The following is a 55457-nucleotide window of genomic DNA, read 5'->3' as shown; positions in this document are numbered from 1 at the left end:
TCAGCGTGCCCTGGATGTGGCGCGCGCCGGCCTCCAGGGCCGCGAGCGAGTTGGCCACCGCGCAGCCGCAATCGTCGTGGGCATGGATGCCGAGATGCGCGCCCGGCACCACCCTCGCGACGGCGGAGACGATCTGCGTCACCTCGTGGGGCAGCGTGCCGCCATTGGTGTCGCAGAGCACCACCCAGCGCGCCTCGGCTTCATAGGCAGCCCTCGCGCAGGCGAGCGCGTAGTCGGGATTGGCCTTGTAGCCGTCGAAGAAATGCTCGCAATCGACGAGCACCTCGCGCCCCTTGGCGCGGGCAGCCTCGACGCTCTCGCGGATGCCGGCGAGGTTTTCCTCGAGGCTGGTCTCGAGCGCCACGCGCACATGGTAGTCCCACGACTTGGCGACGTAGCAGATCGCGTCGGCCTGCGCTTCGAGGAGGGCCGCGACGCCGGGATCGTTGGACACCGAGCGCCCGGCGCGCTTCGTCATGCCGAAGGCCGTGAACTTCGCATTCCTCGTGCGCTTCTCGGCAAAAAAGGCGGTATCCAGCGGGTTCGCCCCCGGATAGCCGCCTTCCACGTAATCGATGCCGAGCCGGTCGAGGAGCACGGCGATCGCCTTCTTGTCCTCGAGCGAAAAATCGACTCCCGTCGTCTGCGCCCCGTCGCGCAGGGTGGTGTCGAAGAGATAGACGCGTTCACGGCTCATGACGACAAGGTCCTGTCTTCGGGCGGCGCCAGGCGCTTTTCCATGGTGGTGGTGCCGAGCCATTCGTCGCCGAGCGGCATGGTGTTGCGGCGCTGCGGCTGGAAGCCGTGCTTCTGGAAGAAGGGCTGCGCGTTGTCGCTCACCTCCGCCACGAGGCGCGTGGCGCCGCGCGCGCCGGCGAGCTTTTCCACCGCATCGTAGAGCATGGTGCCGATCCCCTGCCCGGCCACGGCCGGATGCACATGGAAGAGCGCGATCTGCTCGCCGCCTTTGAGCGCAATGAAGCCGACGGGCGAGCCTTCCAGGGTGGCCACCAGGGTGAGGCCCTTCGCGAGCGTCTCGGCGAAGGAATCGTCCTCGGCAAGAGCCATCCAGGCCTCCTGCTGGCTCTCGCTGTAATCCTCGCCCGTAAGCTCCGCGATGCTCTCCTCGAAGATCTCGACGAGCGTGGGCAGGTCGGAGGGCAGGAAGGGGCGAAGCCCCGGCTTCGGCACGGCCTGTCCCATCAGCGTGTCCCCTCTGATCGACAATGTCTTCCAATCCCCTCATCCTGAGGAGCAGACGCAGTCTGCGTCTCGAAGGATGATCCAGAGGGCACTGGACGATCCTTCGAGACGGCGCTGCGCGCCTCCTCAGGATGAGGACAGAGGGAAGCAGAGGGGTGATTGTGCCCGCGGCCGCACCTCATCGCGCCACCTCCCAGGTGGTGGTGCCGTCCTTGTTGTCCTTCACCACGACGTTCATCGCCGCGAGCTCGTCGCGGATCCGGTCGGACTCAGGCCAGTTCTTCGACGCACGCGCCTCTTTGCGGGCGGCGATCAGCGCCTCCACCTGTGCGGGATCGACGCCGAGCGCCGCCTGCCGGCGTGCCTTCCAGGCTTCGGCTCCTTCGAGCAGGAATCCGAGCGCGCGCAGATTCGCGCCGAGTTCCTCGTGAGCCCCCTGCCCGTCGAGGGCATGGAGCTCCGCCAGCATCTTCGGCGTGTTGAGGTCATCGCTGAGCGCATCGACGATCTGATCCGAGAGGAAAGCCGCCTCGCCCCTGCCCGCCAGCTCATACCAGCGGTCGAGGGTCTTCTCGCTTTCCTCGAGACCTTTCGTCGTCCAGTCGATGGGCTGCCGATAGTGGGTGCGCAGCATGTTGAAGCGCAGCACCTCGCCGGGCCAATCCTGCAGCAGCTCGTTGATGGTGAAGAAGTTGCCGAGCGACTTCGACATCTTCTCGCCCTCGACCTGCAGAAAGCCGTTGTGCATCCACACATTGGCCATGCGCGGCGTGCCGAAGGCGCAGCAAGACTGCGCGATCTCGTTCTCGTGGTGCGGGAAGACGAGATCGATGCCGCCGCCATGGATGTCGAAGATCTCGCGCTCGGTCGGATCGGCGCAGGAGAGCCGCGTCTCGAAGGCCTGGACGAGGTGGCGCCATGCCATCGCCGAGCACTCGATGTGCCAGCCGGGGCGGCCGGGCGTCCGGATGCCGGCGGGCGAGGCCCAGGCGGGATCCTGCGGGCCGGAGGGCTTCCAGAGCACGAAATCCATCGGGTCGCGCTTGTAGGGCGCCACGTCCACCCGGGCGCCGGAGAGGAGCTCGTCGAGGGAGCGCTTCGAGAAGGCGCCGTATTTCGGCACGTTCGTCAGGCTCCCCATGGCCGCGACCGAGAAGAGCACGTGCTCCTCCGCCACGTAGGCTGCCCCGCGCGCGATCAGCCGCTCGATGATCATGCGCATCTCGTCGATATGCTCGGTCGCCCGGGGCTCCACGAAGCGCGCCGGCTTACCCGGCTCGTTCACGTCCTCCGGCATGAGCACGCCCAAAGCCCGGATGTCGGCGTGGAACTGCTCCTCGGTCTTGGCCGTCACGACGCGGATCGCCTCGTTGGTGGCAAGCTCCGGGTAATCCCGGGCCGCGCGGGCGTTAATCTTGTCGTCCACATCCGTGATGTTGCGCACATACGTCACGGCTTCCGTGCCGTAAACATGCCTCAACAGACGGAAGAGAAGGTCGAAGACGATGATCGGGCGGGCGTTGCCGATGTGGGCGTAGTCGTAGACGGTGGGGCCGCAGACGTAGAGGCGCACGTTTTCAGGGTCGATCGGGACGAAAACGTCCTTCGACCGGGTCAGCGTGTTGTAGAGGCGAAGCTTGACCGCCATGAAACCATACCCCTGTCAGGCCGCAGGCCGGAGGGTGGTTTCGATCTTGGAACGAGAACGAGACGGCTCCAGCCAGCGAAGTGCGCTAGCCGCAAATAATCCCGGAAATGAGGATCGTTGCCGTGTTCATGAAGCCATCAATGCCTTTTCAGGCCGGAGACGTCAAGATTACCGATTTGGTAATCATGTTTAATTTGCAGGGCCGCATGAAACGCGTTCCGGCCAAGCGCGTTAGAGCTTTGTTCACGCACACTCGTGACATATTGGCACGAGTTCAACCAATGAGGTCTTCGATGCGCCGCGCATTCGCCATGCTCGGAATGGGTACTGTCGTGTTTTTTGCCGCCGCGTCCCTGACGCTGCTTCCCAACGGCACCAAGGCCTCCTCGACCGAAGCGACCTTCATGGTTCCCGCCGCCGACGGCTATGGCGTTGCGGAATGCCTCATCTCAAACCAGGCTTGTGGCCAAGTTGTGGCAAACGCCTGGTGCGAGGCCCACGGCTACGCCAGGGCCGTCGCCTTCCGGCAGGTCTCGCCCGACGAGGTGACGGGCACCATCCAGAAGGCGTCCCTTGGCCCGAAGCAGCCGCCGGTCTCCGTCACCTGCTCGAACTGAGGCCTCACGACCTCTTGGGCGGCCCCATCGGGGCCAGCAGGGTTCGGGCCGTCCCCAGGACGGCCCGCGTCACATCCGCCAGCAGAGGACCGACGATCCGGCTCTGCTGCCAGAACAGCGGCACCTCCAGGGGCTCCGACGGCTCCAGCGCGACGAGGCGCCCTGCCCGGATATGGTCCCGAACCACCGTTTCCAGGTTCATCCCCCAGCCCAGTCCCGCAAGAGCCGCATCCACGAAGGCCTGGGATGACGGCAGCCAGTGGACGGGCGGCCTGACATCCACGCCCAGCGCCCGCCGCAGCCAGATCGCCTGCAGCTGATCCTTCCGGCTGAAGACGAGGCACGGCGCGCCGGCCGCCGACCGCTCGTTCAGCCCATCCGGCAGCCAACGCCTCACGAAGTCCGGGCTGGCCGTCGCCAGATAGCGCAGGGTGCCCAGGGGGTGGGAATTGCACCCCTGGATGGGCTTGCCGTGCGAGGTCACGGCCGCCACCACCTCGCCGCGCCGCAGCCATTCGGCGCTGTGGTCCTGGTCGTCCACCACGAGGTCGAACAGGAAACCGTCCGTCTGGGCCATGGCCGGGATGAACCAGGTGGCGAGGCTGTCCGCATTGACTGCGATGCGAAGGGTCACCGGGCGGGTTTCGGGCTGGAGCCCGGGCAGGCTCTGGCGCAGGGAGCTTTCCAGGAGAGCCACCTGCTCCACGTGCTGGCACAGGCGCTGCCCGGCCTCGGTCGCCAGGCACGGCTGGCCCCGCACGACGAGAACGGCCCCGATCCGCTCCTCCAGGAGCTTGATCCTCTGGGAGACCGCCGAGGGCGTGACGCTCAGCTGCTCGGCCGCCCGCTCGAAGCTGCCGGTGCGCACCACGGCGGCGAGGGCGGAGAGGAGGGCGTAGTCCAGCATCGGATCAGTTTCTCTAAACCGGCTTGAGAGACTTTAACTGTCCTAATCCTAGAGCCCGCCCTAGGAAGCGTCGACTCCCTCCCGGACCATCGACATGACATCCCCTCTCCTTGCCGGCTTCCTCCTCGGTCTCAGCCTCATCCTTCCCATCGGGGCCCAGAACGCCTTCGTCCTGCGCATAGGCCTGCGCGGCGAGCATGTGCTGGCCGTGTGCCTCACCTGCGCGCTGTCCGATGCGGTGCTCATCCTGGCCGGGGTGTCCGGGTTCGCCCAACTCAGCGCAAGCCTGCCCTGGGCCGAGACGGTTCTGCTGTATGGCGGCGTCGCCTTCCTTCTCGCCTATGGCGCCCGCAGCTTCATGGCGGCGTTCAAGCCCGAATTCCTGAGGCCCTCCGAGGCGGCGCCGGGCGGGCTGCGCCGGGCGGTTCTCACCTGCCTGGCCCTCACCTGGCTCAACCCTCACGTCTATCTCGACACGGTGGTCCTGATCGGCTCGATCTCAACCCAGTTCGACGGGGGCAAGGGCCTGTTCGGCGCGGGGGCCGTGCTGGCCTCCTTCACCTTCTTCTTCTCCCTCGGCTTCGGCGCCCGCCTGCTCAAGCCCCTCTTCGCCCGGCCGGCCACATGGCGGATCCTCGAGGTCGCCATCGGGCTCATCATGTGGGCGACGGCCGCGAGGCTGCTGCTGAACGAAGGTTCTGTCTGAGGGGAGTTGCATACTCACCCGCACGTCATCACCGGCCTTGTGCCGGTGATCCCGATTGCTTGAAGCGCAGCGCTTTTCCGATCGGGATGGCCGGCACGAGGCCGGCCATGACGACCAGAGTAGTTCCTGTCCTCAACCGACCTCCAGGATTCCTGATGAATGTCCGACCGGCCCGTCTTCGCCCATCCTACTTGTTGAGCCACTCACCGCATTTCGGCGGCACTTCGGTGCCCCAGGGCATCAGGGGAACGGTCGAGGTGGAGTTCTTGGGCGAGCCCTCGATGGGCCGGTCCGAATAGACCATGTAGACCAGGGTGTTGCGCTTCACGTCGCAGCCGCGGACGATCTGCATCTTCTTGAAGATCAGGGACCGGCGCTCGCTGAACACCACGTCGCCCTGGCCGAATTTCTGCCTGAACTTCACCGGGCCCACCTGCCGGCAGGCGAGCGAGATGTCGGAGACCTCCTCCGCCACCCCCAGGGTGCCGGAGATGCCGCCGCGCTCCGGGGTCGTGTAGTGGCAGGCCACGCCCTCCACCGCGGGATCGTCGATCCCGTACACGGCGAGCTTGTCGTCGGGGGTGAGGGCCCGCCACACCGTGGACTTCTTGAAGATCAGGTCCGGCTCCTGGGCCGCGGCGCCGGTTGCGGCAGCCAGGGTAAGGGTCAAGCCTAAGGCGATTCGGGCAAGCATCGTCGGTTCGTCTCCCACCGTTACGCTCTCATGTGGGGATGGTTCAGGCCTTTGACGAGAGGCTATTCGGGCTGATGGCAGACGACGCAGATCTTGTTGCCGTCGAGATCGCGAAAGTAAGCGCCGTAGTAGTCTTTATGGTAATGCGGCCGCAGGCCCGGTCTGCCTTCGTCCGTTCCGCCCTGCTCCAGGGCTGCCGCATGGCACGCATCGACGGCGCTTCGCCTGGGCGCGAGCAGCGCGATCATGAACCCGTTGCCTGGGCTGGATCTCTCGCCGTTGAAAGGCTTGCCCACGAAGAACTGTGGTGGCCTGCCAGGCCCTGCCCAGGCTAGGTACGTGTCGTCGGAGTACACCATCTCAAGGCCGAGCGGGGCGAAAACCGCCTCGTAGAAGGCCCGCGCTCGGGCAAGGTCATTTGCTCCAACCGTCGTATGGGAGTACATGCAGGATCTCTTCGAAAGCCGCTGTCGCACGAAAGCTATACAGTTGCGGTCGAAGTGAGCAAGGCGTTATCACAATAGGGTCAAATTCGGGCGTCACATGACATGCCAGCCTGGCATATGGTGCCCTACGGACCGGTTCTGCGATCAGCTTCATGACAAAGACATCTTTTCTCCGCTCCCTCATCGCCCTGACGGCCTTCCTGGCCGCGGGGCAGGCGGCCCTCGCCCAGTCCGCGCAATGCCAACGCTTCCGGGCGGAACTGGCGGCCCTGGAGCGCAGCGGCGGCAACGCACCGACGGGCCAGATGCAGGCCCAGCGGGCGGAGATCAACCGCCTCGTCGCCTATTACCGCAACATCGGCTGCGAGCGCGGCCCCCTCGGCTTCCTGTCGGGCCCGGCCCCGGCCGAATGCGGCTCCATCGCCGGGCAGATCCGCCAGCTCGAGGCCGGCTATGCCCGCCTCGCCGCCCAGGCCGTCGACGCCGGCGAGATCGACGCCCGCCGCCGCCAGCTGCAGGTGGCCGTGCAGCAGACCTGCTCCGCCGATCCCCGCGGCTTCTTCGAGCAGCTGTTCGGCGGCCCGCGCCAGCAGCCCCAGCAGGAGATCATGCCCGAGGGGCAGCCGATCATCGCCGACGAGGGCCAGACCGCCATGGGCGGCGGGCGCCTGATCTGCGTGCGGACCTGCGACGGCTCATTCTTCCCCCTGACCACCCCGCCGGGCGGCGGCCAGAGCGCCAACGAGATGTGCCAGTCCCTCTGCCCCGGCACGGAGACCGTCGCCTATGCCTATCCGGGCGGCGACAACGGCCTCAGCCGGGCGGTCTCGCTCTCCTCGAACCAGCCCTATACGGCGCTGGCCAACGCCTTCAAGTTCCGCAAGACCTTCGACGAGAACTGCGCCTGCAAGAAGCCGAACGAGAGCTGGGCCGTCGTCCTGCGCAAGGCCGAGAGCATGCTCCAGCAGCGCAAGGGCGACCTGATCGTGACCGCCGAGAAGGCGGAGGAGCTGTCGCGCCCCAAGGTGCAGGCCGCGCGCAAGGCCGCCGACAAGAAGGCGGACGACGAGGCCAAGGAAGCCGCCGAGACCGCCGCCGCCGCCCCGACCGCGAGCCGGGAATCGGCGGGCATCGGCCCGCAATCGATCGAGACCGGCACCGTCGTCGCGAAGGGCGAGGGCGCGACCCGCGAGGTCGTGGCCGGCAACGGCCAGAAGCAGACGGTGCGCGTGATCGCCCCCAACGTGATCCCGGTTCCGAACGTCCAGAATTGAAAATTTCCCTAACGTCATGACCGGGCTTGTCCCGGTCATCTCGATACGAAAAGCGTCTTTCGGATTGGGATCACCGGCACAAGGCCGGTGATGAGGACGGAGGGGCGCAAGCGCCTCCATTCCGCACCTCGGCCTGCCATGTTATGACGCCGGCATGAAGCTGCTCGATTCCCCTCACCTGTCCCGGTCCGCCGGCGCGTCGGACCCCATCATCGCCGTGTCCGGCCTCTCCAAGACCTATGCCTCCGGCTTCCAGGCCCTGAAGACGGTCGACCTGGAGATCCGCCGCGGCGAGATCTTCGCCCTGCTCGGGCCGAACGGCGCCGGCAAGACGACGCTCATCAGCATCATCTGCGGCATCGTCAACCCGAGCACCGGCACGGTCACCGCCGACGGCCACGACATCATCCGGGACTTCCGGGCCGCCCGCACGAAGATCGGCCTCGTGCCGCAGGAGCTCACCACGGACGCCTTCGAAAGCGTCTGGGCCACGGTGACGTTCAGCCGGGGCCTCTTCGGCAAGCCGCCGAACCCGGCCTACCTGGAGAAGATCCTGAAGGACCTCTCCCTGTGGGAGAAGCGCGACAGCAAGATCATGACGCTTTCGGGCGGCATGAAGCGCCGGGTGATGATCGCCAAGGCGCTCTCGCACGAGCCCACCATCCTGTTCCTCGACGAGCCCACCGCCGGCGTCGACGTGGAGCTGCGGCGGGATATGTGGGAGATGGTCCGGCGTCTGAGGGACAACGGCGTCACGGTCATCCTGACCACCCACTACATCGAGGAGGCCGAGGAGATGGCCGACCGGATCGGGGTGATCAACAAGGGCGAGATCATACTGGTCGAGGACAAGCATGTGCTGATGCAGAAACTCGGAAAGAAGCAGCTCACCCTGCATCTGCAGAGCCCCTTGCCTTCCATTCCGCCCGAGCTGCAATCGGAGAACCTCAGCCTCTCCGCCGACGGCACCGAGCTCGTCTTCACCTTCGACACGCAGACCCAGGAGACGGGCATCGCCGGATTGCTGCGCCGCCTCAACGAGCACGGCATCGACTTCAAGGACCTGCGGACCTCCGAGTCGTCGCTCGAGGAGATCTTCGTCAGCTTGGTACGGGGGCGCGCATGAACCTCTACGGAATCAAGGCGATCTACCTGTTCGAGATGGCGCGCACCTGGCGCACGATCATGCAGAGCATCGCCTCGCCGGTGCTCTCCACCTCGCTCTATTTCATCGTCTTCGGCTCGGCCATCGGCTCACGCATGGCCAGCATCGAGGGCGTGAGCTACGGCGCCTTCATCGTGCCGGGTCTCATCATGCTCTCGATCCTGACCGAGAGCATCTCCAACGCCTCCTTCGGCATCTACATGCCGAAATTCACCGGCACCATCTACGAGATCCTCTCCGCGCCGATCTCGGCGGTGGAGACCGTGATCGGCTATGTCGGGGCGGCCGCCACCAAGTCGATCATCATCGGCACGATCATTCTCGTCACGGCGCGCCTCTTCGTGGATTTCTCCATCGCGCATCCGCTCTGGATGATCGCCTTCCTGGTGCTGACCTCCGTCACCTTCAGCCTGTTCGGCTTCATCATCGGCATCTGGGCCGACAGCTTCCAGAAGCTGCAGGTGGTGCCGCTGATGATCGTCACGCCGCTCGCCTTCCTCGGCGGCAGCTTCTATTCCATCAACATGCTGCCGCCCTTCTGGCAGACGGTCGCTCTCTTTAACCCTGTCGTGTATTTGGTCAGCGGCTTCCGCTGGAGCTTCTACGGCGTCGCCGACGTGGATGTGGGCATCAGCCTCGGCATGACGCTGGCATTCATGCTGCTCTGCCTCGCCGCCATCGGGTGGATCTTCAGGACGGGGTACCGGATCAAGGCGTAAGCATTGCGCGCTGTGCCCTCCCCCTTGCGGGGAGGGTGGCCGCGCCAGCGGCCGGGTGGGGGTCGGAAAGTCGAAACACTTTCCCCGAAGCCTGAAACGCAAGGCATGTACAGCGGCTGGCAGGGCCACCGCTCACCCGGTCGCGCCACCCCCACCCTTCATCCCTCCCCGCAAGGGGGAGGGAAACGCGCCAGCTTCTACGCCGCCTGCCCCGCCAGCCGCGCCCTCGCCCGCTCGGGTCCGATCAGCGGCAGCAGCGCGCCAAGCTCCGGCCCGTGGTCGAGCCCGGTGAGCGCGAGTCGCAGGGGCATGAACAGCGCCTTGCCCTTCACGCCGGTGGCGGCCTTCACGGCTTCCGTCCAGGCCTTCCAGGTGGAGGCATCCCAGGGCTCGCTCGGCAACACGTCCGCGGCAGCCCCGATGAAGGCGCGATCCTCGATCACCGGCGCCACGGGGCCGCGCACCACCTTCGCCCATTCCGCCGCATCGCGGAGCTTGGTCAGGTTGCCGCGCACGGCGTTCCAGAACGCCTCGCCCTCATCCGCTCCGAGCTGCGCCAGCCGCTCGCGGGCCGCCTCATAGGGCATCTCGTGGATGAGACGGGCGTTGAGGTGCTCCAGCTCGCTCTCGTCGAACTTCGCCGGCGCGCGGGAGATGTGGGAGAAGTCGATAAGCCTGGCGAGCTCGTTGAGATCGGCGATGGGGCGCACGGCCTCGGCCGAGCCGACCAGCACCGCGAGCGAGGCCACAGCCTGCGGCTCGAGACCGGCATTGCGCAGGCCCTTCACCGAGAGGTGGCCGAGGCGCTTCGACAGGCCCTCGCCGCTCGCCGTGATCAGCAGGCTGTGATGGGCGAAGGCGGGGGCGCTCGCGCCGAGCGCCTCGAAGATCTGGATCTGCACCGCCGTATTGGTCACATGGTCCTCGCCCCGGATCACGTGGGTGATCCTGAGGTCGATGTCGTCCACCACGGACGGCAGGGTGTAGAGATAGGTGCCGTCCTCGCGCACCAGCACCGGATCGGAGAGCGAGCCGCAATCCACGTGACAATGGCCGCGCACGAGATCGTCCCAGGTGACGTTGGTGGGATCGAGGCGGAAGCGCCAGTGGGGCTTGCGCCCCTCCCCTTCGAGCCTCGCCCGATCCTCGTCCGTGAGCTTCAGGGCCGCCCGGTCGTAGATCGGCGGCAGGCCGCGGGCGAGCTGGCGCTTGCGGCGGAATTCCAGCTCCTCCTGCGTCTCGTAGCAGGGGTAGAGGCGCCCGGCTGCCTTCAGCCGCTCGGCCGCGGCATCGTAGAGGGCGAACCGCTCCGACTGGCGCACGATCACGTCGGGCGGGATGCCGAGCCAGTGCAGGTCCGCCTCGATGGAATCCGCATATTCCTGCTTCGAGCGCGCCAGGTCCGTATCATCGAAGCGCAGGATGAAGGTGCCCCCCTCCCGCCGCGCATAGAGCGCGTTGAGCAGGGCGACGCGGGTGTTGCCGATATGGATGTGCCCGGTCGGGGACGGGGCGAAGCGGACGATGGGCTTGGACATGGGCCAACCCTATGGCGAAGGGCAGCGCGCCGCGCAAGAGCCGCTAAGCCCTTCACCCCGATGCCTCCTTGCTTTTCGCACGAGCCCTCCCGGGCCCGCCTGCGACCCGACCTGGGCCTTAAGACGCCTCAGATCGCCCGCGCGATCATCTCGACGGGAGCGATCGTGCCGCGTTCGAGAACGGCCATCACGTTGCCGATGCGCTCCGGCATGCCCGCGTCGAGGACATGGAGACCCAGGGCCGGCATGCCTTCCCTCGCGACCTTCTCGCGCATCTCGCGCCCCAACGTGAGGACGAAGTCGCGCCGGTTGCGCTCCTTCTCGATCTCGAAGCCGTTGGCCGCCAGAAGCCGTCGATAGGTCTCCGGCCGTTCGACAAAGCTCGTGGCCTGCGTCGCCGCCCAGGGCATGGGATAGGGAATCTCGCCCTCGCCGATCCGCATGATGTCATAGACGCCGAAGCGCGCGCCGGGCTTCAGGACGCGCCGAATCTCGGAGAAGAGCGTCGCCTTGTCGGCGATGTTCATTCCCACATGCATGAGCACGGCCCCCTGGAACGTGCCATCCTCGAAGGGTAGCGTCAGGGCGCTTCCCTGACGGAAGGAGACCCGATCCGCGAGCCCGCAGCGGCTTGTGAGCGAGGCCGCGACCCGGACGAACTCCTCCGTGAGATCGATCCCCGTCACCCGGCAGCCGAGCGCGACCGCGAGATGCCGCGCCGGCCCGCCGATGCCGGAGCCGACGTCGAGAACATGGGAATCGCGCGAGAAACCGAGTTCTCTCGCGAATTCGTCGGTTTCCGCGTACCAGCCGAGATGGAACTCGTCGATGCCCGAGAGATCCGTATTGGCGAGCTTGTCGGGGTTCTTCCCGCTCTTCGCCAGTGCGTCGAGGATCGCGCCTTCGAGCCCGCCTCGGGTATAGTGGCTTGCCACCTGCCGCTCGATGTCCATGGGATGTTTCCGATCGAGATTGCGCACGAGGCTCCAACCCTTTGCGCCCGTGCATGCTTCGCCCCTGGAATACCCACACGCCGCCGCCGGGAATTCACCCCCGGGAGCATGATCGACACAATGGACCCGCTTTGGCCCCAAAGTGAGGCAGACATGCCTGCCTACATGTCCGCGCCGCTCATCCGCGGCCTGCCCGTGGCGCGATCCAGGGCCTCGTCGGCCCGGTGCGCCTCCAGCCCTTGGTCGCGGTAGCGGTTGACGATGGGGTAGCGGCGGTCGCGGCCGAAGTTGCGGCGCGTGACCTTCACGCCGGGCGCCGCCTGCCGGCGCTTGTATTCGGCGGTGGAGAGCAGGCGCTCGACCTTCTTCACCGTTTCCAGGTCGTAGCCCCTCGCGACGATCTCGGAGACGCGCAGATCCTCCTCCACGAGCCCGCGCAGGATCGCGTCGAGGCTCTCGTAAGGCGGCAGCGAATCCTGATCCGTCTGGTTCTCGCGCAGCTCCGCGGAAGGCGCCTTGGTAAGGATGTTCTCGGGGACCACGATGCCGTCGGGACCCAGCGCCCCCTTCGGCTTCCAGCGGTTGCGCAGGCGCGCCAGGCTGTAGACCTCCGTCTTGTAGAGATCCTTGATCGGATTGAAGCCGCCGTTCATGTCGCCGTAGATCGTGGCGTAGCCCACCGACATCTCGGACTTGTTGCCGGTTGTCACCACCATGGACCCGAGCTTGTTCGAGATCGCCATGAGCATGGTGCCTCGGGCGCGGCTCTGGAGGTTTTCTTCCGTAATGTCCCGCTCCCGCCCTGCAAACAAGGGCTGCAGCGCAGCCTCGAAACCCTCCACGGGTTCGGCAATCGGCAGGATGTCGTAGCGCATGCCTAGCCCCCTGGCGCAGGCCTCCGCATCGCGCAGGGATTCCGGCGAGGTGTAGCGGTAGGGGAGCATCACGCCATGCACCCGCTCCGGCCCGAGGGCATCCACCGCCATGGCGGCGCAGAGCGCGGAATCGATGCCGCCGGAGAGGCCCAGCACCACGCCAGGAAAGCGGTTCTTCTCCACGTAGTCGCGCAGGCCCAGGACGCAGGCGGCGTAGTCGGCCTCCTCGCCCTCCTCCGCGAGGGCCATGGGCGCCTCAAGGCAGGCCCAGCCCTCGTCCCCCTTCTCCCAGGCGGTGAGCGCAATGGCCTCCTCGCAGGCCGGGAGCTGGCCGGCCAGCGAGCAATCCGCATTGAGGACGAAGGAGGCCCCGTCGAAGACGAGCTCGTCCTGGCCGCCCACCTGGTTGAGGTAGACGAGCGGCAGGCCGCTCTCGGTCACCCGGGCGGCGGCGATGTTGAACCGCTCCTCGGTCTTGCCCCGCCAGTAGGGCGAGCCGTTGGGCACCAGCAGCATCTCCGCCCCGGTCTCGGCGAGGCACTCGACCACGTCGCCTGCCCAGATGTCCTCGCAGATCGGGAGCCCCAGGCGGATGCCGCGGAAGTTGACCGGCCCCGGCAGGGGACCGGCCTCGAAATTGCGCTTCTCGTCGAAGACGCCGTAATTGGGCAGATCGACCTTGAAGCGGACGGAAACCGTGCCGCCGTCGAGGAGCGCATAGGCGTTGTAGAGGGCCCCCTCCTCCCGCCAGGGCAGGCCAATGAGGACGCCCGGACCGCCCTCCGCCGTCTCGCGGGCGAGGCGCTCCAGCGCCGCCCGGCAGGCATCCTGGAAGGCGGGCTTCAGCACGAGGTCCTCGGCGGGATAGCCCGCCAGGAACTGCTCGGAGAACATGACGAGATCCGCCCCCATCCGCGACGCCTCCGCGCGGGCCCTGCGAGCCTTCTCCTCGTTTCCGGTCACGTCGCCGACGATGGGGTTGAGCTGCGCGAGCGCGATCTTGAGCTTTTTCTGGGCCATGGCGGACAAGGATTTAGCGCGCTCCCGAAGGGGCAGCAATGGAGCGGGGTATTCCAGCTCGCGCGCCGGCAAATTCATGCCCGGCGATCACATCTGCGGAACTCGCAACAGCCCAGTTCGTTGTCCCCACACGAATTACATGGGAGACTGACATGTTGAAAGGCGGCTTGCTTTGGCTCATCGGCATTCCTCTGCCGATCATCCTGATCCTTTTCTTCATGGGATGGCTGAGCTGAGTTCGATTACTGTAGTGTAGCGTATGCGTAAAAGAAAAAGGGGCGCCGGAAGCGCCCCTTTTTCTTAGTCCGACCAATCCTTTATTCCGCCGCCAGGGCGGTGGGCTGTTCCCTTGACTGGCGCTCGCGCTTGATGAGCTCCGAGGTCAGGAACGCGATTTCCAGCGCCTGCTCCGCGTTGAGGCGCGGGTCGCAATAGGTGTGATAGCGGTCCGAGAGGTCCGCATCGGTGAGCGCGCGGGCGCCGCCGGTGCATTCGGTCACGTTCTTGCCGGTCATCTCCAGGTGGATGCCGCCCGCATGCGTCCCTTCCGCCTGGTGGATGGCGAAGAAGTCCCGCACCTCGCCCATGACGCGCTCGAAGGGCCGGGTCTTGTAGCCGGAGGCCGCCTTGATGGTGTTGCCGTGCATCGGATCGCAGGACCACACCACCGTGCGGCCTTCCTTCTGCACCGCGCGGATCAGGCCCGGCAGGTGATCGGCCACCTTCTCGGCGCCGAAGCGGCAGATCAGGGTCAGGCGGCCGGCCTCGTCGGTGGGGTTCAGGGCGTCGATGAGCCGGAGCAGCCCGTCGGGCGAGAGCGACGGGCCGCATTTGAGGCCGATCGGGTTCCTGATGCCGCGCATGTATTCCACATGGGCATGGTCCACCTGGCGGGTGCGGTCGCCGATCCAGAGCATGTGGCCGGAGGTGGCATACCAGTCGCCGGTCGTGGAATCGACGCGGGTCAGGGCCTCCTCGTAGCCGAGCAGCAGGGCCTCGTGGCTGGTGTAGAAATCCGTCGAGCGCATCTCGGGATGCGTCTCGGGATCGATGCCGATGGCCCGCATGAAGTTCAGGCTCTCGGTGATGCGCTCGGCCAGCTCGCTGTAGCGCGAGGATTGCGGCGAATCCTTCACGAAGCCGAGCATCCAGCGATGGGCGTTCTCGAGATTGGCATAGCCGCCGGTGGCGAAGGCGCGGATCAGGTTGAGCGTCGCGGCCGACTGGCGATAGGCCATGAGCTGGCGGCGCGGATCGGGCGTGCGGGCCTCCGGCGTGAAGGCGATGTCGCTGATGATGTCGCCGCGGTAGCTCGGCAGCTCCACCCCGTCGATGGTCTCGGTCGGGGCCGAGCGCGGCTTGGCGAACTGGCCGGCCACGCGGCCGACCTTCACCACGGGCGAGCCGCCCGCATAGGTGAGCACGACGGCCATCTGCAGGAACAGGCGGAAGAAGTCGCGGATGTTGTCCGCCGAATGCTCGGCGAAGCTCTCGGCGCAGTCGCCGCCCTGGAGCAGGAAGGCCTCGCCCTTGGCGACCTTGGCGAGGTCGCGCTTCAGCTTGCGGGCTTCGCCCGCAAAGACGAGCGGAGGAAAGCCGGCGAGCTGCTGCTCGACGCTCTCAAGCGCCTCAAGGTCCGGATAGGCCGGAACCTGCTGGATCGGCTTGTTTCTCCAGCTGTCGGGCGTCCACCGCTCGGTCATGACACAAACCCCCGTGTCCTTTCTTCGATGCTCATCGTGCGCCGCAACAAGCGGCATGGAACGGCACCTATACACGACATGAACGAAAAGGCGAGTGCGTCGGAGCGACACCATGCCTGGGGAGAACGCATGCCGCGGCAATTCGGCCAAGCCCCCACTTCAGGTCGTGGAAAAGATGATCTCTAGCGTGCGTGGCGCTGACGGCTCTCGCGCCGGGACATCCACAGGGCGCCAAACCCCATCGCAACGGCAATGACCGGGATGCCAAAATAGACATAGGCTTCCAGGAGGGTCATGGCTTCAGGTCTCTCAATATCAACTTCGCTAGGGAATGTAGGATAAAGCCGACGAAAAGCCAAATGATGCTCACGAGGATGGCGATCGCATCCCTTGGCATCGCGTCCGACCCATAGCCCACGGCCACCATCGGCCCCACGAAGCCGGCAATCACGAATGCGACGGCAACGTTGTTGAGCGCCGTGGCCGTCAGCTTGGTCTGTTCATTGTGGATCAAGCTCACGCTATAACCCTCGGCTACCACCCTGTTTCTTTACCCCACCGCCTCGGGCTTCTTGACCACCACCGGCGTGCGCATGGTGACCAATTCCTCCGCTGCCGTTGGGTGAACCGCGACGGTGCGGTCGAAATCGGCCTTGGTGGCGCCCATGGTGACGGCGATGCCGGCAAGCTGGATCATCTCGCCCGCGTCGTGCCCCATGATGTGGACGCCGACCACCTTGTCGGTGGCCTTCTCCACGATGAGCTTCATGAAGACCCGGTCCTTGCCCCCGGAGAGCGTGGCCTTCATGGGCCGGAAGGCGGTCTTGTAGACGTCGATGTCCCCGTAGATCGCCCGGGCCGCCGCCTCGCCGCAGCCGATCACCCCGATTTCCGGGGTCGAGAACACGGCGGTCGGGATGAGGTCGTGGTCCACGATGGTGGGCTTGCCCCCGAACACCGTGTCCGCGAAGGCATGGCCCTCGCGGATGGCGATGGGGGTCAGATTCGCCCGGTTGGTGACGTCGCCCACCGCATAGACCGAGGGGGTGATCGTCTGGGAATAGGCATCGACCGGGATCGCCCCGACCTCGTCGACGGCGATGCCTGCCGTCTCCAAGCCGAGCCCCTTGGTGTTGGGCCGCCGCCCGGTGGCGACGAGCACCTGATCGACCGTGAGGGTCGAGCCGTCGCTCAAGGTGGCGGCGATGCCCTCCCCCGTCCGCTCCAGGCGGGACAGGGTCCTGCCCAGGACAAGATCGATCCCGCGCTGCCGGTAGGCCTCGCCCAGCGCGTCGCGCACATCCTCGTCGAAGCCGCGCAGGAGCTTGTCGCCCCGGTGCAGGAGCGTGACCCGGCTGCCGAGCCCGGCGAAGACCCCCGCGAATTCCACGGCGATATAGCCGCCGCCCACGATCAGGATGCGCCGGGGCTGCGTCGCCAGATGGAAGACCTCGTTGGAGGTGATGCCGAGCTCGCCCCCGGGAATGGGAGGATCCATCGTCGGATGGGCGCCGACCGCCACGAGGATGTAGCGGGCGCGGATGCGGGCGCCGGTCTTGAGCACGTGGACCGTATGGGCGTCCTCGATCACCGCCCGGCTGTCCACGATCTCGACGCCCGCCTTTTCCAGGTTCGCCCGGTAGATGCCCTCCAGCCGGTCGATCTCCCTGTCCTTGTTGCGGATCAGGGTCGCCCAGTCGAAGCGGGTCTCCCCGACGCTCCAGCCGAACCCCTCCGCCTCGTGGAACTCGTCGGCGAAGCGGCTGGCATAGACCATCAGCTTCTTCGGCACGCAGCCCCGGATCACGCAGGTCCCGCCGACCCGGTACTCCTCCGCGAGCATGACCTTGGCGCCGTAGCCCGCCGCGATGCGGGCAGCACGGACCCCGCCGGACCCGCCTCCGATGACGAAGAGATCAACATCGAATGGGGTCATAATCTGCTCTCCGAACGAAGCCTGGCGATGACGAGGAGCCATATGATGGCAGCCCCGAGGGATGCCGCCCACCAGCCCTGCCAAGCGCCGTGCCCGACTAGGGCCACCGGCGCGGCGCCGGCGATCAGGGCCAGGGACACGCTGCCGATGGCGCGGGGCTGCCTCGCCACATGGTAGAGGATCAGGAAGATGATTCCCAAGGCCAGAACGGCGCCGACCGCCCCGAGTTCGCTCCAGATCTGCAGGGCGGCGTTGTGCGGATGGCCGATGGCCAGCATGCGCCTCTGATCGACCGGCACCTTCTGGGCCACCGCCGTCTCCGCCATGCGGGGGCTCACGCCGAAGCCGCCGCCCAGAAAGGGCTGCTTGCGCACAGCGGCGCCGAAGCTCGTCCAGAGCGCGACCCGCTCGCGGGAATGGCCGCTGGCGAGCATTGTGTGCACCGAGGCGGGAATGAGGTGGTTCGTGATCGGCCCGACGATGGGCGAGATGCCCATGGCGATGAGGAAGGCCAGGGCCGCAAGCGCGCAGGTCGCCCGCGGCGCATACCAGGCGAACGGCACGCTGAGCCCGACGATGAGAAGGCCCAGGACCGCCGCATCGCTCTCGGACCGGAGGGTCGTGGCGGAAAACACCAGCAGGAGCCCCAGACCGTAGAACCAGCCGCGCCGTCCCCGGCTCAGGAACCAGGCGATCAGCGGGGGGACGAGCATCAGGAGCGTGAGCACGGGACGGTTGAAGATGAAGGAATCCGCCCGCAGGCCGATCGCCCTGCGGAGGGCCAGACCTGTTGCCAGTTCCAGGAGGATCATGATGCTGGCGATCAGGAAGGCCCAGGTCAGGAGCCGGAACATCCGCCGCGGCATCCGCCGGGCGAGTGTCAGCGAAAGGACGAAGGCTGCTGCGATGGGAAGCCAGAACTCCCCGAAGGCGTTGAGCGACACCGCCTTGAACTCGCTCCAGCCGATGGAGATGAGGCACCAGCCGAAGAAGGCGAGCACGGCGATCGCCAGCGGCGACGCCAGCATGGACGCGGCCTCGCGCATGAGCGGGCGCAGCCGGCCCTCCGCCGCCACCGCCGCGAGGGCCAGCGCGGCGCTCAGAACGATGAAGGCCGGGCTGGAGCGGTGGGCGATCACCATTCCCACGGGCATGGCGACGAAGACCAGCGCCGAGGCCTTCCATAACCCGTGAGCCAGGCGCGCATGGTTCGCGGGCCCGAGGCTGCCGGGAATGGTCGCGTGAGGGGTGCTCATGAGTTACGCTCTTACGCGAAGCCTCGCCTGTAATAAAGGACCGAGCGCATCATATGTCTGCCGCGCAGCCGCACCTCCGACGAATACCGCATCCGGGCCCCTGCTCCGGCGCTTGCCCCCCTCGGAAAGCAGCCTTAGGCTCTGCCGCAGGACGGCCGGACCGATCCGGCGTCGAAGGAGGAAACAGTATGAGCCAGTTTCGTAGAGGTCTTTGGCGCAGCGCGCTCGCTGCGGCGGCCGTAGCGGGATTCGTGACATCGGCGGCAGCTCAGATGGAGCTCAAGATCATGGCTCCGGCAGCGCCGGGCGGCGGCTGGGACCAGACGGCTCGCTCCATGCAGCAGGCCCTGACCCAGGCGGGCATCGCCAAGAGCGCGCAGGTCACCAACGTTCCTGGCGCCGGCGGCTCCATCGGCATCGCCCAGCTCGTCAACAACTCCAAGGGCGACGGCAACCAGCTCATGGTCATGGGCTACGTCATGGTGGGCGCGCTGCTCACCAACAAGTCGCCCGTCACCCTCGACCAGACCACGCCCATCGCCCGCCTGACGACGGAATACGAGGCGATCGTGGTGCCGGCCGATTCGCCGATCAAGAACGCGAAGGACCTCGCCGCCGCCATCAAGGCCGATCCGGCCAAGGTGACCTGGGCCGGCGGTTCGGCCGGCGGCGTCGACCACATCGCTGCGGCCCTCTTCGCCAAGGCTGCGGGTGCCGACCCGACCAAGATCAACTACATCCCCTTCTCCGGCGGCGGCGAGGCCCTGGCGGCCATCCTCGGCGGCAAGGTGACGGCCGGTATCTCCGGCTACGGCGAGTTCGAGAGCCAGGTGAAGGCCGGCAAGCTGCGCCTCATCGGCCTCACCTCGGCCAAGAAGACGGCCAATGTGGACGTGCCCTCCATCAAGGAGCAGGGCATCGACCTCGAGATCGCCAACTGGCGCGCCGTCGTGGCGCCTCCCGGCATCTCCGCCGACCAGAAGAAGGCCCTGACCGAGGCCATGGACAAGATGGCGAAGTCGAAGGAGTGGCAGGAGATCCTGAAGGCCAAGGGCTGGGAGGACGCCTATGTCTCCGGCGATGCCTTCGCCAAGATTCTTGCCGAAGAGCAGACCCGCACGAAGGAAGTGCTCACCGCCGTGGGGCTGGTGAAGTCCTAAGCTCAAGCCTAGAATGACGCCTGAGGCGCCGCGTTCCGAAAGCGCGGCGCTTCTTCTTTAGGAATTGCCATGGCCTTCTCCTCCCAGCGGCGCATCGACGTGGCGGGCCTCGTCATCGCCCTCGTCCTCCTCCTTCTCGCCGGCCTCGTCTGGTGGGACATGAGCTCCCTTCAGATCCTCTCCCCCTACGACCTTGGCCCGAAGGTCATGCCCATCATCGTCTCGGCCGGACTGACCCTGCTTGCCGTCGGCAACGCCGTCTCCGCCTTCCGCGGCGATCTTCCCGCCCGCGACAGCCTCGACTGGAAGCCGATCGTCCTCGTTCTCGGGGCCCTGGCCTGCCTGATCGCCCTGATCGCCTTCGGCGGCGGCTTCATGATCGGCACGGCCCTGCTCTTTGCCGCGACCTCCACGGCCTTCGGACGCCGGGCCTTCGTCACCGATCTCGGCATCGGCGCCGCCATCGCCGCCGTCATCTACCTGCTCTTCGTCAAGCTCCTGACCCTGTCCCTGCCGGCCGGGCCGCTCGAGCGCCTGTTCTGAGGCCTGCCATGGAAGAAGCCTTCACCTCCCTTGCCGGCGGCCTCGCCGTCGCCATCCAGCCGATGAACCTCCTGTTCGCGCTCATCGGCGTCCTTCTCGGCACCGCCGTCGGCGTCCTTCCCGGCATCGGGCCGGCGCTCACCGTGGCGCTCCTCCTGCCGATCACCTTCAAGCTCGATCCCGCCGGCTCCATCATCATGTTCGCGGGCATCTACTACGGCGGCATGTACGGCGGCTCGACCACGGCCATCCTCATCAACGCCCCGGGTGAAAGCGCCTCCATGGCCACGGCCCTCGAAGGCAACCTGATGGCCAAGGCGGGACGCGGCGGCCCCGCGCTCGCCACCGCCGCCATCGGCTCCTTCGTGGCCGGCACCATCGCGACGCTCGGCCTGACGCTTCTGGCGCCCTACCTGGTCGACATCGCCGTCAGCTTCGGGCCCGAGGATTACTTCGCGCTCATGTGCGTGGCCTTCGTGACGGTCTCCGCCACCTTCGGCGATTCTCCCATCCGCGGCCTGACGAGCCTCTTCATCGGCCTGATGCTCGGCCTCGTGGGCATCGACCTCCTGTCCGGCCAGACGCGCCTGAGCTTCGGCGTCCAGGCGCTGTACGACGGCGTCGAGGTCACGACCCTGGCGGTGGGCCTCTTCGCCGTGGGAGAGGCGCTCTACGTCGCCTCCCGCCGCCACATCCAGGAGGAGAGGCTCGAGGCGATCCGCGGCTCCCTCTGGATGACCAGGGAGGACTGGAAGCGCTCCTGGAAGCCGTGGCTGCGCGGCACGGCCTACGGCTTTCCCATCGGCGCCCTGCCCGCGGGCGGCGCCGAGATCCCGACCTTCCTCTCCTATGCCACCGAGAGGCGCCTGACGAAGCACCCGGAGGATTTCGGCAAGGGCGCCATCGAAGGCGTGGCCGGCCCGGAGGCCGCCAACAACGCGGCCGCCGCGGGCACCCTCGTCCCGCTTCTGACCCTGGGACTGCCGACCTCAGCCACCGCCGCCATGCTGCTGGCCGGCTTCCAGCAATACAACCTGAACCCGGGCCCCCTGCTCTTCGCGGAGAGGCCCGAGGTGGTCTGGGGCCTGATCGCGAGCCTGTTCATCGCCAACGGCATGCTGCTCGTGCTGAACCTGCCGCTCGTGGGCCTGTGGGTCCGGCTTCTCGCCATTCCCCAGCCCTGGCTCTATGCCGGCATCCTGGTCTTCGCCACCATGGGAACGATCGCGGCCAATCCCTCCCCGGTGGAGCTCATGATGCTGACCGTGTTCGGCGCGCTCGGCTTCCTGATGCGGCGCTTCGACTATCCCATCGCCCCCGTGATCGTCGGCCTGATCCTGGGGCCCATTGCCGAGAGCCAGCTGCGCCGGGCGCTGTCGATCAGCCTGGGCGATCCGATGACCCTGCTCCAGAGCCCGATCTCGGCGACGCTTCTCGCCATCGCCCTGCTCGCCCTCGTCGCCCCCTTCTTCCTCAAGGGGCTGGGGCGGTTCAGGGCCGTCGAAGATTGATCCTCCAACAGGAAAGGCCCGGGAATTGCCCGGGCCTTTCGCATTGTCAGCGGTTTCAGGCGCCGCTTACTGCAGCTGGTGGCCGCGCTTGCCCATTTCCTCCCGGGCGCGGGTCATGACGAACTGCGCGGTCTGCTGCGTCCAGGTGGCGAGGTCCCGCACGATGTCGTCGAGGACGCCCGGCTGGACCTGAACGTATTTCATGCCCGCGGGCGACTTGTAGAAATTGGAGATGTCCCGCAGCTCCGCCTCGGACAGGCGGCTCGCGAAGGCCTTGGCCGCGTTGTCGACCATCTTCTGCTTGTGCTGCTCGAGCTCGGGGCGCAGCTGGGCCACGACCTGGGTGAGGTCGTTCTTGATCTCCGGGCGGGTCACGTTCATCTGCTGCAGCTGCTCGAGGAACGGCTCGACCATGGCGTCGAACGAGCGCGTCATGCCGGAGCTGATGGCGACTTCGCGCGCGAGGGCGAGATGGCTGGCGCTCGGCTGCGCCTGGGCGAAGACCGGGCTGGCGAGCATGAACAGCGCGACCGAGGTCGCGGCCAGGCGTGAGGCGTTGCGGATCATTGTTAAGGCTCCAATCGTCATGGCTTCAGGGTCAGAGCTGACCGAGTTCGACGAGCCCGTCAGCGGTGGCGAGAATCGCGCCGGTGGCAAGGCCCAGGAAAAGACCGTGCTCGACGACGCCGGGGATGTTGTTCAGCGTCGAGGCAAGCACGTTCGGCTTGTCGATGCGCCCGAGATGCGCATCGAGAATGAAATGGCCGCCATCCGTGACGTAGGGCGCGCCGTCGGCGGCGCGCCGCAGGCGCAGCTCGCCGGTCATGGAGAGGGAGTCGAGCAGCCGGGCGATGGCGCGCTCGGTGGCCGTGAGGCCGAAGGGCACCACCTCGATGGGCAGCGGGAAGCGCCCGAGCTTGGGCACCCGCTTCGATCCGTCCGCGATCACGATCATCCGCTGGCTCGAGGAGGCGACGATCTTCTCCCGCAGGAGCGCGCCGCCGCCGCCCTTGATGAGGCGCAGGTCGTCGTCGAGCTCGTCGGCTCCGTCGACCGTCAGGTCGAGGTCGGGCGTCTCGTCCAGGGTGCTTAAGGAAATGCCCTCGCGCAGGGCCTGCTCGCGGGTGGCCTCCGAGGTGGGGACGCCCACGACCTTCAGCCCGCCCCGGACCCGGGCGCCGATGGCCGCGACGAAATGCGCCGCCGTCGAGCCGGTGCCGAGACCGAGCCTCATGCCGTCTGTGACGAGCTGGGCAGCCCGTTCGGCTGCGGCGCGCTTGAGAGTGTCGCTCACGGATATCCTCTGGAACTGGGTTCGCTCCGGCCTGCGGGGCCTCTTGGCCCGCCTCTAGCACGCCGGAGCGCCTGGAAGAAAGAACGTTTCACGGATGAAGGATCGCCGAACGCCCGCATGGAGCAATCAGGGACGCTGCGGCGAGGCTCCGGTTCCCGGGCTCACGCTCGGCGTCGACACCGGCGGCGCCGCGCTCGAGGTGGTCGGCGAGGGATTGGTCTGGGGCGTGCAGACCACCCGCTCGTCGAAGACGTAGCAGATGCTCATCTGGCCGGTGCGGTAATTGACCCGGAACACGCCCCCTTCCCGCTCGTGGCGGGAGGCGACCAGCCCGTACTCGCCGGGCGCCTGGGGGCCCGCGCCCTCGCCGGCGCTGAAGCACAGGGTCACCCCGATCGTGCCCTCCTGAAGGCCGTACTGGCAGGAGCTGACCTCGCCGGTGATCCGATCGATCCTATAAATACGGTTCAGGTCGGTCTGGGGAGCGGGAACGAAATCATAGGATGCAGCCAGGGCGGAGGCGGAAAAGCCCCCGAACGCCAGGGCTGCGGAAATGAACGCCGCGGAACCAAAAGGCCGCATTCAACACTCCATCCGGTAAGAACGAATCAACCATGAGACCTTATCATTCCCGTGCTTGATTCCCTTGCCCCCAGCAGGTAGCCGACCTTCATGGCCATTGATACCCCGCACAACGTCTCGCCCATCGCGGTCTTCGACCTCGATGGAACCCTGGCAGACACGGCCGGCGACCTCGTCGGAACCCTGAACGTGATCCTGGAGCAGGAGGGGCTGGCACCCCTGCCCTTGAGGAAGGCGCGCGACATGATCGGCGCCGGCGCCCGGGCCCTGATCCAGCGCGGCTTCGAGGCCGCCGGCAAGGAGCTGACCCCGGACCATCTCGAAGCCCTGTTCCGGCAGTTCATGGTTCATTACGGGGAGAACATCTGCGTGCGGACCCGGCTCTATCCCGGCGTCATCGAGGCCCTCGACCGGCTGGAGGAGGCCGGCTTCCTCCTCGCGGTCTGCACCAACAAGGTGGAGGAGCACTCGGTCAAGCTGCTGCACGAGCTCGGCATCGGCCATCGCTTCGCGGCCAATTGCGGCCGCGACACCTTCCGCTACTTCAAGCCGGACCCGCGGCACCTGACGCTGACCATCGAGCGGGCGGGCGGCTCGCCCAAGCGGGCCGTGATGATCGGGGATTCGCGCACGGATATCGTCACGGCGCAGAACGCCGGCGTCCCGGTCGTCGCCGTGCCCTTCGGCTACACCGACGTGCCGGTGCAGCGGCTGGGGCCGGACCTCGTGATCAAGCATTTCGACGAGCTGTTTCCCGCCGTCCAGCGCCTGATGCGGCCCCTGGCCGCCTGACGCGCATGAAAGCGTGCCGGCGCGCTGCGTGCACACGAACTTGTGAAGCTTGTCCGTCAGGAAGGAATGGTGGGCGCGACAGGGATTGAACCTGTGACCCTTCGCGTGTGAAGCGAATGCTCTCCCGCTGAGCTACGCGCCCTGACAAGGGCCTTCTAAAGGCGCCGAGCCCCCGGCGTCAAGCCAAAGAAGCAGCGCGGGCCCGAAGTATTTTGTTACGCGGAATGTGGCGCCTCGGCTTTAACGGCTTGCTTACGACGTGGCGGAATTGAGGCAATTTCGCACTAGGATTTTGTAGCCGGTCGGGGCTATTCATGGGATCCGAAGCGGGGCTGTTGCGTTCTAGCAGACACATACCCGTCGAAACCATGTTTTATCCGAGGCAATAATGGGACGCACCCGCGCTGCCCTCTCCGGGCTTGTCTGCGCCTTCGTCGCGACGGCGACGCCGGCTGCGGCATTCACCGCCATCGATCCGCTCACCCGCCAGCCGCTCTCAACCGTGGAGGAGAGCTTCAGGGCTCAGGCCTCCCCCGTTCCGCGGCAGGTTGTCTCCTTTAGCGGACGCTATGCTCCGGGCACCATCGTCGTGTCGACCAGCGAGCGCCGCCTCTGGTACGTGCTCGGCAACGGACAGGCCGTCCAGTACGGCGTCGGCGTGGGCCGGCCCGGCTTCACCTGGGCGGGGACCCATTCCATCACCATGAAGCGAGAATGGCCCGACTGGCGCCCGCCGGCGGCCATGCTCAGGCGCCGCCCCGACCTGCCGCGCTACATGAAGGGCGGTCCCGACAACCCGCTCGGCGCCCGCGCCCTCTACATCGGCAGCACCATCTATCGCATCCACGGCTCCAACGAGCCGGAGACCATCGGCGAGGCGGTCTCCTCCGGCTGCATCCGCATGACCAACGAGGATGTGGTCGACCTCTACAACCGCGCCAAGGTCGGCGCGCGCGTGGTGGTGCTGCGGTAAGTTCCCCCGATCAGAAACGACGCACGTCATGGCCGGCCTCGTGCCGGCCATCCCCATGATGTGAGGCGCCAAGCTTTTCCGATCGGGATCACCGGCACAAGGCCGGTGATGACGGGCAAGCGGGGAGAGAATGACCTCCCTGTCACCGCCCCCGATCCCGCGACAGCCCCTTGGCCGCCAGATCGTCGAGATAGGCCCGCCACTTCTCCTCCCGCTCCGCCCCGAGCCGGTAGAGATAGTCCCAGCCGTAAATGCCGGTGTCGTGCAGGTCGTCGAAGACGAGCTTCACGGCGTAGTTGCCCACCGGCTCCACGCCGATGATCTCCACATCCCTCTTGCCCGGCACGGTCCTGCGTTCGGCCGGGCTGTGCCCCTGGACCTCCGCCGAGGGGCTCGTCACCCGCAGATACTCGGCCGGAAGCTCGAAGGCGGCGCCGTCGTCGAAGGCGATGCTCAAGGTGCGCCTGTCCCTGGAAAGGCGCAGTTCCGTCGGCCAGCGCTCCGATGTCATAGGCTCAGCCCCTTCCCTGGTTTGCGATTTCACGCTAACTGCTTGAAGAGCAAGTTGAACGCAAGCGTGCGCGAACAAGGATCTCTCCGCCATGGGAGCCCTCCCGGCCCAGCCTGAGAATTCCGCCCCCGGCCGGTCCCTGCTCGACCCCTTCGGCCGGGCGATCACCTATCTGCGGGTCTCGGTGACGGACCGCTGCGACTTCCGCTGCGTCTATTGCATGTCCGAGGACATGGCCTTCCTGCCCAAGCGCGACCTGCTCACCCTGGAGGAGCTGGACCGCATCTGCTCCGTCTTCGTCGGCCGCGGCGTGCGCAAGCTGCGCATCACCGGCGGCGAGCCCCTGGTGCGGCGGGACATCATGACCCTGTTCCGCTCCCTCTCCCGGCACCTGGATTCCGGCGCCCTGGACGAGCTCACCGTCACCACCAACGGCTCGCAGCTGGCCCGCTACGCGAAGGATCTTGCCGCCTGCGGGGTGAGGCGCATCAACGTCTCCCTCGACACCCTCGACGAGGACAAGTTCCGCAGCATCACCCGCTGGGGCGAGCTGCCGAAGGTGCTGCAGGGGATCGACGCCGCGCAGGCGGCGGGCCTGAGCATCAAGATCAACGCGGTGGCGCTGAAGGACGTCAACGAGGACGAGCTGGAGCGCCTCCTGGAATGGTCCCACGGCCGGGGCATGGACCTCACCCTCATCGAGGTGATGCCGCTCGGCGAGATCGACGGGCAGCGCATCGACCAGTTCCTGCCCCTCTCGGCGGTCCGCGCCCGCCTTGCCGCCCGCTACACCCTGGAGGACCTCGACTACCGCACCGGCGGCCCGGCCCGCTACGTGCGGGTGAAGGAGACCGGCGGGCGGCTCGGCTTCATCACGCCGATGACGCACAATTTCTGCGAAAGCTGCAACCGGGTGCGGCTGACCTGCACGGGCCAGCTCTTCATGTGCCTGGGCCAGGAGGACGCCGCCGACCTGCGCACGCCCGTGCGCAATGCCGAGAGCAACGACCAGCTCGAACGCGCCATCGTGGACGCCATCGCCCGCAAGCCGAAGGGCCACGACTTCGTCATCGACCGGCGCCACGCCCGCCCGGCGGTCGGCCGGCACATGAGCGTCACGGGTGGCTAGGCGCGGGATGGCGAGCATGGCCCGCAAGCTGGCGGCTGCCGCGGGCCTGGTCCTCGGGCTCGGCCTGTTCGCCGCCGCCGCCCAGGAAGCCGCGCCGCAGCCGAGGACCGTCATCCGCGTCGCGGTCGAGGGGGCCTACCCGCCCTTCAACTTCATCGATGGCAACGGCGAGCTCCAGGGCTTCGAGGTCGACCTGCTCAAGAGCCTCTGCGAGGCGATGAAGGCGGAATGCGAACTCGTGCAGCACGAGTGGGACGGCATCATCCGAGGCCTGCTGAAGCGGGAATACGATGCGATCATGTCGTCGCTGGAGATCACGGAGCGGCGCCAGAAGCGCGTCGCCTTCTCCGATCCCTATTACCGCATCCCCGCCGTGTTCATCGGATCGAAGGAGACGGCGGCAGGCGAGGTGACGCCTGCCGCGATGGCCGGCAAGAAGATCGGCACCATCGAGCGCACCGATCACGAGGCCTATCTCAAGACCTTCTACAAGGATTCCGAGATCGTCCTCTACGCCAAGGCCGACGAGGCCAATCTCGACCTCCTCGTCGGGCGCATCGATGCGGTCTTCGCCGACGAGCTTCTCCTGTCGAAGTTCCTCGAAAGCCGGGAGGGCGGCTGCTGCCACATCCTCGGCGACGCGCCGGCGGAGCCCGCCTACAGGCGCGAGGCCTACGGCATCGCCCTGCGCAAGGAGGACGAGGCCCTGCGCGAGCGGTTCAACCGCGCCATCGCCCAGGTGAAGGCCGACGGAACCTACGACCGGATCCGCGCCAAATATTTTTCCTTCGATATCAAGTAGAGCCGTTTGACCGGCGCACGCTCACTTTTTAGAACTGAAGAATATTCCAGGGAGCGGACGATGGCGAAGGTTGCATTCCTCGGGCTCGGCGTGATGGGCTATCCCATGGCGCGCCACCTCAAGGCGAAGGGACACGACGTGACGGTCTACAACCGCACGGGGGCCAAGGCCGAGAAATGGGTGTCGGAGAATGGCGGCCGCGCCGCCGCGACCCCGCGCGAGGCCGCCGAGGGCCAGGAGATCGTGTTCGCCTGCGTGGGCAACGACGAGGACCTGCGCCAGGTGACGCTCGGCCCCGACGGCGCCTTCCAGGGCATGGGAGCGGGCACGATCTTCGTCGACCACAGCACCGCCTCGGCGGAAGTCGCGCGCGAGCTCGATGCGGCCGCCAAGGAGAAGGGCTTTGGCTTCATCGACGCTCCGGTCTCCGGCGGCCAGGCGGGCGCGGAGAACGGCGTGCTCACGGTGATGTGCGGCGGCGATGCGCAGACCTACGCCAGGGCCGAGCCCGTCATCATGAGCTTTGCCCGCGCCTGCCGCCTCCTGGGGCCGGCGGGCTCCGGCCAGCTCACGAAGATGATCAACCAGATCTGCATCGCAGGCGTGGTGCAGGGGCTCGCGGAAGGCATCCATTTCGGCAAGAAGGCCGGCCTCGACATCGAGGCGGTGCTGGACGTGATCTCCAAGGGCGCCGCCGGCTCCTGGCAGATGGAGAACCGCGGCAAGACCATGAACCAGGGCAAGTTCGATTTCGGCTTCGCCGTGGACTGGATGCGCAAGGACCTGTCCATCGTGCTCGGCGAGGCGCGCAAGAACGGCGCCAGCCTGCCGGTCACGGCCCTGGTCGATCAGTTCTATGCGGAGGTCCAGAAGATGGGCGGCAACCGCTGGGACACGTCGAGCCTCATCGCCCGGCTCGAAAAGTAAGCAACCGGCTCATCTGCCCGCATCGAAAAACGCCGGAGCCCGGGGCTCCGGCGTTTTTGCATCATCGGACCTCGGGACAGGGCCGTCCGGGACGGCAGCGCGGGCCATCGTCGCCCCTGTTGGGCCGCCCGCCGCCGGAGGGCTCGGGACGGAACTGAGGCCGGTCCATGCGTTCGGGGCGCGGCTGGGCCATCGGCCGCGGCGCTTCGGGGAAGGCGCGCTGCACGTCGAGACGCGGCGGCCGGGGGCGCTCCACGGGCGCCTCGAACCGCGGCATGGGACGCGGCTGGAAGGCGGGAGCCTCGGGTCGTTCCGCCCGGGGCACGGGACGCGACATGAAGCGTTCCTCCTGGAGCTGGCGCAGCCGGCGCTCCGCCCGTTCGTCGCGCCTCGCATCGTCGTTGCCGCGCGGCTCGATCCGCACCGGGCGGTCGGGGCGAGGCTCGTCGAAGGAGGGCCGCATGGCGCGGACGGGATTGTCCCTGCCCGGGCGCTCCGCCGCGTCGGGGCGCTCCAGGCGCGGGCGCGGCACATCGGCCTCGCGCCGGGGACGGCGCTCCTCCGGCACAGGCTGCATGAAGCCCGGCCGGTCGAGGCCGGGCCGCAGGGGCCGCGCGGCATCGCGGCGTTCGAGATCGCGCTCGATCCTCTCCCGGTCCGGGCGCTCCACGCCGAGGCGCGGACGGTCGGGGCGAGGCTCGCGCGGGAGGATCTCGCCCGCATCGAGCCGGGGATCCCTGGGGCGCACGGCATCGCGGACGGGAGCCTCGGGGCGGGGGGCTCGCTGCTCGAGGTCGCGCAGGACCGGCCGCCGGTCCCGGCGCTCGGCCTGCCCGTCATCCACGGGCGGGCGCGGCATCCTGGGGTCGAGCAGGGGAATCGGGCGCGCGGGAAGGCTGGCGGGCCGGGTCACGGGCGTGCCCGGCCGAACTCCCCTCTCCTCGCGCGGCCCGCGCGGATCGACCGCAACCGGGAGCGGACGCACCGGGGCGGCGAGCCCCGGCTGGCGCGGAACCTGGGGCTGCTCCGGACGGGGCGCACGGCGCGGGCGGGGTCCGCCGCCGCCCATGAGAGCGTCGAAGACCGGCGGCGCGGCGACGGGGATGGCCATGGGCCCGCGCGGGGTGACCGGGGCGATGGGCTGGTAGAACCAGCGCGGCGGCCGCGCCCTGTAGGGAACGGGAATCGCGACCGGGATCGGCAGCACGCCGGCCATCACCGGCGGCGGGGGCGGCTCCCGGATGATGGTGATGAAGTCCTCGTCCTCGTCGCGGGGCGGCAGGAGATAGACCGGCGGCCGCGGCGCGGGCACGTCGCGGATGATGGTCACCACCTCCACGACCTCGATCCGCTCCACCTCCGGCAGGGGCGGCAGATCCTCGTAGACCACCTCCTCGAAAACCTGGGGAGGCGCAAAGGGAGCCGAGAGGCGGGCCAGCCGCCGGCGGGCATCGGCGGCGTGGGGGCCGTTCGGGTAGTGGCGCAGATAGGTCCAATAGGCCTCGCGGGTGTTGCGGACGAGCGTGCGGCGCCAGATCACGGCCTCCCGGCGCGCCGCCAGCAGCGCCGTCACGCGGCGGGCGAGGCGATGGTCGGGATAGCGGCGCAGGAAGTCCTGGTAGGCGGGGATCGTGTCCCGCTCCACGGCGATGGCATAGGCCTCCTCGGGCGGCACGTCCTCGATCCGGCGCACCTCGCGCACGAGGGGCCGGGCCGAGGCCTCCGCCGGCTCGAAGAACACGAAGGAGGCGCCGCCGAGATTGGTCGCATGCCAGGGAATCTGCAGGCCGTTGGTGGCCTCGTGGGTGCGCAGGCGGGTGCGGGCGAAGACCTCGTCGAGGGGGAGGCCCGGCTGGCGGATCATCTCGGCGAGCGCGGTGGCATAGGCGCCGTAAGGCCCAGGGCCGTCCGCGGCGACGATGTTGGGCGCGGAGGAGAAGGCCATCAGGAAGCCCGCCGGCGGCTCCATCAGCGCGAGCCCCTTGGCGACCGGCTCGCCCGTGGCGGCAAGCGGATAGTCCCGCGCCATGTCGGCCACGACGATGCGCAGCTGCGCCGGGCTGCGCTCGAGCGAGCGGACGAGGTCGGAGAGGCGGAAACCCTCGATGGGCACGTCCACGTCGCGCTCGATGCGGGCGTCGACCGGAAGCAGGTAGTTCTCGCCCTCGAGCTGCACCCCGTGGCCCGCCAGGTAGACCGCGATGGCGGAGCCGGGCTCAAGGCCCTGCGCCTTGTCGAGGAAGCTGCGGACGAGGGCGCGCAGGTCGTTGGCATTGAGATCGCGGCCCTGGATCACCTCGAAACCGGCGCTAGTCAGCGTCTGGGCGATCAGGCCCGCATCGTTGACCGTGGTGGGGAGCCCGCGTCCCCCATAGGCGCCCTGCCCGACCACGAGGGCGAGCCGATCCTGGGCCAAGGCGGCCGAGGCCTGACCGAAGGCGGCCATCAAGGCAAACGCAGCAAAAACGACAGCACGTTTCAGGGAAGACACGGTTCAAGCCCCTCTTCGACCCGCTGTGACGGGATCATGCCTTGAGAATAAGGCCAAGGCAGTTGAATGCACCGTGAACAAAACGGGACGGCTTATGCAGGTGAGGCGCTTCCTCACCCCTCCCTGAGGGAGAGGTATGGCTGCGGCAGCCTTTGTGCTCTCTCATACAATCGGCTGGTGTCGGCCCTCACTTCCAACTCCTCTCCACAGGGAGAGGAGGGCATTGCGAGCCAGCAGAAACAACGAAAGCGAATTCACCGCCGCGTCATGGTAAGATAGACCACGAAGGCGCCGATCGCGACGGCAAGACCCATGATGGCCATCTGCCGGGCCTCGCCGGTCAGGGCCGCGTCCCGGTACATCTGCGACAGGCGTTCGGCGCGCTCGGGGTCGCGGGACATGAATATCCCGATCACGATGCTCAAGGTGGCGAGGCCGAGGATCCAGTAGGTCGGACGCATGGGCCTGTCTCCTCAGCGTCCCTGGAACCGGGGCGGACGCTTCTCGCGGAAGGCGGCGACGCCCTCCATGAAGTCGTCGCTGGAGCCTGCCTCGCTCTGCAGCTTCGCCTCGAGCTTGAGCTGCGCTTCGAGATCGTTCGTCAGGCTCTGCGCCACCGCCTGCTTGGTGAGGCGATAGGCGAGCCCCGGTCCGGCGGCGAGCTTCGCGGCGAAGGCGGCCACATCGACCGCGAAGGAGGCGTCGTCGAACACCTTGTAGACGAGCCCCATGCGCTGCGCCTCCTCGGCCGGAACGGATTCGGCGCTGAGCATGAGGGCAAGTGCCATTTTCGGGCCGATCAGGCGCGGCAGGATCCAGGTGCCGCCGGCATCGGGGATCAGGCCGATCTTCGCGAAGGCCTCCTGCAGATAGGCGGAGCGGGCCGCCACGACGATGTCGCAGGCGAGCGCGATGTTCATGGAGGCGCCGACGGCCGGGCCGTTGAGCGCCGCGATGGTGGGCTTCGGATAGCCGGAGAGCCGGAGGATCAGCGGGTTGTAGTCCCGCTCCAGGGCAGGCCCGAGGTCGAGGCGGCCCTGCTCGTCGCGCCTCAGGTCCACCGTGAGGTCCTGGCCGGAGGAGAAGGCGCGCCCCTCCCCGGTCAGCACGACCACGCGCACCGCCTCGTCCCGCTCGCACTGGTCGAGGGCCTCGCGCAGCTCGGCATGCATGGTGGCGTTGAACGCGTTCATCTTGTCGGGCCGCGCGAGGGTGATCGTCGCGACCGGTCCGTCGACGGTGCAGCGCAGGGTCGTCGGGCTCATGCTGTCAAAGCTCCTTATCGTCGAGCTCGAACATAGTACGGATTCGCGATGGGAGAACCGGCAAAATGCAGTCCGCACAGCCGGGGCCGACGGTCCAACGGCCGATGATCAACGGCCTTCGCCGCGGGCCGGTTCGGACCCTCCGCGCCTCAGAGGTCGGTGGCCTGTGAGACGTCGAACCGAGCCGTCAGGTCGCTCTCCCGCGCTGCGCGGCTGTAGGTATCCCCTGTGCTCTTGATCTCGTAGCGGGGTTCTTCGCCGCCCGAGGGCAGCAGCTTGGTGATGACGAAGGCTCCGGTCCACGCGGGACCGATGAAACGCTTGGCCGTGAATGTTACGAGTTGGCCGCAGGCATAGAGATAATCGGACATGAGGAACTCCTTCAGAGAGCAAGATCGGGCGGGATGCCGCGGCGGGCGGAAGGACCCTTATTGCCTGAACAGGCGAACCTGCTCGTTCCTGTGCCGGGCTCTGCGCGGCAGGTGCATCCAGGGAACGAGATTGAGGTTCGCAGGATCATCCATGGTGGGGAAATCCAGAAGACCGGATATTTCCGCTGCCCGATAGACGCCGACAGGCGACGCAACCTGGCTGAGCTCGTCTTCGCCCGCCACGCAGTCGAAGGGGCGAGAGCTCGAGCGGATCCGGTATTGCGGCTCGGGCCGCCTTGAATCCAGGCACCCGACGATGGTGTAGGGCTGCCTGCAGACCAGATGGGGGAACCGCTGCTCCGTATAGAGAACGCGATCTCCGACGGCGTAGTGATGGGTTTTCATAGGATGTTCCCTTCGAGCATGACGTCCGTGCAGGCCGCCATACACGAACGGACGTTCGCATCCTTGCGGTCGATGAAGCCGGTGGCCCCGATCAGGAACGGCGATCCAGGCGCCAGATTTCCACGTCCCGCGCCGCAATCCCCGTCGGCAACGGATAGAGTTCCTCCACCCTGGCGATCAGCTGGTCCTTCGTCTTGATCTGCGCGAGATCCAACATGGACAGACGACTCCATCGTGCCCGTACCGTGCGCATGGAGCGTCCTTCGAAGAAGCCACCGTCTTGATGGGAATGAACATATGTCATGAAATCACCTGATATATGCTAGATAAACGCTATTGAAGACATATCGTTCCAAATATTTATCGCAATATCGCTATTATTTCATATTAACGTTTAAATATATTTCTGCAGATTTATTATTTTTTATTATCGGCGGCTTGGAGAAGTTCACAAACCTCCGTCTGCAGCCTCGGCAGCAGGTCGGCCTCGAACCAGGGATTTTTCTTGAGCCAGCCGTTGTTGCGCCAGGAGGGATGCGGCAGCGGCAGGATCCTGGGTTTTCGCGGGTCGGCGAGGATCTCGCGCCAGGCCCTCACCGTCTCGGTGAGCCCGTCCTTGAAGCCGCTCCCCAGGTGCCACGCCTGCGCGTACTGGCCGATCAGCAGGACGAGACCGAGATTGGGCAGCGCCTCGAAGAGGGGCCGGCGCCAGGCCTCGGCGCATTCCCGGCGCGGGCCGAGATCGCCGCCCTTCGCATCCTGCCCCGGAAAGCAGGAGCCCATCGGCACGATGGCGACCTTGGAGGCGTCGTAGAAGGCGGCCTCGTCGAGCCCGAGCCAGTGGCGGAGCCGCGTGCCCGAACGGTCCGCGAAGGGGATGCCGCTGGCATGGGCCCGGGTGCCGGGCGCCTGGCTCGCGATGCACAGGCGCGCGGCGGCGCTGCCCTGGATGATCGGGCGCGGCTCGTGCGGCAGGGCCGTGCCGTAGCGCGGCGCGTCGCGGCAGATGCGGCAGGCCCTGAGCTGGGCGGCCAGATGGTCGAAATTCGGCAGGGAATCCATGCCGGACAGATGGGGATTCCGGGCGCCACCGTCGAAGCGACCTTTTGAGGCGGATCAAGGCGCCCGCCGAAGGCGATGCGTAGAAGCGATCCGATGATCGACCTTCTCGCCTTCGTCCCGGCCGTCGCCGCGATCCTCGCGACGCCGGGCCCGACCAACACCCTGCTGGCAAGCTCGGGCGCCCAGGCGGGCTTTCGCCGCTCGCTGCCGCTGGTGCCTGCGGAGCTGTGCGGATATGCGCTCGCCATTGCCGGATGGGGCCTGTTCCTCGAACCGGTCTCGGCCGGGCTGCCCTGGCTCAAGCCCGCCCTGCGGCTTGCCTGCGCGGCCTATCTGGTGGCGGTGGCCTGGGGATTGTGGTCGAGGGCGGGAGAGGCGCTGGGCGCCTCCGGCTTCGGCACGCGCCGCGTCTTCACGGCGACGCTGCTCAACCCGAAAGCCCTGCTTTTCGCCGCCGTGATCTTTCCCGAAGCGGCCTTCCGGAGCCCGGACGTCTTCCTGCAGGCGATGACGACCTTCGCGGCGGTGATCGTTCCGATCGCGCTCGCCTGGATCGGCTTCGGCTCCGCCCTCGCGAAGCCGGGCTTCGTCGTGAGGCCGAGAACCGTCCAGCGCGGCGCGGCGCTGGTGCTGCTCACCTTCTCGGCATCCCTCGGAGCGGCGGCCCTCGGCTGAGGTCAGCCGCCCGAAGCGTTCTCCCTGCGCCAGTCCTGCGGCCGCTCGAATTCGCCCTCCCACAGCCCTACCGCCCGTTCCTGGGCTCGCGCCTCCTCGGCGTCGTAGTCGCGCCCGTAGGAAACCGCCCAGCCGCTCTCCACCATCCGGGTGCCGATGTCGTTCCCATCGACGGTGCAGCGGGCGAGGATGCGCTGGTAGCGGTCGCGGCCGGCGGCGCGGCAGCGCACCGTCTCACCAGCGACGAGATCGATCAGCACCCTCCGGGCCATCTCGCCGCAGGCATAGGAGCGCCCGGCGCGGGAGCAGCGTTGCTCCAGCTCTGGCGCATCGATCCCCTTGATGCGGATGCGCGTCTCGCCGATGCGGATCGTGTCGCCGTCGGTGACCTGGGCCCGGCCTTCGAGCGTGCGCCCGCTGGGCTTCAGCACGAGCGCGGCTCCGCCGGCGAGCGCCAGCGCGACCATCAGGGAGGTGGCTCCGCTCCGCCGGGAGCCGGGGCGTCGAAACCTCACGACAGACGCTCGGACACTCCCGCCTGCCCGAAGGTGGCCATGTCGCGATGGATCGCCGCCGCCGCCTTCACGAGGCCGGCGGCCAGCGCCGCGCCCGAGCCTTCGCCGAGGCGCATGCCGAGCGCGAGCAGCGGGATCTTGCCGAGGCGGGCGAGCACGTCCTGGTGCGCGCCTTCGGCGCTCAGGTGCCCTGCGATGCAGTGGTCGATGGTCGAGGGATGGATGGCATGGAGAACCGCTGCGGCGGAGGTCGCCACGTAGCCGTCGAGCACCACGGGAATGCGCTGCAGGCGCGCGGCCAGGATCGCGCCCGCCATGGCGGCGATCTCGCGCCCGCCGACGCGGCGCAGCACCTCGAGCGGGTCCTTCAGATGGTCGCCGTGACGGGCGATGGCCGCCTCGACCGCCGCGACCTTGCGGCGGAGCCCCTCGTCGTCGACCCCCGTGCCGCGCCCGACCCAGTGCTCGGCAGGCCCGCCATAGAGCGCCGTGTAGATCGCCGCCGCGATGGTGGTGTTGCCGATGCCCATCTCGCCGATGGCGAGGAGATCGGTGCCGCCGGCGATCGCCTCCATGCCGAAGGCCATGGTGGCGACGCAGGCCTTCTCGTCCATGGCCTCGGCCTCGGTGATGTCGCCGGTGGGCATGTCGATGGCCAGATCGAACACCTTGAAGCCGAGCCCATAGGCCGCGCAGATCTGGTTGATGGCCGCCCCGCCCGCCGCGAAGTTCTCCAGCATCTGCCGGTTCACCTCGGAGGGAAAGGCCGACACGCCCTTGGCGGTCACGCCGTGGCTTGCCGCGAACACGCAGACGAGCGGACGGTCGACGCTGGGCGTGGGCTTGGCCTGCCAGGCGGCGAGCCACTCGGCGATCCATTCGAGGCGACCGAGACTTCCGGCGGGCTTGGTGAGCTGCCGGTCGCGCATCCGCACGGCCTCGACGGCGGCCTCGTCCGGACCGGGCATGGTCGTGATCAGGCGGCGGATATCGTCGAAAGGTGAGGACACGGCATCGGACATGGAGGGCTCCGGCTCAGGGGGCATTGCAGAACGCGAGGAGGCGTGACCTATAACGGCCGATCCACGCGGGGTGAAGCATGTCGGAGCAAATTGAACGGGGCGAGGCGGCGACCATGAGCGGCTGGCGGGCGGCGGCCATCGACCTAGCCCATTGCGTCCGCTTCTATTCCCGGCTTCCGGTGCCGGCCCTGCCCTGGGAGCAGGACGCCCATGCGCTGCCGAGCTTCCCGCGGCTGGCGCGCCTGATTCCCCTCGCCGGCCTCCTCATCGGCCTCCTGCCGGCGGCCGTGCTGGGATTCGCCCTCCTCCTCGATCTCGGCCCCTGGATCGCCGCGGCCCTGTCCGTGGCTGCCATGGTGCTGGCGACCGGGGCGCTGCACGAGGACGGCCTGGCCGATACCGCCGACAGCGTCGGCGGCGCCACCCGCGAGAGGCGCCTGGAGATCATGCGCGACAGCCGCATCGGCGCCTTCGGCGCCTCGGCCCTGGTCCTCTCCCTCTTCCTGCGCATCGCTGCCCTGGCGATGATCGTCGCCCGGTCCGATGGGGCGGCGGCCGTTGCGGCGGTGCTGATCGCTGCCTCCCTCTCGCGCACCGCGGGCCTGATGCCCCTCGCCTTCCTCGCCCCGGCCCGGGCCGACGGGATGTCCCGCGCGGTGGGGCAGCCGCCGCGGGATTCGTTCTGGCTCGCCACGGGCATCGCTGGCACGATCGCGGTCGTGCTGGGCCTGCCCGGCGGCCTTCCGCCGTCCGGGATCGCCCTGATGCTGGTGCTGTCGGCCCTCTCGGGCCTCGCCCTCACCGCCTTCGCGAGGCGCCACCTCGGCGGGCAGACCGGCGACATCGCGGGCGCCGCGCAGCAGGTGGCGGAGATCGCTGCGCTGATCGGCCTCTTGACCGTGCTTCCGGCGTGACGACATGAACGAGAGCTGCTTCCACTGACGTGGAAGCAGCTTTAGTCTTTGCCCAGCCGCGCTTTTTGGCGGCGAACCGGAACCCACTTCGCTAAAAAAGCGCTCCAGGATGACCCGCGTTTCCAGCCCCTGCATCCGCGTCTGCACCCTCGATTCCGAGACGGGCCTCTGCGAAGGCTGCGGCCGCACGCGCGAGGAGATCACCCGCTGGTACCGGATCACGGAGGAGGAGCGCCAGAAGATCATGGCCGAGCTGCCGGAGCGCATGCGCCTGGCCTTCTCCCTCGAATCCCCCTTCGCCCCAGAGCCCGACAAGGCGCGATGATGCCGGGGATTCGCGGCGCAGGCCTGCTTCTCCTGATCGGCGCCCTCCTGGCGGGACTCTTCGCCGAGGACCCGGTCGGACCGCTCCCGGCCCTGGAGGCCGCAGGCCTCCTCGGGTTCGGCGGGGTCTGCCTCATCATGGCGGCTGGCATCGTCGAGGGCTTCGTGCGGCACTGGACCTACGGCATCCAGGCCGTCGCGGCGAGCGGCGGCATCCTCATCGCCCTCCTCGTCACCTATGCCTCCCGCGACGAGTTGCAGGCGGTGCTCGACCGCGCCATCGGCGACATCGCGGTGGGTCGCACCGTCGTCGCGCCGGGGGGCGAGGTGGTGGCGGCGCGCCGGATGGACGGCAGCTTCCTGGTGCAGGCTAAGGTGAACGGACGGGAGACCCGCTTCATCTTCGACACCGGCGCCAGCACCGTGGTCCTGCGGGCGGAGAACGCCGCGGCCCTCGGCTTCAATCCGGAGACGCTGACCTATTCCGTTCCCGTCTCCACCGCCAACGGCGCCGCGCTCGCCGCTCCGGTGGTGATCGAGAGCCTGACCGTCGGCTCGATCACCGCGCGCAACGTCCGCGCGCTGATCGCCCGCGCGGACGTGCTCCACGCCAATCTCCTCGGCATGAGTTTTTTGGAGCGGCTGGAATCCTACGAGGTGCGGGGCAACCGGTTGATCCTGCGGGGGAAGGATAGCGCCGGTTGATGCGCTGTCATCCCGGACGGCGGACCCGATCCGGGATCGGGCGCAGGATATAGCTCTAAACTCCCTCTCCCTGAGGGAGAGGGTTGGGGTGAGGGGTTACAGGTCTTTCCGGAGAGGGCGCAACCCCTCACTCGCGCCTGAAGGCGCGACCTCTCCCTCAGGGAGAGGTCAAGGAGCCACACTCGTCATGCGATCTCTGGTTCTGCTCCGCAGCCCCGGGATGACGACCGAACGTTACTCCGCCGCAGCCAGTCTCGCCTCGAGTGCCGCCGTCTCCCGCTGCACATGCGCCACCGCATCCCTCAAGGTCTGCAGGTTCGCGCCGGGCTTCACGGCCTCGGTGGCGAGATGGCGGCGATAGGCGCGCGCGCCTGGGCGGCCGGTGAAGAGGCCGAGCATGTGGCGGGTGATGTTGTGCAGGCGCTCGCCCTTTTCGAGCTGCTCCGCGATGTAGGGCTCGTAGGCCGCGATGGCCTCGAAACCATCGGCCACGGGCGCGGATTCGCCGTAGAGCCCGGGATCGACCCCGAGCAGGATTTCCGGCTCCTGATAGGCCGCGCGGCCGAGCATCACGCCGTCCACGTGCCTCAGGTGCTCGTGGATCTCGGGCCAGGTCTTGATGCCGCCGTTGATCGCGATGGGCAGATCCGGGCGGGCCTGCTTCAGGCGATAGACCCTGGGATAGTCGAGGGGCGGAATGTCCCGGTTCTCCTTGGGCGACAGGCCTTTCAGCCAGGCCTTGCGGGCATGGACCGTCAGCTCGTCGCAGCCGGCCGCCACCACGCAATCGGTGAGGCGGTTCAGGGCCTCCTCCGGGTCCTGATCGTCCACCCCGATCCGGCACTTCACCGTCACCGGCAGGGAGACGGCCGCCTTCATGGCCGCCACGCACTCGCCCACCAGTACCGGCTCCTGCATCAGGCAGGCGCCGAAGCGGCCGTTCTGCACCCGGTCGGAGGGGCAGCCCACATTGAGATTGATCTCGTCGTAGCCGAAATCAGCGCAGATCTTCGCTGCCTCCACCAGCTCCTTCGGATCGGACCCGCCGAGCTGCACCGCCACCGGATGCTCGGCCGCGCTGAACCCGAGCAGGCGCTCCCGCGGCCCGTGAATGACCGCCCCCGTGGTGACCATCTCCGTATAGAGCCGCGCCCGGCGCGACAGGACGCGATGGAACGCCCGGCAATGCCGGTCGGTCCAGTCCATCATGGGGGCCACGGTGAAGAACTTTTGGGTCATCTTCGGCAGAGCGGTTGGTCGGGTGTAAGGAAACAGGCCTTTTCATATGGGTACGATGGCCTCAAGGCAAATAGGCAGGCTTCTCGCTGTCATTCCGGGGCGACCCTAGGTCGAGCCCGGAATGACAGTAAGGCAGGTGAAAAACCTGGACGGCCGGACAAGCCCGGCCACGACGGGCTGGGGAGATTTCAAACCACCCCAGCCACCTTCGCGCCCAGCACCTCAGCCGCCGCGCGCGGATCGAGCTTCACCTGCAGCCCCCGCTGGCCGCCGTTGATGAACACCTCGGCGTGCTCGAAGGCCGATTGCTCCAGCACGGTCGGCACGCGCTTCTTCTGGCCGAAGGGGCTGATGCCGCCCACATGGTAGCCGGTGATGCGCTCCGCATCGGCCGGCTTCATCATCTGGGCCGCCTTGCCGCCCAAGGCCGCGGCGAGCTTCTTCAGGTTGACCTCGCGGTCGGAGGGCAGGATCACGCAGGCGGGCTTGTTGTCCACCAGCACCATCAGGGTTTTCAGCACGCTCGACGGGTCGGCGCCCATGGCTTCCGCCGCCTGCAGGCCGATGCGCTCCGCGTTCGGATCGTACGCGTAGGAATGCACCGTGAAGGGCACGCCCGCCTGCTGCAGGGCCAAGGTCGCGCGGGTGGTCTTGGACATAGTCGAGAGCGTCAGGACCGATCAGTGGTCGTGCTTGTGTCCATGATGGTGGCCGCATCCGCAGCCGGGGCCGTGATCGTGGTGATGATGGTCGTGACCGTGCTTGTGATCGTGCGCATGATCGTGGCCGTGAGCATGCCCGTGGTCATGGCCATGGGAATGCCCGTGATGATGGTGGTGATGCCCGTGGTCATGGTCGCAGACATGGGTGCTGCGCTCCGGCCGGAAGGGCCGCTCCACGGGGGTCACGGTGCAGCCCTGCCCGCGGGCGAGTTCCGCCAGCGCCGGGTTGTTCTCGATGTAGAGGGCATCGGCCGCGATCTCGGCGAGGCCGTGATTGCTGCCGAGATGCCAGGCGAGGCGCATGAGGCGCAAGGGGTTCTCGGCCCTCACCTCGAGCAGGGACTCAGGCTTAGCCTTCACCTGGACGAGCCGCCCGTCCTCGAGCCGCAGGGCGTCGCCGTCATTGATGGTGGTCTCCATATCGAGGTCGAGATGGATCTCGGTTCCGCCCTCGCCCCTCAGCGTGCCGTGGCGGCGGTTGCGGGCCGCGTGGTCGAGGGTGATGGTGTCGACGACGCGGTCGGCCTTCACGGCGGGCTTGCGGACGATGGTGGTGACGCGGGGCATGGGCTGGTCTCGGTCTGTGATCGGGTGAGGCTCAGATAAGCGGCTTGGCCGGAAATTAATAGGCGATCTTGTCGTCCTTGTCCGCCCAGGCGTCGAACACGGCCTTGGCCTCCAGGCTCGGCAGGTGGTCCATGGGGATCAGCCGTTCGGAGATGGGTTTGGAGATCTCGTCGTAGATCAGGCTGTCGTCGAAGCCGATCTCGGCCGCATCCTGGCGGGTATTGGCATAGACGATGCGGCTCACCCGGGCCCAATAAGCGGAGGCCAGGCACATGGGGCACGGCTCGCAGCTCGTGTAGAGGGTGGCGCCTTCGAGCGAGAAGTCGCCCACCGCCTGGCAGGCGCGGCGGATCGCCGTGACCTCCGCGTGTGCCGTGGGGTCCTTGGCGGAGGTGACCTGGTTCCAGCCCTCGGCCAGAATCGTGCCGTCGCGCACGATCACGGCACCGAACGGGCCTCCCTCGCCCCCCTCCATATGCTCGCGGGACAGGGCGACGGCGCGCGCCAGATAGCGTTGATCTTCGGGTTTGCTGGTGCTCATGGACGCTTATCTATCGTTGGAGGCGGCGGGAGGCGAGAGGTTTCCGGCAAGACGCCCCTGCTCCCGCACCTGCAGCAGCTGCGCGGTCACGGAGGCTGCAATCACCGCCGGGTCCTTGCCGGCGATGCCGGGAAGCCCGACGGGGCAGACGAGGGAGCGGATCTTCGCCTCGGGCAGCCCCAGCTCCCGAAACCTTTTCTCGAACCTCGCCCGCTTCGTGGCGCTGCCGATGAGGCCCACATAGGGAAAGTCCCGCCTCAGGGCCGCCACGGTGATGGCCATGTCGAGGGGGTGATCGTGGGTCATGACCAGGATGAAGGAATCCGGCCTCGCCCCGTCTATCTCCGCCGCGGGATCGCGCATCCGAACCGCCCTCACGTTCGGCGGCACATGGGACGGGAAGGCACCCTCCCGGTCATCGAGCCAACGGACCGCGAACGGCAGGGGCGCGAGGGTGAGCACGAGCGCGCGCCCCACATGGCCCGCGCCGAACAGGAGAACGGGCGTGCGCGCCTCGCCGTGGGTCTCGCGCCAGCCGGTCCAGCGGTCGTCGCCGACGGCGGAGGCGAAGTCGCGCTTCACGCGGCCGTCCTCCAGGCGGCATTCGAGCTCGAACAGCCCGCCCTCCGCCTCGGCCTCCGTGAGGCCTGAGAGGTCCTCCATGTCGCGGCCGTCGAAGGTCTCGATCAGGATCTTCACCCGCCCGCCGCAGCACTGGCCAAGGTCGGGCCCGAGGGCCTGATCGACGATGCGCGCGGGGCCGCGTCCCGCCATCAGCATCTCGCGGGCGATGTCGAGCATGCGGAATTCGAGCTGTCCGCCGCCGATGGTGCCGTGGAAGGCGCCGTCGGGCCGCACCACCATGCGCGCGCCGACCTCGCGGGGAGCGGAGCCTTTCACGTCATGCACGGTGATGAGGGCGGCGGCTCCGTGCCGCTGCACGAAATCGGTGAGCTGGTGCCAGACCCTCACCCCATCGGCCTCCCCCGCAGCGCCTCGCAGGCGCGCAGGATCGCCTCGGGCGTCGCGGGCGCATTGAGCGGAACGGGCTTCGAGGGATCGAGCGAATGAATCGCATCCGCCAGCGCGCAGAACACGCTGTTGGCCAGCATGATCGGCGGCTCGCCCACCGCCTTCGAGCGGTAGATCGTCTCCTCCCGGTTGGTGTTGGGATAGAGCGCCACGTTGAAGGCGGCGGGCACGTCGGAAGCGACCGGGATCTTGTAGGTGGAGGGCGCGTGCGTGAGCAGGCGGCCGTCCTTGGCGAAGACCAGCTCCTCCGTGGTGAGCCAGCCCATGCCCTGCACGAAGCCGCCCTCGATCTGCCCGATGTCGATGGCCGGGTTCAGGGAGCGTCCGACATCGTGGAGGATGTCCGTGCGCAGCAGGCGGTTCTCGCCGGTGAGCGTGTCGACGATGACCTCGGAGCACGCCGCGCCGTAGGCGAAGTAGAAGAAGGGCCGGCCGGTTCCCTTTTCCCGGTTCCAGGTGATCTTCGGCGTCTTGTAATGCCCGGCCTCCGAGAGCGGCACGCGGGCGGCGATGCATTTCTTCGCGAGCTCGTCGAAGGACAAGCTCTGGTTGCCGATGAACACCCGGTCGTCACGGAACGCGATCTGATCCTCCGGCACGCCGTAGGCTTCGGAGGCAAAAGCCGTCATGCGCCTCTTGATCGCGCCCGCCGCAACCTTCGCCGCCATGCCGTTGAGATCCGATCCCGAGGAGGCCGCCGTCGGCGAGGTGTTGGGCACCTTCGCTGTCGTGGTCGCCGTGATGCGCACGCGCTCCATGGCGATGCCGAACTCCTCGGCCACCACCTGCGCTACCTTGATGTAGAGCCCCTGCCCCATCTCGGTGCCGCCGTGATTGAGATGCACGGATCCGTCCTGGTACACATGCACCAGGGCGCCGGCCTGGTTCATGTGCGTGAGCGTGAAGCTGATGCCGAACTTCACGGGGGTCAGCGCGATGCCCCGCTTCATGATCGGCGAAGAGGCGTTGAAGGCCGCGATCTCCTCCCGGCGTGCGCGGTAGTTCGACGTCTCCTCCAGCGAGCGCACGAGATTGACGAGCGTGTCGGTCTCCTCCACCTCCATGCCGTAGGGCGTGACGTTCTCGCCCGGACGGTAGAAATTGGCGTAGCGCACGTCGAGCGGATCGCGGCCCGTCGCCCAGGCGATCCGGTCCATCACATGCTCGATGGCGAGCATCCCCTGCGGACCGCCGAAGCCGCGAAACGCCGTGTTGGAGACCGTGTTGGTTTTCAGCCTCTTCGAGGCGATGCGCACAGCGGGCATCCAATAGGCATTGTCCGCATGGAACATCGCCCGGTCCACCACGCCGCCGGAAAGATCCGCCGAATAGCCGCAGCGGGCGAGCAGATCCACCGCATAGCCCTGGATGCGCCCCTCCCCGTCGAAGCCCACCGCCCAGTCGCAGCGGAAGTCGTGGCGCTTGCCGGTGAGGATGAAGTCGTCGTCGCGGTCGAGGCGGATCTTGCACGGGCGCCCCGTCACGCGCGCGGCGAGCGCTGCGGTCACGGCCCATTGCGTCGCCTGGCTCTCCTTGCCGCCGAAGCCGCCGCCCATGCGGCGGGTCTCGCAGGTGACATAGGCATCGGGAATGTCGAGCACGCGGGCGACCACATGCTGCACTTCCGTGGGATGCTGGGTCGAGGAATAGACATGGATGTCGCCGTCCTCGCCCGGGATCGCCATGGCGACCTGGCCCTCGAGGTAGAAGTGCTCCTGCCCGCCGATGCGGAACTGACCCTCGAGCTTCTTCGGCGCCTGCGCGATGACCGCGTTGGGATCGCCGCGGCCGTAAGCATAATCCGGCAGCACGGTCTCGCCGCGCTCCAGCGCATCCTCCACGGTGACGCTCGGCGTCTCGAATTCGATCTCCATCACCGCCTTCTTGACGGCGCGGCGCGCGATGTCGCGGCTCGTGGCGACGACGGCGAAGAGGGCCTGGCCCAGAAAGCCGATCTCCGTGTCGACGAAGAGCGGATCGTCGCCGAAGGCGGGCGACACGTCGTTCTTGCCGGGGATGTCCGCCGCGGTCAGCACCGCCACGACGCCGGGCACCGCGCGCACGGCCGAGACGTCGAGGGAGATCAGGCGTCCCCGCGCCTTCGGCGACTGGCCGATGGCGATATGCAGCGTGCCCTCGGGCTCGCGGATGTCGTCGATGTACTGCGCCGCGCCCTGGACGTGCTTCACGCCGGAATCGTGCGGCAGGGGCTGGCGAACGTGGCGGAGAACCTCAACACCCTCCCCTTGAGGGGGAGGGTCGGAGCGCGTGAGCGGTCCGGGGCGGGGTGGCAGCGCGACGTCTTGAGAGGTCGCGTTTCCCACCCCCTCCCGCGCCTGCGGCGCGGCCTCCCCCCTCAAGGGGGAGGTGGAACCGGCGAGCTTCGGCTGTTCGTTCATGGCCCTACTCCGCCGCCTCAAGCGACTCGCGCCGGCCGATGATGCGCGTGGCCCGGGTCTCGCCCGACGCGCTCTCGCTCAGGGCCTTGAACACGAGGTTGCGCGCCACCGTCGCGCGATACGCGGCCGAGGATCGGTGATCGTCGAGGGGCTGGTAGTCGCGCGCGATGGCGGCCATGGCGTCGCCCCAGGTCGAGGGCTCGTCGAGGGAGAGGCCGGCGAGGGCCCGCTCCGTCTCGGGAGCCCGCTTCGGCGTCGCCGCCATGCCGCCGAACGCAACCCGCGCCTGCGCAATGCGCCGCCCATCGAGGGTGAACTTGAATGCGCCCATCGCCGCCGAGATGTCCTCGTCGAAGCGCTTGGAGATCTTGTAGGCGCGAAAGACCTCGTTGCCTTTCAGCTTCGGCACGCTCACGCGGCGCACGAACTCGCCCGGCATGCGATCCTGCTTGCGGTAGGCGATGAAGAAGCTTTCGAGCGGCAGGCTGCGCGTGGCCTCGCCCCGCCGCAGCTCCAGCGTCGCGCCCAACGCGATCAGCGCCGGCGCGAGATCGCCGATGGGCGAGCCGTTGGCGATGTTGCCGCCGACCGTTCCCGAGGCGCGCACCTGCAGCGAGCCGAAGCGGCGCATGAGCTCGTCGAGGTCTGGGTCAATGCGTGCGAGGGAAGGCCGCGCCTCGGCATGGGTGGCGGTGGCACCGATTCCGAGCGCCTCGGCCGTCTCCTCGATCCGGTCGAGCTCCGCTACGCGGCCGAGCCAGATGATCTTCTCGATCTCGGCCATGCCCTTGGTGATCCACAGGCCCACATCCGTGCAGCCGGCGACGAGCGTGGCGTCGGGGTGCCGGGCATAGAGCGTGGCAAGCGAATCCTCGCTGGCCGGCGCGGCGAAGAACCTTTCCTCGCTGCCGATGAACACGTCCCGCCCATCGGCGAGGGACGTGAGGCCCTGCGCCGTCCGATCGCCTGCGGCGGAGAAGCCGTCCTCGGGCGCCGCGCTGCAGGCCCGGAGCGCCGCATCCACGATGGGCCTGTAGCCGGTGCAGCGGCAAAGATTGCCTGCGAGCGCATCGTTCACGGCCTCGCGGCTGAGCGGGCGTGCGCCCTCGTGGTAGAGGGTGAAGAGGCTCATCACGATGCCGGGAGTGCAGAAGCCGCATTGCGAGCCGTGGGCTTCCACCATCGCGGCCTGTACCGGGTGCAGGGTGCCGCCCGCCGCGAGATCCTCCACCGTGACAAGCTCCGCCCCGTCGATCTGGCCGAGCAGCAGGATGCAGGCATTGACCGGCTCGTAGTGGACGCGTCCGCCCCGCATCCGGCCCAGGGCCACGGTGCAGGCGCCGCAATCGCCTTCCGCGCAGCCCTCCTTGGTGCCCACGCGCCGCTCCTGGAGTCTCAGGTAGTCCAGGAGCGTGGTGCGCGGGTGAAAGCCTGCGACCTCGACGGCTCGTCCCTGCCGCCAGAAGCGGATCGTCTCTCGTAGCACTGTGTTCCTCCGCCGGTTCGACCCGGCTTTCTTATGGTGGGCCGGGTAGAATGGCGGAGCAAGACTTTTTCGCCAAGGGGCTCGCCGCCGCGGGGGCGGAGCCTACCAGGTGCCCGTGTTGGGCATGGAGGCCCAGGGCTCCTGCACCGGCTTGGGCTCGCCGCGCTGGAGCAGCTCGATGGAGATGTTGTCCGGGGTCTTCACGAAGGCCATGTAGCCGTCCCGGGGCGGCCGGTTGATGGTGACGCCCGCATCCATCAGCCGCTGGCAGGTCTCGTAGATGTCGTCGACCCGGTAGGCGAGATGGCCGAAATTGCGGCCGCCCGTGTATTCGTGCTCGTCCCAGTTGTAGGTGAGCTCCAGGAGCGGCGCCTTGGTGTCCTTGGCCTTCTCCACGTCGCCGGGAGCCGCCAGGAAGACCAGGGTGAAGCGCCCCTTCTCGTTCTCTATCCGGCGGACTTCCACCAGTCCGAACTTGTTGCAGAAGAAGTCGAGGGATTGTTCGAGGTTCGAGACGCGAACCATCGTGTGCAGGTATTCCATGATCGTCTCCGGTGGGTTCGGCTACGTGATGGCGTATTTCCCCGGGAGATCAAGGGGTACCATTTTGTTGTGCGGAAAAAGCCTTGGATTTGCTCAAGATCAGGTGACTTTTAACAGGTGCTGCCTCAAGCAGACTGGCGGTCTCTCCCCGGGGCCCTAGCTTGAACGTAATTCAGTTTCAGACGAGTACCGGATGCGCACCGAGACAACGCCCATCGTCCGCCTTGAGGATTACCGGCCCAGCGACTTCCTGATCGACCGCGTCGAGCTCGACGTCAGGCTCCATCCCACCCAGACCCGGATCGTCGCGACCCTCGCCATCCGGCCAAACCCGGAAGGACGCCCCGATGCGCCCCTGGTGCTCGACGGCGATGAGCTGAACCTGAACTCCGTGGCCCTCGACGGGCGCGTCCTGACGGGCGAGGAGTTCGAGGCCAGCCCGCACGCGCTCACCATCGCCCAGCCGCCCCGCCAGCCCTTCACGCTGACCGTCGAGACCGAGGTCAACCCGACGGCGAACACCAAGCTCATGGGGCTCTACCGGTCGAGCGGCAATTACTGCACCCAATGCGAGGCGGAAGGGTTCCGGCGCATCACCTATTTCCTCGACCGCCCTGACGTGCTGTCCGTCTACACCACCCGCATCGAGGCCGAGCGCGACGAGGTGCCGGTGCTCCTCGGCAACGGCAACCTCGTCGAGAGCGGAGCGGCCGACGACCCGAACCGGCACTATGCCGTCTGGCGCGATCCGTACCCGAAGCCTTCCTATCTCTTCGCTCTCGTGGGCGGGCGCCTCGGCCGCGTCGCCAAGGCTTTCAAGACCATGAGCGGGCGCGAGGTGGAGCTTGCGATCTATGTGGAGCCCGGCAAGGAGGACCGCGCGGGCTACGCCCTCGATGCGCTCGAGCGCTCCATGCGCTGGGACGAGCGCGTGTTCGGCCGCGAATACGATCTCGACGTGTTCAACATCGTGGCCGTGTCCGACTTCAACATGGGCGCGATGGAGAACAAGGGTCTCAACATCTTCAACGACAAATACGTGCTCGCCTCGCCCGAAACGGCCACCGACATGGATTACGCCCATATCGAGGCGATCATCGCGCACGAGTATTTCCACAACTGGACCGGCAACCGCGTCACCTGCCGCGACTGGTTCCAGCTCTGCCTCAAGGAAGGTCTGACGGTCTTCCGCGACCAGGAATTCTCCTCCGACGAACGCTCCCGCCCGGTGCACCGCATCGCGGAGGTCAAGACCCTGCGCGCGCGGCAGTTCCTGGAGGATTCGAGCCCCCTCGCCCATCCGGTGCGCCCGACGCAGTACCGCGAGATCAACAACTTCTACACCGCCACCGTCTACGAGAAGGGCGCGGAGATCGTCCGCATGCTCAAGACCATCATCGGCGCCGACGCCTTCCGGCGCGGGATGGATCTCTACTTCGAGCGCTGCGACGGCACGGCCGCCACGGTGGAGGACTTCCTGAACGCCTTTGCCGATGTCACGGGCCGGGACCTCAGCCATTTCGCGCGCTGGTACGAGCAGGCCGGCACGCCGCGCGTGAGCGTGAAGGGGCATTACGACGAGGCGGCGCGGACCTACCGCCTCGACTTCGCGCAGAGCACACCTCCGACGCCGGGCCAGTCGACCAAGCAGCCCATGGCCATTCCCGTCGCGCTCGGGCTGGTGTCGCATGACGGCTCGCCGCTGAGTGCCGCCTGCGACCGGGTGGACGAACGCGGCGTGTTCCTGTTCGACAAGGCCTCCGACACCATCACCTTCGCGGAGGTGTCGCCCAAGCCCGTTCCGTCCTTGTTCAGGGGTTTCTCGGCTCCGGTGAAGGTCTCCCTCGACCTGCCGAACGAGGAACTGCTCGTCCTGCTGCGGCACGACACGGATGCCTTCAACCGCTGGCAGGCTGCCCAGACCGTGGCCATGCGGCTGCTGGTGGCCCTGTCGACGGGAGGATCGGTGGCGGACGCGGAGGCGGACGCCTTCTCGGCGGCTCTTTGCTCCTTCATGGGGAGCGACGCCTTCACGGACCCCGCCTTTGCAGCCCTCGTCATCACCCTGCCGAGCGAGGCGGATATCGCGCAGGAAATCGGCAAGGATGTGGACCCGGATGCCATTCACCGGGCTCGCAGCGCCATGCGCCGACGGATCGGCGCCGGGTGTTCGCAGCATCTGCGGCGCTTCTACGAGTCGCTCGCCGATTCAGGCCCCTACAGCCCGGACGCCGCGAGTGCGGGCCGCCGCGCCCTGCGCAACGCCTCCCTCGACCTCCTCGCCGCGGCCGATCCTGCCGAGGGCGAAGCGCTTGCGACGGCGCAGTTCGACTCCGCCAGCAACATGACGGACCGCCTCGCCTCGCTCGGCGTCCTCACCACTCTGCCCGGCCAGGCGCGCGAGGATGCCCTCGCCCGCTTCGGCGAGCGCTATCGCAACGAACCCTTGGTGCTCGACAAGTGGTTCACCCTGCAGGCGGCGATCCCGGAGGACGAGACCCTGGAGCGGGTGAAGACCCTCATGCAGCATCCGGCCTTCTCCATGGCCAACCCGAACCGCGTGCGCTCGCTCATCGGCAGCTTCGCCATGCTGAACCAGGTTCAGTTCAACCGGGCCGACGGCGCAGGCTACCGGTTCCTCGCCTCCATCGTGCTGCGCGCGGACGAGTTGAACCCCCAGTTGGCGGCAAGGCTGCTGACCGCTTTCAGCACCTGGCGGATGATGGAAAACACCCGTCGCGGACAGGCCGAGGAGGCCCTGCGGTCGATCGCGCAAAAGCCCAATCTTTCCCGCGACGTAGGCGACATCGTGAGCCGGTCGCTCGACGCGGGGCAATCGGAATAACCTATGCGTTTGAAGAGGTTGCGAGGTTTTCCGCGATTTCCCCAGGGTAATCCCGGATAGGAAATTTTTTATTAACCTTCGGCTTCTACTAACTAGACAAATCACCCGCTCAAGATTCTATTGTTAGTGATTCGGAGAGATGCGGCACGTCCTCCGAAACAGGACGACAATGGTTCCGGAGGTAGCATCGCATGGCGGGGGCGGCGACCGCATGCGTACCCGCACGCGCGGGTACGATTCTCGGGGTGACGCGATCGGACGCGAACCCGGCTTATCGGCGACTTGAGCGATATGAGCCCCTGCTGCGGCTGGCAGTTCCGGCCGTCCTGATCCTGTTTCTCGTGACTCTCGCCGGCAGCGCCTGGGTGCAGATCCGCGACGGTCGCAAGGACACGCTCTTCGACGCCATCAACGACATCGACATCATCGCCTCCCTGTCCGCTGCGAAGCTCGGCGCGATCCGCCCTCCGGCGGACCGCGCGCAGGCCGCGGCGCAACTTGAGCATCTCGCCAAGGACATGCCGCCGAGCGCCCTCACGCAGAGCCGCATGCTCATGCTGGTCGATCAGGCGGGCACCATCCTCGCAGTCCATCCGCCCCTGGAATCGCCGCCGGCCAAACTCGCCGATATTCTCGGCGACGCGCAGCCCCTGATGCTTTTCGCCGACCGGGCCGGCGTCATGACGATCCGCTTTCCCGATGGCACGGAAGGGCTCGGGACCGTGCGCGCCCTGCCCGCCTCCTCCGGCCAGATCGCCCTTGTGCAGCCCATGCCGCACATTCTCTCGGGCTGGTGGACGCGCACCATCGGCCATGTGTCGCTTCTCGGCGCGACGATCATGGTTCTGCTCGGGATCGGCGTGGCTTATGTGATGCAGGCGAACCGCGCGCGGGCCGCCGACGAGGTGTGCGAGAAGGTGCGCGACCGGATCGATTCCGCGCTCAACCGCGGCCGCTGCGGCCTGTGGGACTGGGACATCGGCCGCGGCCGAATCTACTGGTCCGATTCCATGTACGAGCTTCTCGGCTACGAGCGGCAGGACGAGTTCCTCTCCTTCGGCGAAGTGAACGCCATGATCCACCCGGAGGATCAGGATCTCTTCACTCTCGCGGAGCAGCTCGCCTCGGCCAGCACGTCGCTCGTCGATTACGAGTTCCGCATCCGCAGCATCACCGGCGACTGGGTGTGGCTGCGCGCCCGCGCCGAGCTGATGAACGATCCCGACGATGCGGCGAGCCATCTCGTGGGCATCGCGGTGGACGTGACCGAGCAGCGCGGCCTGGAGGAGAAGACCGCCAAGGCCGACGCGCGCCTGCACGACGCCATCGAGGCGATCTCCGAGGCCTTCGTGCTGTGGGATGCCAACAACAACCTCGTGCTCTGCAATTCCAAGTTCCAGAAGCTGCATGAGCTGCCTCCGGACGCGCAGCTGCAGGGCAAGTCCTATGCCGAGGTGATGGCCATGGGACGTCCGCCGGAGGTGCAGCACCAGTTCCTGCGCCGCGAGCAGCAGGATGTGGGCGCGCGCACCTTCGAGGCGCGCCTGCAGGACGGCCGCTGGCTGCAGATCAACGAGCGCCGCACCAAGGACGGCGGCTACGTCTCCGTCGGCACGGACATCACGGCGCTCAAGCGCCACGAGCACCGCCTCGTGGAATCCGAGAAGGAGCTCATCGCCACCGTTCTCGATCTCAAGCAGTCGCGCCAGAAGCTCGAGGCGCAGACGCACCAGCTCGCCGATCTCGCCGAGCGCTATCTCGACCAGAAGGCGCAGGCCGAGAGCGCCAACCGCGCCAAGTCCGAGTTCCTCGCCAACATGAGCCATGAGCTGCGCACGCCGCTCAACGCCATCATCGGCTTTGCGGAGGTGATGCAGAGCGGCATCTTCGGCTCGCTCGGCTCCGAGAAGTACGAGGAATACTGCGCCGACATCCGCTCCAGCGGCGAGTACCTCCTGTCGGTGATCAACGACATCCTCGACATGTCGCGCATCGAGGCGGGCCGCACGTCGCTCACCAAGCAGCCGATGGAGGTCCATGCCTCGATCCAGCGCGCCCTGAAGCTTGTGGGCGAGCAGACGAAGGCCAAGAACCTTTCCGTCACCGTCGACGTCAGCCCGGAGGACATCGTGGTGCCCGCCGACGAGCGCGCCCTGCACCAGATCCTCGTCAACCTGCTCCAGAACGCCACCAAGTTCACGAGCGAAGGCGGCTGCATCACGGTGCGCACGCGCCAGGCCGGCAATGCCGTCAACATCTACGTGGAGGACAACGGCATCGGCATCCCCGCGCATGCCCTGCACAAACTCGGCCAGCCCTTCGAGCAGGTGGAGACCGAGTTCTCGAAGAGCTACAAGGGCTCGGGCCTCGGCCTCGCCATCGCGCGCTCGCTCACCGAGCTCCACGGCGGCTCTCTCCGCATCAAGAGCCAGGAGGGCGTCGGCACCATCGTGCTGGTCCACCTGCCGCTGACGGAGAACACCAGCGCCGAGATCGCGCTGGCGGACAAGGCGGCTTGATAGTCCACCTCAAGAAATGCCGGCGCCGGCGCAAATGGAGCGCCGGCTTTTCCTTTTTCCCGAGCGGAGTCTTCCCTGGTCGTCCCGGCTCCGAGCGACCGAGCCTGACTTGATACACAACGAGCCGGCCTGTGTGGGCCGGCTCGTCCTTTGCGCGGAAGTCTGATTTGTTGAGATCAGACGAGGAGGAACTGGGCTGCGGTGAGGGCCGTACCGGCCGCCACCTTGGCGAACTGCACCTGGGCGATGCCGCCCACCCCGTCCACGTCGAAGTAGACCGCCCCTGTCGCCTGATCGTACACGATCCGGTGCTCCCAGGCCGTAGCGGCAGTTCCCACGGTGAAGGCGCTGCTCTTGAGCATCGTACGCCCCACGGGCAGGCCGCCCACCATGTCGATCACCGTGGTCGACGGCAGGGAGCCGAACACGCTCGCCGAGAGCCCGATCCGGTCGCCCTGCGCCACGCTGAAATCCGCCAGGGTGTCCACGTTGCCGGCACTCAGGCGCGTGTCGAACCGGAACAGGTCCGCCCCTGCGTTACCCAGCAGCCAGTCCAGCCCCTCGCCGCCCGAGACCGTGTCGGCCCCGTCGCCGCCCTCCATGTAATCATTGCCGCCCTCGCCCTGCAGCAGGTCGGCGCCGCCATAGCCGTAGAGGGTGTTGGCCAGGACGTCGCCCTGCAACGTGTCGCCGAAGCCTGAGCCCTCCAGCCCCTCGATCGAGACATAGGTGTCCCCAAAGGCATCGCCTGCGCTGCCGGAGCCGGCGAGCAGGCTCGCCGTCACTCCGCTCGCAGCGCTCCAGTATACGGCAAAGTCGAAGCCCTGCCCGCCGTGGAGCCAGTCGCCTCCGGCCCGGCCCTCGAGCCGGTCCGAGCCGTCCTGCCCCTCGAGCGCGTTGCCGGAGGCATCGCCATGGAGCAGGTCGTCGAAGCGCGAGCCTTTCAGGCCCTCGATCGACACGTACACGTCGCCCTGGGCCTCGAAACCCTGATTGGCCGCCGCGTTGGCCAGGTCCGCCACCACCCGCTCCACGGCATCGGTGTAGACGGCGAAGTCGTAGCCCACGCCCCCGTCGAGAATGTCGCCCCGCGTGCCGCCGGCGAGCTGGTCGTCGCCATTCCCGCCCTTGAGGGTGTCCACCCCGCCATACCCCTTGAGCAGGTCGTGCCCCTCGCCGCCGTCGAACTCGTCGGAGCTGGTGTCGGTGGCCGCAGAGCTGCCCTCGATCACATCGCTGTAGGCCGAGCCGATGACCTTCTCGATGGAGACGAACACGTCGCCATAAGCCTCGCCCAAGTTGCGGGCGGCGTTGCCCAGATCCACCCGCACGCCTGCCTTAGCGTCGGCGTAAGAAGCGGTGTCGATGCCCGAGCCGCCGTTGAGGGTATCCGCACCGACACCGCCCTCGAGCAGGTCGTCATCAGCGCCGCCCAAGAGTTCGTCATTGCCCTCGAAGCCCTTGAGGCGATCATGGCCGTTGTCACCCCAGAAGACGTTGTTCGCATCGTCTCCCTCAATCACGTCATCGAACCGCGTTCCGTCAATCACCTCGACGTCTACATACATATCACCGGCTGCTGCGCCTTGGTTGCGCGACACATCCCAAAGATAGATTTTTACAGATCTATTGGTGTTATTATAGTAGCTGACCGTGTCACAGCCCTCACCGCCAACAAGCTTGTCTGCGCTGATTCCGCTGAACAGACGATCATTGCCCTCTCCACCGTCGAGGACATTGTCGCCGCTCGCGGCGTCCAGCACATCGTCCCCAACTCCACCAAAGAGGGAATCGCCCCTGTTCCCTCCGATCAGAGTATCCGCTCCGCCGAACCCTGCCAGCAAGCCGCTCGAGGTCAGCTGATCAGCCTGTTCGGTGCCTCTCAGGGCGGTCAGAAGATAGGTTGAGTCGCCAATCGAGAACTGGACGACTGCATCCTTGGGAACGTCGCTTTCGGGTTCGGGATTTTCCTCACGGGAGGGGCGTTCCCACATATTGACCGTCTCATTCACGATCCAGTCGACAATCCCTCGCGCAGCACCACTGGCTTGGTCCCACAGCGATTTATCCCGATTTTCGACCGTACCGGACAGAATTTCGTCACGTGTCTCGCCATGCTCGGTCTCATACTCGCGTACACGAAAGGTGATGTTCAAACCATTGGATTGAGCGCGAAAGACCTCGCCATAGCCGTTCGCATCGATAGCGCGCCGGCCGAGGAGCGTTCCGTTCTCGGCGCGGGTTTCAGACGTATACGAACCATCTGCGTTGTACGTTTGCGACACATGCGTACCATCGGTGCGATGCAGCTCAAGGGTTCCTGACCCATCGGCACTGCGCGTCCGGACCCAGCTTCCATCTGCGCTCCGCGCCTCATAGTTGCCTGCGGCATCCAGCCTCCCCGTCGCCCGTAATGAGCCGTCGGGATTGTAGGACCTAAAGTCATAAGACCCATCCTGGCGCTCCGTATACACCGACATTCTGTCGCTACTCGCCCATTGGATTGTCTCGACCACCATACCGTTGGGGTACTCAACGGTTACCCTGCTTGAGCCGTCGGCAAGCCTATCAATCGTCGTGATGATACCATCTGCTGTCGCCGTGATGACCGTATCCGCATCATCATCGCCCTGAGACGGTGAACCTGAGCCTCCTCCACTGCCTCCAGTGGATCCGCCTGATGTGGACGATGAGCCTCCGGCGATCGGGGCTACCACTGTTTGTGTGCCGCCATATTGCCCAGGCGGCAGGGCGCCGCCCATTAGTCTTTGTAGCTCCGCCAAGAGTATTGCGGTTGCCGTCATGGTGCCGTCTGGGATGTGGTGGACTTTTGAGAGGGTGGCGTAGTCTCCGGGTGTTGAAGCCCACAAAACGGGATTCGGGCGTTGGAGCGCCAGGGTCCCATTGGAGACCACGCCATGACGGACCCTA

Annotated in this window: 54 protein-coding genes, 1 tRNA gene and 1 pseudogene (1 of these 56 running past the window's edge); 19 read left to right on the top strand and 37 right to left on the bottom strand. The window is 67.3% G+C overall.

Translation table 11 applies throughout. The features are described from left to right. The 3 genes from cimA to cysS all read right to left on the bottom strand — a co-directional run. Nucleotides 1-697, bottom strand: partial view of a citramalate synthase gene (gene cimA / locus GR303_RS00270; RefSeq protein ID WP_161723241.1) — the 5' portion only. It extends 899 nt beyond the left edge of the window; only the first 697 of its 1596 coding nucleotides appear in the window; it begins with the start codon at nt 695-697; its stop codon lies off the left edge, out of view. Further along, the gene (locus GR303_RS00265) at nt 694-1203 is read right to left on the bottom strand and encodes a GNAT family N-acetyltransferase (protein WP_161723240.1); all 510 of its coding nucleotides are present in this window, start codon (nt 1201-1203) and stop codon (nt 694-696) included. Before GR303_RS00265 ends, cimA begins: the two co-directional genes overlap by 4 nt. Before the next feature lie 178 nt (nt 1204-1381). Next, complete coding sequence (gene cysS / locus GR303_RS00260; protein ID WP_161723239.1) at nt 1382-2851, bottom strand: cysteine--tRNA ligase; 1470 nt, start codon at nt 2849-2851, stop codon at nt 1382-1384. 293 nt (nt 2852-3144) lie between these two features. On the opposite strand from cysS, the gene GR303_RS00255 reads away from it, so the two are divergent. After that, on the top strand, nt 3145-3468 hold the full coding sequence (locus tag GR303_RS00255; RefSeq protein WP_161723238.1) for a hypothetical protein: 324 nt from the start codon (nt 3145-3147) through the stop codon (nt 3466-3468). Between the two features lie 4 nt (nt 3469-3472). On the opposite strand, the gene GR303_RS00250 is transcribed toward GR303_RS00255, so the two are convergent. Further along, nucleotides 3473-4375 carry a LysR family transcriptional regulator ArgP gene (locus GR303_RS00250; protein WP_161723237.1) on the bottom strand — a complete coding sequence of 301 codons (903 nt, stop codon included), beginning with the start codon at nt 4373-4375 and terminating at the stop codon, nt 3473-3475. Between the two features lie 94 nt (nt 4376-4469). On the opposite strand from GR303_RS00250, the gene GR303_RS00245 reads away from it, so the two are divergent. Next, nucleotides 4470-5081 (top strand): LysE/ArgO family amino acid transporter, encoded by a 612-nt coding sequence (locus GR303_RS00245; RefSeq protein WP_161723236.1) that lies wholly within the window; start codon nt 4470-4472, stop codon nt 5079-5081. A 187-nt stretch (nt 5082-5268) separates the two neighbouring features. On the opposite strand, the gene GR303_RS00240 is transcribed toward GR303_RS00245, so the two are convergent. Further along, nucleotides 5269-5775: a CreA family protein gene (locus GR303_RS00240; protein WP_161723235.1), complete on the bottom strand. Its 507-nt coding sequence runs from the start codon at nt 5773-5775 to the stop codon at nt 5269-5271. 62 nt (nt 5776-5837) lie between these two features. After that, nucleotides 5838-6221 carry a VOC family protein gene (locus GR303_RS00235; RefSeq protein ID WP_161723234.1) on the bottom strand — a complete coding sequence of 128 codons (384 nt, stop codon included), beginning with the start codon at nt 6219-6221 and terminating at the stop codon, nt 5838-5840. A 152-nt stretch (nt 6222-6373) separates the two neighbouring features. On the opposite strand from GR303_RS00235, the gene GR303_RS00230 reads away from it, so the two are divergent. The 3 genes from GR303_RS00230 to GR303_RS00220 all read left to right on the top strand — a co-directional run bounded on the left by GR303_RS00230 (nt 6374) and on the right by GR303_RS00220 (nt 9379). Next, nucleotides 6374-7495, top strand: a complete 1122-nt coding sequence (locus GR303_RS00230) for a DUF2865 domain-containing protein (protein ID WP_161723233.1) — start codon at nt 6374-6376, stop codon at nt 7493-7495. A 154-nt stretch (nt 7496-7649) separates the two neighbouring features. Further along, the gene (locus GR303_RS00225; protein ID WP_161723232.1) at nt 7650-8621 is read left to right on the top strand and encodes an ABC transporter ATP-binding protein; all 972 of its coding nucleotides are present in this window, start codon (nt 7650-7652) and stop codon (nt 8619-8621) included. Then, nucleotides 8618-9379 carry an ABC transporter permease gene (locus GR303_RS00220; protein WP_161723231.1) on the top strand — a complete coding sequence of 254 codons (762 nt, stop codon included), beginning with the start codon at nt 8618-8620 and terminating at the stop codon, nt 9377-9379. Before GR303_RS00225 ends, GR303_RS00220 begins: the two co-directional genes overlap by 4 nt. A gap of 197 nt (nt 9380-9576) precedes the next feature. Here GR303_RS00220 and gltX read toward each other — a convergent pair whose 3' ends face one another. From gltX to GR303_RS00185, 7 genes are all read right to left on the bottom strand, one after another. Further along, nucleotides 9577-10917, bottom strand: a complete 1341-nt coding sequence (gene gltX, locus GR303_RS00215; protein ID WP_161723230.1) for a glutamate--tRNA ligase — start codon at nt 10915-10917, stop codon at nt 9577-9579. 128 nt (nt 10918-11045) lie between these two features. Further along, nucleotides 11046-11897, bottom strand: a complete 852-nt coding sequence (locus GR303_RS00210; protein ID WP_343038448.1) for a class I SAM-dependent methyltransferase — start codon at nt 11895-11897, stop codon at nt 11046-11048. Nucleotides 11898-12031: 134 nt separating this feature from the next. Next, nucleotides 12032-13765 (bottom strand): NAD+ synthase, encoded by a 1734-nt coding sequence (locus tag GR303_RS00205; RefSeq protein WP_161723229.1) that lies wholly within the window; start codon nt 13763-13765, stop codon nt 12032-12034. A 317-nt stretch (nt 13766-14082) separates the two neighbouring features. Next, complete coding sequence (locus GR303_RS00200) at nt 14083-15468, bottom strand: class II 3-deoxy-7-phosphoheptulonate synthase (protein WP_161723228.1); 1386 nt, start codon at nt 15466-15468, stop codon at nt 14083-14085. A 292-nt stretch (nt 15469-15760) separates the two neighbouring features. After that, a complete protein-coding gene (locus GR303_RS00195) occupies nt 15761-15988 on the bottom strand; it encodes a hypothetical protein (protein ID WP_161723227.1) in 228 nt (75 codons plus the stop codon). Between the two features lie 30 nt (nt 15989-16018). Next, nucleotides 16019-17404, bottom strand: coding sequence for a glutathione-disulfide reductase (gene gor / locus GR303_RS00190; RefSeq protein ID WP_161723226.1), 1386 nt, complete (start codon nt 17402-17404; stop codon nt 16019-16021). Beyond that, nucleotides 17401-18660 carry an O-antigen ligase family protein gene (locus GR303_RS00185; RefSeq protein WP_161723225.1) on the bottom strand — a complete coding sequence of 420 codons (1260 nt, stop codon included), beginning with the start codon at nt 18658-18660 and terminating at the stop codon, nt 17401-17403. Before GR303_RS00185 ends, gor begins: the two co-directional genes overlap by 4 nt. 188 nt (nt 18661-18848) lie before the next feature. Here GR303_RS00185 and GR303_RS00180 point away from each other — a divergent pair, with 188 nt between their 5' ends. The 3 genes from GR303_RS00180 to GR303_RS00170 all read left to right on the top strand — a co-directional run bounded on the left by GR303_RS00180 (nt 18849) and on the right by GR303_RS00170 (nt 21874). Next, nucleotides 18849-19820: a Bug family tripartite tricarboxylate transporter substrate binding protein gene (locus GR303_RS00180; protein ID WP_161723224.1), complete on the top strand. Its 972-nt coding sequence runs from the start codon at nt 18849-18851 to the stop codon at nt 19818-19820. A 69-nt stretch (nt 19821-19889) separates the two neighbouring features. Then, on the top strand, nt 19890-20363 hold the full coding sequence (locus tag GR303_RS00175) for a tripartite tricarboxylate transporter TctB family protein (RefSeq protein WP_161723223.1): 474 nt from the start codon (nt 19890-19892) through the stop codon (nt 20361-20363). An 8-nt stretch (nt 20364-20371) separates the two neighbouring features. Then, on the top strand, nt 20372-21874 hold the full coding sequence (locus GR303_RS00170) for a tripartite tricarboxylate transporter permease (protein WP_161723222.1): 1503 nt from the start codon (nt 20372-20374) through the stop codon (nt 21872-21874). Between the two features lie 66 nt (nt 21875-21940). Here the strand turns inward: GR303_RS00170 and GR303_RS00165 are convergent, their stop codons facing one another. The 3 genes from GR303_RS00165 to GR303_RS00155 all read right to left on the bottom strand — a co-directional run bounded on the left by GR303_RS00165 (nt 21941) and on the right by GR303_RS00155 (nt 23750). Further along, entirely contained in the window at nt 21941-22441 is a 501-nt protein-coding gene (locus GR303_RS00165) for a DUF2059 domain-containing protein (protein WP_161723221.1), read from the bottom strand. Nucleotides 22442-22472: 31 nt separating this feature from the next. Continuing rightward, entirely contained in the window at nt 22473-23168 is a 696-nt protein-coding gene (rpiA, locus tag GR303_RS00160; protein WP_161723220.1) for a ribose-5-phosphate isomerase RpiA, read from the bottom strand. A gap of 126 nt (nt 23169-23294) precedes the next feature. After that, nucleotides 23295-23750, bottom strand: coding sequence for a hypothetical protein (locus GR303_RS00155; RefSeq protein ID WP_161723219.1), 456 nt, complete (start codon nt 23748-23750; stop codon nt 23295-23297). Between the two features lie 90 nt (nt 23751-23840). Here GR303_RS00155 and GR303_RS00150 point away from each other — a divergent pair, with 90 nt between their 5' ends. Further along, nucleotides 23841-24542: an HAD family hydrolase gene (locus tag GR303_RS00150; protein ID WP_201751838.1), complete on the top strand. Its 702-nt coding sequence runs from the start codon at nt 23841-23843 to the stop codon at nt 24540-24542. 67 nt (nt 24543-24609) lie between these two features. Here GR303_RS00150 and GR303_RS00145 read toward each other — a convergent pair. Then, a tRNA-Val gene (locus GR303_RS00145) sits at nt 24610-24684 on the bottom strand. A 246-nt stretch (nt 24685-24930) separates the two neighbouring features. Between GR303_RS00145 and GR303_RS00140 the strand changes: the two genes are divergently transcribed. Then, nucleotides 24931-25515 carry a L,D-transpeptidase gene (locus GR303_RS00140; protein WP_161723218.1) on the top strand — a complete coding sequence of 195 codons (585 nt, stop codon included), beginning with the start codon at nt 24931-24933 and terminating at the stop codon, nt 25513-25515. A 142-nt stretch (nt 25516-25657) separates the two neighbouring features. Here the strand turns inward: GR303_RS00140 and GR303_RS00135 are convergent, their stop codons facing one another. Then, on the bottom strand, nt 25658-26026 hold the full coding sequence (locus GR303_RS00135) for a gamma-butyrobetaine hydroxylase family protein (RefSeq protein ID WP_161723217.1): 369 nt from the start codon (nt 26024-26026) through the stop codon (nt 25658-25660). 91 nt (nt 26027-26117) lie between these two features. Between GR303_RS00135 and moaA the strand changes: the two genes are divergently transcribed. From moaA to GR303_RS00120, 3 genes are read left to right on the top strand one after another with little or no spacing between them, the layout of a single operon-like run. After that, nucleotides 26118-27155: a GTP 3',8-cyclase MoaA gene (gene moaA, locus GR303_RS00130; RefSeq protein WP_161723216.1), complete on the top strand. Its 1038-nt coding sequence runs from the start codon at nt 26118-26120 to the stop codon at nt 27153-27155. A gap of 16 nt (nt 27156-27171) precedes the next feature. Further along, nucleotides 27172-27957: a transporter substrate-binding domain-containing protein gene (locus GR303_RS00125; RefSeq protein WP_161723215.1), complete on the top strand. Its 786-nt coding sequence runs from the start codon at nt 27172-27174 to the stop codon at nt 27955-27957. Between the two features lie 60 nt (nt 27958-28017). After that, entirely contained in the window at nt 28018-28884 is an 867-nt protein-coding gene (locus GR303_RS00120; RefSeq protein WP_161723214.1) for an NAD(P)-dependent oxidoreductase, read from the top strand. A 61-nt stretch (nt 28885-28945) separates the two neighbouring features. Here the strand turns inward: GR303_RS00120 and GR303_RS00115 are convergent, their stop codons facing one another. The 7 genes from GR303_RS00115 to GR303_RS00090 form a co-directional block, all read right to left on the bottom strand. Beyond that, nucleotides 28946-31375 (bottom strand): caspase family protein, encoded by a 2430-nt coding sequence (locus GR303_RS00115; RefSeq protein ID WP_161723213.1) that lies wholly within the window; start codon nt 31373-31375, stop codon nt 28946-28948. A 254-nt stretch (nt 31376-31629) separates the two neighbouring features. Then, entirely contained in the window at nt 31630-31836 is a 207-nt protein-coding gene (locus GR303_RS00110) for a hypothetical protein (RefSeq protein ID WP_161723212.1), read from the bottom strand. Nucleotides 31837-31848: 12 nt separating this feature from the next. Then, nucleotides 31849-32640, bottom strand: coding sequence for an enoyl-CoA hydratase-related protein (locus GR303_RS00105; protein WP_161723211.1), 792 nt, complete (start codon nt 32638-32640; stop codon nt 31849-31851). A gap of 149 nt (nt 32641-32789) precedes the next feature. After that, nucleotides 32790-33011: a hypothetical protein gene (locus GR303_RS00100; protein WP_161723210.1), complete on the bottom strand. Its 222-nt coding sequence runs from the start codon at nt 33009-33011 to the stop codon at nt 32790-32792. A gap of 57 nt (nt 33012-33068) precedes the next feature. Next, nucleotides 33069-33416, bottom strand: coding sequence for a hypothetical protein (locus tag GR303_RS00095; protein WP_161723209.1), 348 nt, complete (start codon nt 33414-33416; stop codon nt 33069-33071). Nucleotides 33417-33507: 91 nt separating this feature from the next. Next, nucleotides 33508-33633, bottom strand: coding sequence for a hypothetical protein (locus GR303_RS25085; RefSeq protein WP_281351478.1), 126 nt, complete (start codon nt 33631-33633; stop codon nt 33508-33510). 200 nt (nt 33634-33833) lie between these two features. Continuing rightward, entirely contained in the window at nt 33834-34478 is a 645-nt protein-coding gene (locus GR303_RS00090) for a uracil-DNA glycosylase family protein (protein WP_201751837.1), read from the bottom strand. 93 nt (nt 34479-34571) lie between these two features. Between GR303_RS00090 and GR303_RS00085 the strand changes: the two genes are divergently transcribed. Further along, on the top strand, nt 34572-35153 hold the full coding sequence (locus GR303_RS00085) for a LysE family translocator (protein WP_161723208.1): 582 nt from the start codon (nt 34572-34574) through the stop codon (nt 35151-35153). Nucleotides 35154-35155: 2 nt separating this feature from the next. Here the strand turns inward: GR303_RS00085 and GR303_RS00080 are convergent, their stop codons facing one another. After that, nucleotides 35156-35668 (bottom strand): thermonuclease family protein, encoded by a 513-nt coding sequence (locus GR303_RS00080; RefSeq protein WP_161723207.1) that lies wholly within the window; start codon nt 35666-35668, stop codon nt 35156-35158. After that, complete coding sequence (gene cobT, locus GR303_RS00075) at nt 35665-36690, bottom strand: nicotinate-nucleotide--dimethylbenzimidazole phosphoribosyltransferase (protein WP_161723206.1); 1026 nt, start codon at nt 36688-36690, stop codon at nt 35665-35667. Before cobT ends, GR303_RS00080 begins: the two co-directional genes overlap by 4 nt. A 77-nt stretch (nt 36691-36767) precedes the next feature. On the opposite strand from cobT, the gene cobS reads away from it, so the two are divergent. The 3 genes from cobS to GR303_RS00060 all read left to right on the top strand — a co-directional run bounded on the left by cobS (nt 36768) and on the right by GR303_RS00060 (nt 38633). Then, nucleotides 36768-37604: an adenosylcobinamide-GDP ribazoletransferase gene (gene cobS / locus GR303_RS00070; protein WP_425487106.1), complete on the top strand. Its 837-nt coding sequence runs from the start codon at nt 36768-36770 to the stop codon at nt 37602-37604. Between the two features lie 109 nt (nt 37605-37713). Further along, nucleotides 37714-37929, top strand: a complete 216-nt coding sequence (locus GR303_RS00065) for a DUF1289 domain-containing protein (RefSeq protein WP_161723205.1) — start codon at nt 37714-37716, stop codon at nt 37927-37929. Further along, nucleotides 37929-38633 (top strand): retropepsin-like aspartic protease family protein, encoded by a 705-nt coding sequence (locus tag GR303_RS00060; RefSeq protein ID WP_161723204.1) that lies wholly within the window; start codon nt 37929-37931, stop codon nt 38631-38633. Before GR303_RS00065 ends, GR303_RS00060 begins: the two co-directional genes overlap by 1 nt. Before the next feature lie 234 nt (nt 38634-38867). On the opposite strand, the gene dusA is transcribed toward GR303_RS00060, so the two are convergent. The 8 genes from dusA to GR303_RS00020 form a co-directional block, all read right to left on the bottom strand. Beyond that, on the bottom strand, nt 38868-39872 hold the full coding sequence (gene dusA, locus GR303_RS00055; protein ID WP_161723203.1) for a tRNA dihydrouridine(20/20a) synthase DusA: 1005 nt from the start codon (nt 39870-39872) through the stop codon (nt 38868-38870). A 188-nt stretch (nt 39873-40060) separates the two neighbouring features. Next, nucleotides 40061-40531 (bottom strand): Cys-tRNA(Pro) deacylase, encoded by a 471-nt coding sequence (gene ybaK / locus GR303_RS00050; protein ID WP_161723202.1) that lies wholly within the window; start codon nt 40529-40531, stop codon nt 40061-40063. 21 nt (nt 40532-40552) lie between these two features. After that, nucleotides 40553-41161: an urease accessory protein UreE gene (locus tag GR303_RS00045; protein WP_161723201.1), complete on the bottom strand. Its 609-nt coding sequence runs from the start codon at nt 41159-41161 to the stop codon at nt 40553-40555. Nucleotides 41162-41216: 55 nt separating this feature from the next. Then, nucleotides 41217-41702, bottom strand: coding sequence for a nucleoside deaminase (locus GR303_RS00040; protein WP_161723200.1), 486 nt, complete (start codon nt 41700-41702; stop codon nt 41217-41219). 6 nt (nt 41703-41708) lie between these two features. Beyond that, nucleotides 41709-42674 carry a xanthine dehydrogenase accessory protein XdhC gene (gene xdhC, locus GR303_RS00035; RefSeq protein ID WP_161723199.1) on the bottom strand — a complete coding sequence of 322 codons (966 nt, stop codon included), beginning with the start codon at nt 42672-42674 and terminating at the stop codon, nt 41709-41711. Further along, nucleotides 42671-45133, bottom strand: a complete 2463-nt coding sequence (xdhB, locus tag GR303_RS00030; protein WP_246205595.1) for a xanthine dehydrogenase molybdopterin binding subunit — start codon at nt 45131-45133, stop codon at nt 42671-42673. Before xdhB ends, xdhC begins: the two co-directional genes overlap by 4 nt. Nucleotides 45134-45137: 4 nt before the next feature. Beyond that, a complete protein-coding gene (xdhA, locus tag GR303_RS00025; protein WP_161723198.1) occupies nt 45138-46619 on the bottom strand; it encodes a xanthine dehydrogenase small subunit in 1482 nt (493 codons plus the stop codon). A gap of 102 nt (nt 46620-46721) precedes the next feature. Continuing rightward, complete coding sequence (locus GR303_RS00020) at nt 46722-47162, bottom strand: VOC family protein (RefSeq protein WP_161723197.1); 441 nt, start codon at nt 47160-47162, stop codon at nt 46722-46724. Between the two features lie 193 nt (nt 47163-47355). On the opposite strand from GR303_RS00020, the gene pepN reads away from it, so the two are divergent. Continuing rightward, entirely contained in the window at nt 47356-50007 is a 2652-nt protein-coding gene (gene pepN, locus GR303_RS00015) for an aminopeptidase N (RefSeq protein ID WP_161723196.1), read from the top strand. Nucleotides 50008-50252: 245 nt separating this feature from the next. Further along, the gene (locus tag GR303_RS00010) at nt 50253-52526 is read left to right on the top strand and encodes an ATP-binding protein (RefSeq protein WP_343038447.1); all 2274 of its coding nucleotides are present in this window, start codon (nt 50253-50255) and stop codon (nt 52524-52526) included. A 176-nt stretch (nt 52527-52702) separates the two neighbouring features. Here the strand turns inward: GR303_RS00010 and GR303_RS00005 are convergent, their stop codons facing one another. Together GR303_RS00005 and GR303_RS25375 are read right to left on the bottom strand one after the other, a co-directional pair. Beyond that, entirely contained in the window at nt 52703-54049 is a 1347-nt protein-coding gene (locus GR303_RS00005) for a calcium-binding protein (protein ID WP_343038446.1), read from the bottom strand. 174 nt (nt 54050-54223) lie between these two features. Then, nucleotides 54224-54520 (bottom strand): annotated as a pseudogene (locus GR303_RS25375) (hypothetical protein); the annotation flags it as partial. Nucleotides 54521-55457: the final 937 nt, after the last annotated feature.

It is taken from the genome of Microvirga arsenatis, assembly GCF_009910705.1.
Lineage (GTDB): Bacteria > Pseudomonadota > Alphaproteobacteria > Rhizobiales > Beijerinckiaceae > Microvirga > Microvirga arsenatis.
The sequence above is the reverse complement of the archived record's forward strand: the minus strand, read 5'-3'. Positions and strand labels throughout refer to the sequence as shown.

Excerpts from the sequence above, each read along its gene's own strand:
- GR303_RS00255 (WP_161723238.1), top strand. The coding sequence starts at position 3,145 with ATGCGCCGCGCATTCGCCATGCTCGGAATGGGTACTGTCGTGTTTTTT.
- cysS (WP_161723239.1), bottom strand. The coding sequence starts at position 2,851 with ATGGCGGTCAAGCTTCGCCTCTACAACACGCTGACCCGGTCGAAGGAC.
- GR303_RS00105 (WP_161723211.1), bottom strand. The coding sequence starts at position 32,640 with ATGAGCCCGACGACCCTGCGCTGCACCGTCGACGGACCGGTCGCGACG.
- GR303_RS00205 (WP_161723229.1), bottom strand. The coding sequence starts at position 13,765 with ATGGCCCAGAAAAAGCTCAAGATCGCGCTCGCGCAGCTCAACCCCATC.
- GR303_RS00045 (WP_161723201.1), bottom strand. The coding sequence starts at position 41,161 with ATGCCCCGCGTCACCACCATCGTCCGCAAGCCCGCCGTGAAGGCCGAC.
- cobT (WP_161723206.1), bottom strand. The coding sequence starts at position 36,690 with ATGTCCGATGCCGTGTCCTCACCTTTCGACGATATCCGCCGCCTGATC.
- pepN (WP_161723196.1), top strand. The coding sequence starts at position 47,356 with ATGCGCACCGAGACAACGCCCATCGTCCGCCTTGAGGATTACCGGCCC.
- GR303_RS00100 (WP_161723210.1), bottom strand. The coding sequence starts at position 33,011 with ATGTCCGATTATCTCTATGCCTGCGGCCAACTCGTAACATTCACGGCC.
- GR303_RS00090 (WP_201751837.1), bottom strand. The coding sequence starts at position 34,478 with ATGGATTCCCTGCCGAATTTCGACCATCTGGCCGCCCAGCTCAGGGCC.
- GR303_RS00165 (WP_161723221.1), bottom strand. The coding sequence starts at position 22,441 with ATGATCCGCAACGCCTCACGCCTGGCCGCGACCTCGGTCGCGCTGTTC.
- GR303_RS00140 (WP_161723218.1), top strand. The coding sequence starts at position 24,931 with ATGGGACGCACCCGCGCTGCCCTCTCCGGGCTTGTCTGCGCCTTCGTC.
- moaA (WP_161723216.1), top strand. The coding sequence starts at position 26,118 with ATGGGAGCCCTCCCGGCCCAGCCTGAGAATTCCGCCCCCGGCCGGTCC.
- GR303_RS00065 (WP_161723205.1), top strand. The coding sequence starts at position 37,714 with ATGACCCGCGTTTCCAGCCCCTGCATCCGCGTCTGCACCCTCGATTCC.
- GR303_RS00180 (WP_161723224.1), top strand. The coding sequence starts at position 18,849 with ATGAGCCAGTTTCGTAGAGGTCTTTGGCGCAGCGCGCTCGCTGCGGCG.
- GR303_RS00060 (WP_161723204.1), top strand. The coding sequence starts at position 37,929 with ATGCCGGGGATTCGCGGCGCAGGCCTGCTTCTCCTGATCGGCGCCCTC.
- GR303_RS00125 (WP_161723215.1), top strand. The coding sequence starts at position 27,172 with ATGGCCCGCAAGCTGGCGGCTGCCGCGGGCCTGGTCCTCGGGCTCGGC.
- gltX (WP_161723230.1), bottom strand. The coding sequence starts at position 10,917 with ATGTCCAAGCCCATCGTCCGCTTCGCCCCGTCCCCGACCGGGCACATC.
- xdhB (WP_246205595.1), bottom strand. The coding sequence starts at position 45,133 with ATGAACGAACAGCCGAAGCTCGCCGGTTCCACCTCCCCCTTGAGGGGG.
- GR303_RS00200 (WP_161723228.1), bottom strand. The coding sequence starts at position 15,468 with ATGACCGAGCGGTGGACGCCCGACAGCTGGAGAAACAAGCCGATCCAG.
- GR303_RS00265 (WP_161723240.1), bottom strand. The coding sequence starts at position 1,203 with ATGGGACAGGCCGTGCCGAAGCCGGGGCTTCGCCCCTTCCTGCCCTCC.
- GR303_RS00245 (WP_161723236.1), top strand. The coding sequence starts at position 4,470 with ATGACATCCCCTCTCCTTGCCGGCTTCCTCCTCGGTCTCAGCCTCATC.
- GR303_RS00020 (WP_161723197.1), bottom strand. The coding sequence starts at position 47,162 with ATGGAATACCTGCACACGATGGTTCGCGTCTCGAACCTCGAACAATCC.
- GR303_RS00240 (WP_161723235.1), bottom strand. The coding sequence starts at position 5,775 with ATGCTTGCCCGAATCGCCTTAGGCTTGACCCTTACCCTGGCTGCCGCA.
- ybaK (WP_161723202.1), bottom strand. The coding sequence starts at position 40,531 with ATGTCCAAGACCACCCGCGCGACCTTGGCCCTGCAGCAGGCGGGCGTG.
- GR303_RS00095 (WP_161723209.1), bottom strand. The coding sequence starts at position 33,416 with ATGAAAACCCATCACTACGCCGTCGGAGATCGCGTTCTCTATACGGAG.
- gor (WP_161723226.1), bottom strand. The coding sequence starts at position 17,404 with ATGACCCCATTCGATGTTGATCTCTTCGTCATCGGAGGCGGGTCCGGC.
- cobS (WP_425487106.1), top strand. The coding sequence starts at position 36,768 with ATGTCGGAGCAAATTGAACGGGGCGAGGCGGCGACCATGAGCGGCTGG.
- GR303_RS00110 (WP_161723212.1), bottom strand. The coding sequence starts at position 31,836 with ATGCGTCCGACCTACTGGATCCTCGGCCTCGCCACCTTGAGCATCGTG.
- GR303_RS00040 (WP_161723200.1), bottom strand. The coding sequence starts at position 41,702 with ATGAGCACCAGCAAACCCGAAGATCAACGCTATCTGGCGCGCGCCGTC.
- GR303_RS00220 (WP_161723231.1), top strand. The coding sequence starts at position 8,618 with ATGAACCTCTACGGAATCAAGGCGATCTACCTGTTCGAGATGGCGCGC.
- GR303_RS25085 (WP_281351478.1), bottom strand. The coding sequence starts at position 33,633 with ATGTTGGATCTCGCGCAGATCAAGACGAAGGACCAGCTGATCGCCAGG.
- GR303_RS00235 (WP_161723234.1), bottom strand. The coding sequence starts at position 6,221 with ATGTACTCCCATACGACGGTTGGAGCAAATGACCTTGCCCGAGCGCGG.
- GR303_RS00150 (WP_201751838.1), top strand. The coding sequence starts at position 23,841 with ATGGCCATTGATACCCCGCACAACGTCTCGCCCATCGCGGTCTTCGAC.
- GR303_RS00170 (WP_161723222.1), top strand. The coding sequence starts at position 20,372 with ATGGAAGAAGCCTTCACCTCCCTTGCCGGCGGCCTCGCCGTCGCCATC.
- GR303_RS00225 (WP_161723232.1), top strand. The coding sequence starts at position 7,650 with ATGAAGCTGCTCGATTCCCCTCACCTGTCCCGGTCCGCCGGCGCGTCG.
- GR303_RS00250 (WP_161723237.1), bottom strand. The coding sequence starts at position 4,375 with ATGCTGGACTACGCCCTCCTCTCCGCCCTCGCCGCCGTGGTGCGCACC.
- dusA (WP_161723203.1), bottom strand. The coding sequence starts at position 39,872 with ATGACCCAAAAGTTCTTCACCGTGGCCCCCATGATGGACTGGACCGAC.
- GR303_RS00120 (WP_161723214.1), top strand. The coding sequence starts at position 28,018 with ATGGCGAAGGTTGCATTCCTCGGGCTCGGCGTGATGGGCTATCCCATG.
- GR303_RS00155 (WP_161723219.1), bottom strand. The coding sequence starts at position 23,750 with ATGCGGCCTTTTGGTTCCGCGGCGTTCATTTCCGCAGCCCTGGCGTTC.
- GR303_RS00135 (WP_161723217.1), bottom strand. The coding sequence starts at position 26,026 with ATGACATCGGAGCGCTGGCCGACGGAACTGCGCCTTTCCAGGGACAGG.
- GR303_RS00185 (WP_161723225.1), bottom strand. The coding sequence starts at position 18,660 with ATGAGCACCCCTCACGCGACCATTCCCGGCAGCCTCGGGCCCGCGAAC.
- GR303_RS00230 (WP_161723233.1), top strand. The coding sequence starts at position 6,374 with ATGACAAAGACATCTTTTCTCCGCTCCCTCATCGCCCTGACGGCCTTC.
- GR303_RS00085 (WP_161723208.1), top strand. The coding sequence starts at position 34,572 with ATGATCGACCTTCTCGCCTTCGTCCCGGCCGTCGCCGCGATCCTCGCG.
- GR303_RS00175 (WP_161723223.1), top strand. The coding sequence starts at position 19,890 with ATGGCCTTCTCCTCCCAGCGGCGCATCGACGTGGCGGGCCTCGTCATC.